The 56,735-nt window shown below is 63.1% G+C and carries 52 protein-coding genes (2 of these 52 cut by a window edge); 29 read left to right on the top strand and 23 right to left on the bottom strand.

The window, feature by feature from the left end:
• Together C2R25_RS20070 and C2R25_RS20065 are read right to left on the bottom strand one after the other, a co-directional pair.
• Positions 1–61: the start of a Zn-ribbon domain-containing OB-fold protein gene (locus tag C2R25_RS20070; protein ID WP_103730880.1), read on the bottom strand. 299 nt of this gene lie to the left of the window's left edge; only the first 61 of its 360 coding nucleotides appear in the window; the start codon lies at positions 59–61; its stop codon lies beyond the left edge, outside the window.
• Positions 58–1,266 (bottom strand): CaiB/BaiF CoA-transferase family protein, encoded by a 1,209-nt coding sequence (locus tag C2R25_RS20065; protein ID WP_103730879.1) that lies wholly within the window; start codon positions 1,264–1,266, stop codon positions 58–60. Before C2R25_RS20065 ends, C2R25_RS20070 begins: the two co-directional genes overlap by 4 nt.
• A 116-nt stretch (positions 1,267–1,382) precedes the next feature.
• Between C2R25_RS20065 and C2R25_RS20060 the strand changes: the two genes are divergently transcribed.
• On the top strand, positions 1,383–2,117 hold the full coding sequence (locus C2R25_RS20060) for a ThuA domain-containing protein (protein WP_103730878.1): 735 nt from the start codon (positions 1,383–1,385) through the stop codon (positions 2,115–2,117).
• Here the strand turns inward: C2R25_RS20060 and C2R25_RS20055 are convergent.
• The gene (locus C2R25_RS20055; protein WP_233204188.1) at positions 2,105–2,734 is read right to left on the bottom strand and encodes a TetR/AcrR family transcriptional regulator; all 630 of its coding nucleotides are present in this window, start codon (positions 2,732–2,734) and stop codon (positions 2,105–2,107) included. The two genes, C2R25_RS20060 and C2R25_RS20055, sit on opposite strands and share 13 nt — an antisense overlap.
• An 88-nt stretch (positions 2,735–2,822) precedes the next feature.
• On the opposite strand from C2R25_RS20055, the gene C2R25_RS20050 reads away from it, so the two are divergent.
• A complete protein-coding gene (locus C2R25_RS20050; protein ID WP_103730877.1) occupies positions 2,823–3,692 on the top strand; it encodes a sugar phosphate isomerase/epimerase in 870 nt (289 codons plus the stop codon).
• A 41-nt stretch (positions 3,693–3,733) separates the two neighbouring features.
• Here the strand turns inward: C2R25_RS20050 and C2R25_RS20045 are convergent, their stop codons facing one another.
• Positions 3,734–4,435, bottom strand: coding sequence for a TetR/AcrR family transcriptional regulator (locus C2R25_RS20045; protein WP_158250732.1), 702 nt, complete (start codon positions 4,433–4,435; stop codon positions 3,734–3,736).
• Positions 4,436–4,556: 121 nt separating this feature from the next.
• On the opposite strand from C2R25_RS20045, the gene C2R25_RS20040 reads away from it, so the two are divergent.
• Genes C2R25_RS20040 through C2R25_RS20030 form a run of 3 tightly spaced genes read left to right on the top strand, consistent with a single transcriptional unit; the run spans position 4,557 to position 6,800 of the window.
• Positions 4,557–4,964, top strand: a complete 408-nt coding sequence (locus C2R25_RS20040; protein ID WP_103730875.1) for a hypothetical protein — start codon at positions 4,557–4,559, stop codon at positions 4,962–4,964.
• The gene (locus tag C2R25_RS20035; RefSeq protein WP_103730874.1) at positions 4,961–5,353 is read left to right on the top strand and encodes a MaoC/PaaZ C-terminal domain-containing protein; all 393 of its coding nucleotides are present in this window, start codon (positions 4,961–4,963) and stop codon (positions 5,351–5,353) included. Before C2R25_RS20040 ends, C2R25_RS20035 begins: the two co-directional genes overlap by 4 nt.
• On the top strand, positions 5,319–6,800 hold the full coding sequence (locus C2R25_RS20030; protein WP_103730873.1) for a class I adenylate-forming enzyme family protein: 1,482 nt from the start codon (positions 5,319–5,321) through the stop codon (positions 6,798–6,800). The genes C2R25_RS20035 and C2R25_RS20030 overlap by 35 nt, the downstream gene beginning before the upstream one ends.
• A gap of 47 nt (positions 6,801–6,847) precedes the next feature.
• On the opposite strand, the gene C2R25_RS20025 is transcribed toward C2R25_RS20030, so the two are convergent.
• From C2R25_RS20025 to C2R25_RS20010, 4 genes are read right to left on the bottom strand one after another with little or no spacing between them, the layout of a single operon-like run.
• Positions 6,848–7,402, bottom strand: a complete 555-nt coding sequence (locus tag C2R25_RS20025; RefSeq protein WP_103730872.1) for a nuclear transport factor 2 family protein — start codon at positions 7,400–7,402, stop codon at positions 6,848–6,850.
• Positions 7,403–7,415: 13 nt separating this feature from the next.
• Positions 7,416–9,020 (bottom strand): GMC family oxidoreductase, encoded by a 1,605-nt coding sequence (locus C2R25_RS20020; protein WP_103730871.1) that lies wholly within the window; start codon positions 9,018–9,020, stop codon positions 7,416–7,418.
• The gene (locus C2R25_RS20015; RefSeq protein ID WP_103730870.1) at positions 9,020–10,726 is read right to left on the bottom strand and encodes an FAD-dependent oxidoreductase; all 1,707 of its coding nucleotides are present in this window, start codon (positions 10,724–10,726) and stop codon (positions 9,020–9,022) included. The genes C2R25_RS20020 and C2R25_RS20015 overlap by 1 nt, the downstream gene beginning before the upstream one ends.
• Positions 10,723–12,111 (bottom strand): FAD-dependent oxidoreductase, encoded by a 1,389-nt coding sequence (locus C2R25_RS20010; protein ID WP_103730869.1) that lies wholly within the window; start codon positions 12,109–12,111, stop codon positions 10,723–10,725. The genes C2R25_RS20015 and C2R25_RS20010 overlap by 4 nt, the downstream gene beginning before the upstream one ends.
• Before the next feature lie 465 nt (positions 12,112–12,576).
• Between C2R25_RS20010 and C2R25_RS21120 the strand changes: the two genes are divergently transcribed.
• Genes C2R25_RS21120 through C2R25_RS20000 form a run of 3 tightly spaced genes read left to right on the top strand, consistent with a single transcriptional unit; the run spans position 12,577 to position 15,857 of the window.
• On the top strand, positions 12,577–13,653 hold the full coding sequence (locus C2R25_RS21120; protein WP_233204186.1) for a TonB-dependent receptor plug domain-containing protein: 1,077 nt from the start codon (positions 12,577–12,579) through the stop codon (positions 13,651–13,653).
• The gene (locus C2R25_RS21115; RefSeq protein WP_233204191.1) at positions 13,545–15,005 is read left to right on the top strand and encodes a TonB-dependent receptor; all 1,461 of its coding nucleotides are present in this window, start codon (positions 13,545–13,547) and stop codon (positions 15,003–15,005) included. Before C2R25_RS21120 ends, C2R25_RS21115 begins: the two co-directional genes overlap by 109 nt.
• A gap of 42 nt (positions 15,006–15,047) precedes the next feature.
• A complete protein-coding gene (locus C2R25_RS20000) occupies positions 15,048–15,857 on the top strand; it encodes an SDR family NAD(P)-dependent oxidoreductase (protein WP_103730894.1) in 810 nt (269 codons plus the stop codon).
• On the opposite strand, the gene C2R25_RS19995 is transcribed toward C2R25_RS20000, so the two are convergent.
• On the bottom strand, positions 15,858–16,523 hold the full coding sequence (locus C2R25_RS19995; protein WP_103730868.1) for a TetR/AcrR family transcriptional regulator: 666 nt from the start codon (positions 16,521–16,523) through the stop codon (positions 15,858–15,860).
• A 321-nt stretch (positions 16,524–16,844) separates the two neighbouring features.
• Between C2R25_RS19995 and C2R25_RS19990 the strand changes: the two genes are divergently transcribed.
• The 3 genes from C2R25_RS19990 to C2R25_RS19980 all read left to right on the top strand — a co-directional run bounded on the left by C2R25_RS19990 (position 16,845) and on the right by C2R25_RS19980 (position 19,555).
• Positions 16,845–17,264: a DUF2231 domain-containing protein gene (locus C2R25_RS19990; RefSeq protein WP_233204190.1), complete on the top strand. Its 420-nt coding sequence runs from the start codon at positions 16,845–16,847 to the stop codon at positions 17,262–17,264.
• Positions 17,261–18,595: a sorbosone dehydrogenase family protein gene (locus C2R25_RS19985; RefSeq protein ID WP_103730867.1), complete on the top strand. Its 1,335-nt coding sequence runs from the start codon at positions 17,261–17,263 to the stop codon at positions 18,593–18,595. Before C2R25_RS19990 ends, C2R25_RS19985 begins: the two co-directional genes overlap by 4 nt.
• 180 nt (positions 18,596–18,775) lie before the next feature.
• Positions 18,776–19,555: a transglutaminase family protein gene (locus C2R25_RS19980; RefSeq protein ID WP_103730866.1), complete on the top strand. Its 780-nt coding sequence runs from the start codon at positions 18,776–18,778 to the stop codon at positions 19,553–19,555.
• Positions 19,556–19,710: 155 nt separating this feature from the next.
• Here the strand turns inward: C2R25_RS19980 and C2R25_RS19975 are convergent, their stop codons facing one another.
• Positions 19,711–20,679, bottom strand: a complete 969-nt coding sequence (locus tag C2R25_RS19975) for a methyltransferase (protein WP_103730865.1) — start codon at positions 20,677–20,679, stop codon at positions 19,711–19,713.
• A 183-nt stretch (positions 20,680–20,862) separates the two neighbouring features.
• Here C2R25_RS19975 and C2R25_RS19970 point away from each other — a divergent pair, with 183 nt between their 5' ends.
• The 3 genes from C2R25_RS19970 to C2R25_RS19960 all read left to right on the top strand — a co-directional run bounded on the left by C2R25_RS19970 (position 20,863) and on the right by C2R25_RS19960 (position 26,174).
• Positions 20,863–22,458, top strand: coding sequence for an alpha-amylase family glycosyl hydrolase (locus tag C2R25_RS19970; RefSeq protein WP_103730892.1), 1,596 nt, complete (start codon positions 20,863–20,865; stop codon positions 22,456–22,458).
• Between the two features lie 13 nt (positions 22,459–22,471).
• Positions 22,472–23,503 (top strand): glycosyltransferase family 4 protein, encoded by a 1,032-nt coding sequence (locus tag C2R25_RS19965; protein ID WP_233204185.1) that lies wholly within the window; start codon positions 22,472–22,474, stop codon positions 23,501–23,503.
• A 295-nt stretch (positions 23,504–23,798) separates the two neighbouring features.
• A complete protein-coding gene (locus C2R25_RS19960) occupies positions 23,799–26,174 on the top strand; it encodes a TonB-dependent receptor (RefSeq protein ID WP_103730863.1) in 2,376 nt (791 codons plus the stop codon).
• Between the two features lie 288 nt (positions 26,175–26,462).
• Here C2R25_RS19960 and C2R25_RS19955 read toward each other — a convergent pair whose 3' ends face one another.
• Complete coding sequence (locus C2R25_RS19955; RefSeq protein ID WP_233204184.1) at positions 26,463–27,149, bottom strand: GntR family transcriptional regulator; 687 nt, start codon at positions 27,147–27,149, stop codon at positions 26,463–26,465.
• Between the two features lie 231 nt (positions 27,150–27,380).
• Here C2R25_RS19955 and C2R25_RS19950 point away from each other — a divergent pair, with 231 nt between their 5' ends.
• The 3 genes from C2R25_RS19950 (at position 27,381) to C2R25_RS19940 (ending at position 29,921) form a co-directional block, all read left to right on the top strand.
• On the top strand, positions 27,381–28,070 hold the full coding sequence (locus tag C2R25_RS19950) for a TetR/AcrR family transcriptional regulator (protein ID WP_103730861.1): 690 nt from the start codon (positions 27,381–27,383) through the stop codon (positions 28,068–28,070).
• 103 nt (positions 28,071–28,173) lie between these two features.
• Positions 28,174–29,094 (top strand): SDR family oxidoreductase, encoded by a 921-nt coding sequence (locus C2R25_RS19945; protein WP_103730860.1) that lies wholly within the window; start codon positions 28,174–28,176, stop codon positions 29,092–29,094.
• 68 nt (positions 29,095–29,162) lie between these two features.
• Entirely contained in the window at positions 29,163–29,921 is a 759-nt protein-coding gene (locus tag C2R25_RS19940; RefSeq protein WP_103730859.1) for an SDR family oxidoreductase, read from the top strand.
• A 48-nt stretch (positions 29,922–29,969) separates the two neighbouring features.
• Here C2R25_RS19940 and C2R25_RS19935 read toward each other — a convergent pair whose 3' ends face one another.
• The 3 genes from C2R25_RS19935 to C2R25_RS19925 form a co-directional block, all read right to left on the bottom strand.
• Positions 29,970–31,322: an SRPBCC family protein gene (locus tag C2R25_RS19935; protein WP_103730891.1), complete on the bottom strand. Its 1,353-nt coding sequence runs from the start codon at positions 31,320–31,322 to the stop codon at positions 29,970–29,972.
• Positions 31,323–31,477: 155 nt separating this feature from the next.
• Positions 31,478–33,622 carry a PQQ-dependent dehydrogenase, methanol/ethanol family gene (locus C2R25_RS19930; protein WP_233204182.1) on the bottom strand — a complete coding sequence of 715 codons (2,145 nt, stop codon included), beginning with the start codon at positions 33,620–33,622 and terminating at the stop codon, positions 31,478–31,480.
• Between the two features lie 53 nt (positions 33,623–33,675).
• The gene (locus C2R25_RS19925; protein ID WP_103730857.1) at positions 33,676–36,153 is read right to left on the bottom strand and encodes a TonB-dependent receptor; all 2,478 of its coding nucleotides are present in this window, start codon (positions 36,151–36,153) and stop codon (positions 33,676–33,678) included.
• A gap of 288 nt (positions 36,154–36,441) precedes the next feature.
• Between C2R25_RS19925 and C2R25_RS19920 the strand changes: the two genes are divergently transcribed.
• Together C2R25_RS19920 and C2R25_RS19915 are read left to right on the top strand one after the other, a co-directional pair.
• Positions 36,442–36,744, top strand: a complete 303-nt coding sequence (locus C2R25_RS19920) for a putative quinol monooxygenase (RefSeq protein ID WP_103730856.1) — start codon at positions 36,442–36,444, stop codon at positions 36,742–36,744.
• The gene (locus tag C2R25_RS19915) at positions 36,744–37,046 is read left to right on the top strand and encodes a putative quinol monooxygenase (RefSeq protein WP_233204179.1); all 303 of its coding nucleotides are present in this window, start codon (positions 36,744–36,746) and stop codon (positions 37,044–37,046) included. Before C2R25_RS19920 ends, C2R25_RS19915 begins: the two co-directional genes overlap by 1 nt.
• Positions 37,047–37,093: 47 nt before the next feature.
• Here C2R25_RS19915 and C2R25_RS19910 read toward each other — a convergent pair whose 3' ends face one another.
• Genes C2R25_RS19910 through C2R25_RS19890 form a run of 5 tightly spaced genes read right to left on the bottom strand, consistent with a single transcriptional unit; the run spans position 37,094 to position 41,750 of the window.
• The gene (locus C2R25_RS19910) at positions 37,094–38,071 is read right to left on the bottom strand and encodes an NADPH:quinone oxidoreductase family protein (RefSeq protein WP_103730855.1); all 978 of its coding nucleotides are present in this window, start codon (positions 38,069–38,071) and stop codon (positions 37,094–37,096) included.
• 10 nt (positions 38,072–38,081) lie between these two features.
• Positions 38,082–38,837 (bottom strand): SDR family NAD(P)-dependent oxidoreductase, encoded by a 756-nt coding sequence (locus C2R25_RS19905; protein ID WP_103730854.1) that lies wholly within the window; start codon positions 38,835–38,837, stop codon positions 38,082–38,084.
• Between the two features lies 1 nt (position 38,838).
• Entirely contained in the window at positions 38,839–40,158 is a 1,320-nt protein-coding gene (locus tag C2R25_RS19900) for an acyl-CoA dehydrogenase family protein (RefSeq protein ID WP_103730853.1), read from the bottom strand.
• Positions 40,159–40,204: 46 nt separating this feature from the next.
• On the bottom strand, positions 40,205–41,272 hold the full coding sequence (locus C2R25_RS19895) for a phosphotransferase family protein (RefSeq protein ID WP_103730852.1): 1,068 nt from the start codon (positions 41,270–41,272) through the stop codon (positions 40,205–40,207).
• Positions 41,262–41,750 carry a MarR family winged helix-turn-helix transcriptional regulator gene (locus tag C2R25_RS19890; RefSeq protein WP_103730851.1) on the bottom strand — a complete coding sequence of 163 codons (489 nt, stop codon included), beginning with the start codon at positions 41,748–41,750 and terminating at the stop codon, positions 41,262–41,264. Before C2R25_RS19890 ends, C2R25_RS19895 begins: the two co-directional genes overlap by 11 nt.
• Positions 41,751–41,927: 177 nt before the next feature.
• Between C2R25_RS19890 and C2R25_RS19885 the strand changes: the two genes are divergently transcribed.
• From C2R25_RS19885 to C2R25_RS19870, 4 genes are all read left to right on the top strand, one after another.
• A complete protein-coding gene (locus C2R25_RS19885) occupies positions 41,928–42,209 on the top strand; it encodes a hypothetical protein (RefSeq protein ID WP_103730850.1) in 282 nt (93 codons plus the stop codon).
• A 77-nt stretch (positions 42,210–42,286) separates the two neighbouring features.
• Positions 42,287–43,417: a glycosidase gene (locus C2R25_RS19880; RefSeq protein WP_103730849.1), complete on the top strand. Its 1,131-nt coding sequence runs from the start codon at positions 42,287–42,289 to the stop codon at positions 43,415–43,417.
• A 177-nt stretch (positions 43,418–43,594) separates the two neighbouring features.
• Positions 43,595–44,011, top strand: a complete 417-nt coding sequence (locus tag C2R25_RS19875) for a thioesterase family protein (RefSeq protein ID WP_103730848.1) — start codon at positions 43,595–43,597, stop codon at positions 44,009–44,011.
• A 136-nt stretch (positions 44,012–44,147) separates the two neighbouring features.
• The gene (locus C2R25_RS19870) at positions 44,148–44,633 is read left to right on the top strand and encodes a hypothetical protein (RefSeq protein ID WP_146049705.1); all 486 of its coding nucleotides are present in this window, start codon (positions 44,148–44,150) and stop codon (positions 44,631–44,633) included.
• Between the two features lie 21 nt (positions 44,634–44,654).
• Here C2R25_RS19870 and C2R25_RS19865 read toward each other — a convergent pair whose 3' ends face one another.
• Positions 44,655–45,497, bottom strand: a complete 843-nt coding sequence (locus C2R25_RS19865) for an exonuclease domain-containing protein (protein ID WP_103730846.1) — start codon at positions 45,495–45,497, stop codon at positions 44,655–44,657.
• A gap of 125 nt (positions 45,498–45,622) precedes the next feature.
• Here C2R25_RS19865 and C2R25_RS19860 point away from each other — a divergent pair, with 125 nt between their 5' ends.
• From C2R25_RS19860 to C2R25_RS19835, 6 genes are all read left to right on the top strand, one after another.
• Positions 45,623–47,884, top strand: a complete 2,262-nt coding sequence (locus C2R25_RS19860) for a S9 family peptidase (protein WP_103730845.1) — start codon at positions 45,623–45,625, stop codon at positions 47,882–47,884.
• Positions 47,885–48,139: 255 nt separating this feature from the next.
• Positions 48,140–49,267: a glycosyltransferase gene (locus tag C2R25_RS19855; RefSeq protein WP_158250731.1), complete on the top strand. Its 1,128-nt coding sequence runs from the start codon at positions 48,140–48,142 to the stop codon at positions 49,265–49,267.
• Entirely contained in the window at positions 49,264–50,400 is a 1,137-nt protein-coding gene (locus C2R25_RS19850) for a glycosyltransferase family 4 protein (protein WP_103730843.1), read from the top strand. Before C2R25_RS19855 ends, C2R25_RS19850 begins: the two co-directional genes overlap by 4 nt.
• A 45-nt stretch (positions 50,401–50,445) precedes the next feature.
• Positions 50,446–51,798, top strand: a complete 1,353-nt coding sequence (locus C2R25_RS19845; protein WP_103730842.1) for an O-antigen ligase — start codon at positions 50,446–50,448, stop codon at positions 51,796–51,798.
• Between the two features lie 60 nt (positions 51,799–51,858).
• Positions 51,859–52,875, top strand: a complete 1,017-nt coding sequence (locus C2R25_RS19840; RefSeq protein WP_103730841.1) for a hypothetical protein — start codon at positions 51,859–51,861, stop codon at positions 52,873–52,875.
• Between the two features lie 133 nt (positions 52,876–53,008).
• Positions 53,009–55,186: a polysaccharide biosynthesis tyrosine autokinase gene (locus C2R25_RS19835; protein WP_103730840.1), complete on the top strand. Its 2,178-nt coding sequence runs from the start codon at positions 53,009–53,011 to the stop codon at positions 55,184–55,186.
• Here C2R25_RS19835 and C2R25_RS19830 read toward each other — a convergent pair.
• From C2R25_RS19830 to C2R25_RS19820, 3 genes are all read right to left on the bottom strand, one after another.
• Complete coding sequence (locus C2R25_RS19830) at positions 55,183–55,509, bottom strand: hypothetical protein (RefSeq protein WP_146049704.1); 327 nt, start codon at positions 55,507–55,509, stop codon at positions 55,183–55,185. The two genes, C2R25_RS19835 and C2R25_RS19830, sit on opposite strands and share 4 nt — an antisense overlap.
• Positions 55,510–55,710: 201 nt before the next feature.
• Complete coding sequence (locus C2R25_RS19825; RefSeq protein ID WP_103730838.1) at positions 55,711–56,394, bottom strand: PIG-L deacetylase family protein; 684 nt, start codon at positions 56,392–56,394, stop codon at positions 55,711–55,713.
• 3 nt (positions 56,395–56,397) lie between these two features.
• A protein-coding gene (locus C2R25_RS19820) for a methionyl-tRNA formyltransferase (protein ID WP_233204175.1) crosses the window boundary here: on the bottom strand, positions 56,398–56,735 show its 3' end. The gene runs 619 nt beyond the window's last position; the window shows 338 of its 957 coding nt (coding positions 620–957); the start codon falls outside the window, past its right edge; it ends in the stop codon at positions 56,398–56,400.

The following is a 56,735-nucleotide window of genomic DNA, read 5'->3' as shown; positions in this document are numbered from 1 at the left end:
GCTGGAGCAGCAGTCTGCCTTCGGCAAGCGCCGCCCGCCATTGTGCTTCGGGGCTGCTCATGCGGCGGTCCGCACTGCGCCGATGGCCTGCAGATCGGCAATCTCCTCGGTCGAAAACCCCGCCTCGCGCAGCACATCCAGGCTTTCACCGCCGAGCGCCGGGCCGGGGTCGCCGATCGCGCCCGGTGTTTCGGAGAACGTGGTGGGAATGCCGGGGAAGCGCAAGATACCCGCAGGCGTCTTGCGCTCCTGCCAAAAGCCGGTCTCGACGAGATGCGGATCGTCCAGCAGGTCGGTGAGGCTCTTGATCGGGGTGGCGGGAATGTGGGCTTTGCGGAAAAGTTCGACCCATTCTCCGGTCGATCGCGTTTCAATGACTTCAGCCACTTTCGCCAGCACCGCGCCGATGTTCTGCGTGCGCGAGCGCATCGAGGCGAACATCGGATCCTGCGACCACTCCGGATCGCCCAGCGCCTCGAAGAAGGCGCGCCAGTGCTTGTCGTTGTAGATCATCACGCCGATGTAGCCGTCCGCAGTACGGTAAGGGCGCCGGGCCTCCGAGGTCGCGCGGGGGTACTCCGGCGGGCCTTCGGGCGGCACGAAAAGCGAGCCGCACAGATGTTCGACCATCGCAAAGGACACCAGCGTCTCGAACATCGGCACTTCGATCTCTTGCCCGACGCCGCTTCTCTCTCGCGCATAGAGCGCCGCGATCACGGAATAAGCACCGGTGAGGCCGGCCACCTTGTCCGCGATGACCGTGGCGGCATAAGTGGGCTGGCCACCGGACAGGCGCGCCTGCAAGTCGACGATGCCGGACGCGGCTTGCACGATGTCGTCGTAGGCGGGATAATCGCGATAGGGGCCGCTGCGGGCGAAGCCGTAGAGGTTGGCGTAGATGATTTTCGGGTTTGCCGATTGCAGAGCCGCATAGTCGAGTCCCAAGCGCCCGATCGCGCTGGAGCGCATGGAGTGGATGAACACGTCCGCGCCTTGCGCCATCCTGAGCAGCGCGAACCGCGCCTCTGGCTGCTTGAGGTCGAGAACGATCGAACGCTTGCCGCGATTGACATTGAGAAACATCGCCCCGCGCGAAGCATCGGGTCCCGGCGGAATGAAGCGGGTGGTGTCGCCCTGAGGGCTCTCGACCTTGATGACGTCCGCGCCCAGATCAGCGAAGATCTGAGTCGCATAAGGTCCCATCAGCACGCTGGTGAGATCGAGAACCCTTACGCCCGCGAGGGGGCCCTGGCCCTTGCCGCTCATTCGTATCCTCCGATGACGAGGCCGCTTCCCGGCCGAAAATTCAACGCTTGGTGCCCTCGCCGGCGGGTCTTACGCTCGGGCGCATACACGCACACACGTGAGGGGAGTTTGCCGTAATGAAGGTTCACCTGATCGCCGCGGGGAAATTCCACGACATCGACTACGCGCGACTCGAACTGCTCAAGCTGCTGGCGGAAACGCCGCGCATCCGCACCTCGGTCGCGTCCGACTACGCCGACTTGGCGAGCCTCGAAGCGGCGAACCTGCTGATCACCTACACCTGCGATCTCGTGCCTACGCGCGATGAGGAAGTCGCCGCTCTGGAGGGGTTCCTGACCCGCGGCGGCCGCTGGCTGGCGCTGCATGGCACCAACGCGATCCTCCGTTTCGGCGCGGACGGTGTGGTCGACACACCCGACGAGGTGCCTGCCTTCACGGGCCTGCTCGGCACCCGCTTTGCGGGCCATCCGCCGATTGCGCCCTTCAAGGTCTCCGTCACCCGCGACGACCACGAGATGACGAGCGGACTGCGTGACTTCCGGGTGGAGGACGAACTCTACCTCACCCATCGCACCGCTGACATCGAGGTGCTGATGCACACCAGCTTTACAGGCCGATGCGACGAGTTCCGCGATGCGGAATGGGACGAGGCGCAGGTGCCCGTGCTTTACGAGCGAGCGGTTGGCGAAGGCGCGATTCTCTACCTCACGCTCGGCCACTGTCGGGGGCATTATGATCTTCTGCCGGTCAGCCCGTTCTGGCCCCATCCGCAGCGTTGCGCGTGGAATTACCCGGTCTTTCACGAGTTGCTGCGGCGGGGCATAAGGTGGGGCCTGGCTCATGCGCATTGATCCCCCGGTAAGGCAGGCCTGAGCGCATGGAGCTGGTTCTCCAGTGACTGCAGTACCGGCTCGACCAGGCTGGCGTCCATTGCGCCGGTCAGCAGGTTGACCGCCATGCCTTCCATCGTTGCCTGCGAGACCGCCATGGCCAGCGCGAACGTGCCGGGTTCTGCCTGCCACTCGGGATAAAGCTGAACCGCGAGCTGGTTGTAGCGCTGCCGGAATTCCACTTGCAGCGGCATCAGCACGGTGGCCAGGTCGGAATTGGTACGCGCTGCCACTGCCAGTTCGTGGAAGGCGATGAAGGCGGGCTTCTGGATCTGCTTCCAGTACGTGCGCACCATAGCCCCCTGATCTTGCGCACTGCGTTCGGCGGCGCGCCGAAATGCGCGCAGACGGCGTTCATGCAGATGCATGATGGTCGCCTTGATGAGTGAGACGCCGTTGTCGAAGTGGTGCAGCATCGCTCCGCGCGAAAGGCCGGCCTCGCTCGCCACCTGAGGAGTGGTTGTGCGCGAGTAGCCGCTGCGCACCAGTACCCGTATGGTTGCGTCTATCAGCCGCGCGCGGGTCTGGGCGCTCTTGAGCGCCTGCATCGTCGGCTCATCCCCACCGGCTCGTTCCACTGGATCGTGCTCTCCCACGTGCCGGACCTTAGCTCCGGTCTCGCAAGCACCACAGGTAGCGCAATAACCGACACAAAAAAAGACATTCATGACCGCTTTTTATGTTTATACTGCGGCGAATCATCTGGGAGAGGTGGTCATAAGCAGAGAAACCCCCTTTGTGCTGTCGCTGCACCAGCTGACGGCGCTGGATGCGTCTCCCGTCCGTCTCGTGGAACTGGCGGGCGACGCGGGCTGCCGCCATGTCTGCATCTTCACCTTCGTTCCCGAAGCGGCCCAGGGCCGCTATCCCCTGGTGACCGCAGGGGATGCGCCGGAACTTCGGCGGCGCATGGCGGACGCAGGCGTGTCGCTGTGCAACCTTGAGGTGTTCCCTCTTGATGGAAAAGAGGATCATGATGCCTTTGCGCGGGCGCTCGACGTCGGCGCGGCTCTCGGCGCGACGAAGGCCACCGCGCATGTCCACGATGTGGCAGGACTGGCTGAGGCGGCAGATCGCTTCGGCGCCTTCTGCGACCTTGCGGCCGACCGCGGGATTGTGGCCGGGCTGGAGTTCATGGGGTTTTCCGCCATCCGTGACATCGCTGCGGCGGCACAGGTCGTGCGATCGGCGGGGCGGGGAAACCTTGCCTGCGACGTGTTACATCTGTTCCGCAACGGCGGCGGCGTGGCCGATGTTGCCGCCAATGCCGACCTGATCGGCTACGTCCAGCTCTGCGATGGCCCGATGCTGCGACCGCCGGAGGAATGGTGGGTGGAGGCGGTGCGGATGCGCCAGTTGCCGGGCGACGGCGAGTTGCCTCTGGTGGACCTGGTCAGCGCATTGCGGGAAGATACCGTGATCGAAATTGAGGTCCCGCGCTTCGACGACGCCAAGGCCGGCGTTTCCGATGCCGAGCGTGTCGCCCGTGCCGTCGAAGCCACCCGCGCGGTACTCCGGCAGGCCCCCGTCAGGTGATGAGAGGGCCGAAGCGGTATGACGGCCTTGCCGCCCCGGTTTCAGCTGGCGGGGTTCCCCGCCAGTGCCGCTTCCATGCGGTCGATCAGCGCCGACAGCCGCGCCGTCTCGGACGGTCCGCGCGGTTCGCCAGACTCCGCCAGAATGCCGGAAAGCAGTACGTCTACGTAGCGCCTGGCTTCGGCATCGATATCGAGCGGGCGCCCGATGAAGCTGGTGCGCATGGCCACGTGTTCCAGCCCCCCAAACATCATATCGCGGATCATCACCGGATCGACGTCAGGGCGGATCTTGCCCTCGTTCCTCGCCTGCTGCACGGCTTCCACGACGGTATGTGCGAAGACGTGGTTGAGCCGGTGCAGCGCCGTTCCGCGATAATCTTCCCAGCGCAGTTCCTGGTAGAACACCCGGTGAAAACGCGGTGTCTCTTCGATGGAACGCATGAACCGCGCCGCTATCAGCGTCAGCTGGGAACGAAGGTCGGTAATATGCCGCAGTTCTCCGGTAAGGCGCTCGACGAAGGGTGTGGCCCAGTCGACCAGCACTTGGTTTACCAGCTCCTGCTTGCTCTCATAGTACTTGTAGACCGTGGCTTCGGATACGCCCGCCAGCTTCGCGATCTTGGCCATCGACGTTGCCTTGGTGCCTTCCTCCTCGATCAACCGGCGGGCGGCGGCCAGGATTTCCTGCGGGCGAAAGTCCTTTCGACGCTTCCAGGCAAGGGGCTCGTCAGCGCTTTTCACAGGGTTCGCCATGGTAAGTGAAGCATCCTCATTTGTGGTTGACTCTGCAAAAGCAGAAGGTCAGCTTTACCCCCAAATCCGTGACTTGCAACAAGCAGGACTGGACTTACCAAGGAGAGCCATGAGCGACTTCGCGATACCGCAGGGGCGGTTCCACCTGAGCGCAGGACTCGACGATGCCATCCGTCGCTCCTGTGCCGCTCCGATCCGCGTGGGACGTGAGGCACACCCAGTTTTCGGCTTCGTCGCCGCGCTTGGCGGCATGGGGGCAAAAGTGGGGGATGTGTGCCGTGGGCTGGGCCTCGCCTTTGACAGGGGAGCTGTGCTGGGACGCTGTCGGATCGATTATGACGCACCGCTCACCGTCGACACGCAGTACGACGTGAGGGCCGAGGTCGTTTTGCTGGAACGCAAGGCCAGCCGCCGGTTCGGCGCGGCCGACCACCTCACGCTGGCGATGTCCGTCAGCGCTGCCGGCTGGCCTCATGCCCGCCTCAGGCTCACCACCATCATGCCGGCAGCCCTATGAGCGAGTGGAGGCTCGACTCCGTGCCCGCCGAGGCGATGGCGCTCTGGTGCCAAGCCCTGGGAGACGACAACGCCATTCACATCGACCCTGCGGCTGCGGAGGCCCTGGGTTTCGGGCCGCGTACCGTCAATCCAGGGCCGACCAACCTGGCTTACCTGCTGAACATGGTGATGGAGGCCCGGCCTGATCGACTGGTGCGATCGGTCGAGGCGGCGATGCTTGGCAACGTGCTGGCCGGCGATGCGGTCCTCGCTCATGGCACCTGGAATGGCGATATCTGCGATGCGCAGCTTGCGGTTCCGTCGGGCGGGGTCGTGCTGAAAGCAAGAATAGAAACGAACGGGAGAGACAGTTATGATGGAGAAGGCCTTCGCAGCCAGCGTCTATGATCTGTTCGCCATGCGCGCGAAGGCCGCTCCGGAGGCCTTGGCGATAGTCGATGGCGAGGTTCGCCTGTCCTATGCCGAGATGCGCGCAAGGGTGGATGCGGTCGCTGCTGATTTCGCCGGGCGCAGGCTCGCCCGTGGCGAGCGCATCGCGATCCTGTCCGAGAACCGTTTAGAATATACCGCCGTCCAGCTCGCCTGCGCGAAGTTGGGGCTCATCGCAGCCTGCCTCAACTGGCGGCTCTCCGATCCCGAAATGCGCCACTGCATCGAATTGGTGGATCCCTCGCTTCTGGTCGCCTCGCCCCGGCACATGGAACGTGCAGCCGGAGCGGCGAACGGCCGTCCGCTCTCGGCCATAGACGGGCTTGGCGCTTCGGGCGACAGCGCAAGCGTGGCCCAGCCGGAGGATGGCCTCCTCATCATCTACACAAGCGGAACAACCGGGCTCCCGAAGGCCGCCGTGATCAGCCACCGGGCCGAAGTGGCGCGTATGTGCGCCATGCGGCTCGACATGGGAGTGGCCATGAGCGATGCCTATATCTCCTGGGCGCCGATGTTCCACATGGGCGGGACGGAGCACCTGCTCGCAACGCTCATGTGCGGCGGGACGGGAGTGATCATCGACGGGTTTGACGCCGATGCGCTCGTCGATGCTCTGGAGGAGTTCTCCGTCGGCTGGCTGATGCTGGTTCCCGCGACCATCGAGCCGCTGCTCGAACGGCTGGACGCGCGGCAGGTCAAGGTGCGCGGGGTGAAAGCGGTGGGCTGCATGGCCGACCTTGTTCCTTCCGCCACCATCGCGGCAGTCACGCAGGCACTCGGAGCTCCTTACCTCAACTCCTTCGGCGCCACGGAAACCGGAATGCCACCGCTTTCGGCCGACCTCATCCCCGTCGGAGCCACGCCTTCGGCCTTTCCGAAGCGACTGAGCCTTCTATGCGAACTGCGTCTCCTGGGCGCTGACGGCAACGACGTGCCCGACGGCGAAACCGGGGAGGCCTGCGTACGGGGGCCGACGCTGTTCAGCGGTTACTGGAACGCCGATGCCACCAACGCCGAGTGCTTCGCGGGCGGATGGTTCCACATGGGCGACCTGTTCCGCCGCAGCCCACAGGGGTACGACTTCGTCGGCCGGTCCAAGTATCTCATCAAGTCGGGGGGCGAGAACATCTATCTCGCAGAAATAGAGCGGGTGCTCTTCGCGGATGCGCGCGTGAACGATGCGATCGTGGTTCGCAAGCTTGACCCTCAGTGGGGCGAGGTACCGGTGGCAGTGATCGCGCGAAACGATCCCTCATTGGACGAGGATGGCGTGATGCGCATGTGCCGGGAAGCGCTGGCGGGATACAAGCGGCCGAAGGCGGTGCGCTTCATCGCCATGGACGCCTTTCCGCGAAGCGCCAGCGGAAAGATCATTCGCGAGGAAGTGGAAGCGATGATCTGGTAAGCCCCGCCGGTCCCTCGTGGATAGGGCAGGCGGGGCTGGTGGCCCTCTTACCCCCTCCCGCGCGCCTTTTCATAGGCGATCCAAGTTGGCAGGCGCTCCGGGAAATCCGCGGGCTTTGGCTCGGCATAGGCATGGTTGCGCAGCGGAGTGGCGAGGATATTCGGGTATTCCTCGATGGGCACGTAATAGAGGAAGCCGATGGTCCGCTCGGCGAACTTCCAGCCCGCCTCAGTGTTGCGATATTTATCGTCGTAGCGGATAGCGGTAACCATCATCCTGCCCCCGCGCCACAGTTCCGCATGACCGATCACCCGGCCGGTTGCCTCCTGAGAGCCGTTGTCCACGAAGTCGATCTGCACGTCGTGCATGAAATGATGGCCTGGCCCCAGCACATCGAAGCGGCCGTCGTACTGTGTCATGATCGCGTCCACGCCGGTCGCGTTCATCACGCCGTCGGCGGACTTCAGCACCGCGTCGGGTGCGAAGAGGGCGCGAATGCCTTCGATGTCACGGTCATCGATGGTGAAGCAGTAGCGGGCGACGAGTTGGCGTATCTGCGATTCCGCTTCCAACCGGGCGATGCGTTCTTCCAGTGTCGGCATGTTTCTCTCCTTCTCAGCGGGCGTCTTCCAGGATCATGTCGGCACATTTTTCGCCGATCATGATCGAGGGGGCGTTGGTGTTGCCTGAGGGCAGACTCGGCATGATCGAGGCGTCTGCGATGCGCAGGCACGCGATGCCGTGGACGCGCAGGCGCGGGTCGACCACGGCGTCGATGCCAGTGCCCATGCGGCACGAGCCGACCGGGTGCAGGTTGGCGATAGCGGCGGCGCGTACGTAGGCCTCGATCTCATCGTCGGTTCGGGCATCGGCTCCGGGAGAGATTTCGCCGGCGTTATAGGGCGCAAGCGCGGGCTGGGCGGCCACGCCGCGCACCAGCTTCACCGCCGCGATCATGGCTTCCACGTCGAGGCGGTCCGCCAGGAAGTTCTGGCGGATCACCGGGTCGGCGAACGGGTCAGGTCCGCGCAGCCGCACAGATCCGGTGGCGCGCGGATTGAGGTGGACCGGGCTCATGGTGAAGCCGGGGAAGGGGTGGGCCTTCATGCCCGCTGCCGTCCGGCTCTGCACCGTCCAGATGTTGGTGTTGACCTGGAGGTTCGGCCGGTCCTGCCGCTCGTCTGTGCGGGTGAAGATACCCGCATAGATGCCGTTGCTGGCGAGCGGCCCCTTATTGAAAAGGACATAGTCGATACCGGCCTTCAGCTTACGCAGAGGACTGTTCGCCAGTTCGTTGATGGTGATCGGCAGGCTGCAGCGGAACATCAGCGAGATGTAGAAGTGGTCCATCAGATTGGCGCCGACGCCCGGCAGGTCGAGCACAGGCACGATGCCCTGTTCGCACAGGTGTGCGGCCGGTCCGATGCCGGATAGCTGGAGCAATTGCGGCGACCCGAAAGCGCCGCCGCACACCACCACCTCGCGCCGGGCCTTCGCGGTGAAAAGGCCCGCCTTCATCCGGTACTCGACTCCGGTGGCTCGGCCTGCTTCGATGATGACGCGAGTGGCGTGAGCGCCGGTCTCGATCTTCAGGTTGGCACGGCCTCGCGCCGGGGTGAGGTACGCCTGCGAGGTGTTCCAGCGGCGGTTGTTGCGGGTCGTCGTCTGGAAAAAGCCGGCGCCTTCCTGTTCCGCCCCGTTGAAGTCCGGGTTGTAGGGAATGCCCGCCTGCTGCGCCGCCTCGACGATGGCGACGGCGATTTTGGAACGATCAGGCTGGTCGGAAACCGTCAGCGGCCCGCCGACCCCGTGATAAGCGTCAGCGCCGCGCTGCTGGTCCTCGGCCTTGCGAAAGTAGGGGAGGACATCGGCGTAACTCCAGCCCTTGCAGCCGCGCTGGCGCCAGTCGTCGTAGTCGCGCGCATTCCCCCGGATGTAGAGCATGCCGTTTATCGAGCTGGTCCCGCCCAGCACTTTGCCGCGCGGCTGGTACATGCGACGGCCGCCCAACTGCGCCTCGGGTTCGCTCTCGAACATCCAGTTGACCCGAGGATCGGCGAACAGCATGGGGTAGCCCATCGGCGGCCTGATCCAGAACGCCTTGTCCTCCGGCCCGGCTTCCAGCAGCAGCACCGAATAGCGCCCGTTCTCGCTAAGCCGCGCCGCGACGACGCAGCCCGCCGAGCCCGCGCCGCTGACGATGAAGTCGAACTCCTGCATCAGGCCGCCTGCCCCGCAATATGCCTGCCCGCGATATAGGCGAAGGTCATGGCCGGTCCGATAGTCGCGCCTGCGCCCGGATAAGCCCCCGCAAAGACGTTGGCCTGATCGTTGCCCACGGCGTAGAGCCCATGGACCGGCGCGCCTTCGCCATCCAGGACGCGGGCGTGGCGATCGGTCTTTAGCCCGGCGAACGTGCCGATGATCCCTGCCTCCATGCGGATGGCGTAGAACGGGCCCTTGGCCAGCGGGCCGAGGCATGTGTTGGGCCTGTGCTCCGGATCGCCCTGGTAGACGTCATAGACGCGTCCGCCGCGTCCGAACTCGGGATCGAGGCCGCCTGCGGCATTGACGTTGAAGGTCCGGACCGTGTGTTCCAGCGTTACGGCGTCGATACCGCAGAGCACAGCGAGTTCCTGCAGGGAGGCCGCGCGTTTGAGATAACCGCTGCGCAAGTGATGGCCGTGAGGAATGGGGAAGGGCCGGACCATGCCGATGCCCCACTTCCTCACCGCCGCCGCGTCGCCGATGAGCCAGCACCACGCGCTCCTATCGCCTTCGCTGGCGCGGGTCATCTGGGGGACGAGGTCGTGGTAGGCGCTGGATTCGTCGCCGAAGCGCCGGCCGTCAGGGCGGACCGCGATGAACCCAGGCTTCTGCCGGTCGATCAGGTGCGGCCAGACGCCGGTGAAGTCCTTCGAGCCGGGCAGCACCGAAACCGGCATCCACGGCGCGGGATGAGCGACGTTGCCGTTAAACGCCCCGCCCACGCTCTCCGCCAGGCGAATGCCGTCGCCGGTGTTGCCGGGGTTGGTCGGGTTGCGCTGATCGCGGTTGTTGGCAGGAGCCGGGAATGTAGCGGCGCGCCGCTCCGGGTCGTTAGGATAGCCCCCGCAGGCGAGGACCACGCCACGGCGCGCAGTTATCCGCACCCGGCCTTTGGGCGTGTCGATTTCCGCCCCAGTGACGCGCCCGTCCTTGCGGGTCAGCGCCGCGACGGGGGAGGAAAGCCAGATGGGCACGTCGAGGTCGAACAGCGTGCGCGCAAGCCGCGCCACCAGCGCCCGGCCGCGCACCACCTGCTGACCCTCGCCATAGCGAAGCACGTCGGCGAAGTGCTTCGCCAGCTTCTTCGCCACGAACCCCAGCGCCTTGACCGAGCGGCCCGCCTTCATGAACTGGATCATCTCCACGCCCGAACCTACCGCAAAGCCAAGGAAAAGCGTCTGCGGTAGCTGCTGCTTGAGGTTCTTCAGGTGGGCCCCGAGTTCGCGCGCCTCGTAATCGACGGTGCCGATCGAACGAACGATCGAGCTATGCGCGCTCTCCGAATGATAGTCGGGATAGTCCATGCCGTAGAACCGAACGGGGCTGTTCTCTTCGAGGAAGCGCACCATACGCGGCGCCGTGTCGAGGTAGGCTTCGACACGATCGGGTTCGATGTAGTTGCCGGTTTCCTCGATCAGATAGGCGCGGGCGTTCTCGATGTCGTCGCTTTGCCCCGTCGCGCGCTGCATGGCGGCGGAATGGTGGTTTCCAGGCACCCAGAGCACGCCGCCCGATGTTGCAGTCGTGCCGCCGAACACGGCCTCCTTCTCGACCACCAGCACGTCCAGGCCGGCGCGGCGCGCGGTGACGGCGGCGGTGAGGCCGGCAGCACCGCTTCCTGCAATGAGAACGTCGACGGTTCTGTCTGAATTAGTCATGCGCTCACCTTTTCTTTTGCGGCGTTTGCGCCGGCGATGCGGCCGAAGACGACGGCGTTGCCGATGGAGGCGCCGCCTGCCGCATAGCATTGTCCAAACATCCCGCCCGTGGTCTCCCCGGCGGCGTAAAGGCCTGGAACCGGCCGATCGTCGGCGCCCAGCACCTGGGCCTCGGTGTCGATGCGGATCCCTGTTCCGGTCCAGCAGATCACCGCCGGGCGGATATGCGCGGCGTAGAACGGCCCTTGCGAGACAGGCCGCAGCATGGCCGAAGGTTTGAAGTAATCCCGGTCCTCACCCGCCTGTACTAGCGCATTGTACCGCTCGGCCGTTGTCGTGAGACGGGCCGCAGGTACGCCGATCTTGCCGGCAAGTTCCTCCAGCGTTGGTGCGCTGACCAGCGTCCCGGCTTTCACGTGGTCCAGCAAACGATCCGCCGTCCAGTTGGGAGCGGGCCGGTACTTGGTGGTTCTGGAGGCAAGGCGTGATGCCTCGTCGAAAATGGCAAAGCAGTCGTGCCCCGGCTGTTCGTCCAGCACCGCCGCGAGGACCGAGTACTCGATCGTCTCGTCGATGAACCGGCGTCCCGCGCGGTTCACCATCATCAGCCAGCCGGGGAGATAGCTTTCAAGATCCTTGACGAAGCCGGGAGTGATCAGGAGCAGACCGCGGTTGATCTGGCTCAGTTGCCCCTCCACCTGCGCGGCAAGGCCGAGCCCATCCCCTCGGCACGTAGGCGCACCGATATACCAGTGGAGGTCGCCATGGCGCGCAGCATCGGGATAGAGCCGCGCCAGCAGCTCGGGATTGGCGCCAAAGCCGCCGGTGGCAATCACGGTTGCCGCGCTGCGCACCGGCTCCCCATCAGCGACGATGCCGTGCACGCGACCGTCCTCGACCAGCAGCCTCTCGACGCGGGTGCCCAGTACGGTGTCGACGTTCTTGCCCGAGAGAAAGCCTTCCAGACCCGCGACGATGCCGGCTCCGCCATCGGTGGCACGATGGCCGCGCCGGACCTTGTCCACGCCCGAGGCGTAGAGGTTTTCGACGGTGAACCCCACGCCCATGCCGCGCAGCCACTCGAAGGCCTCCGCCGCCCTTTCGCAGAAGGTGCGGACGAGCGCGGGCTCCAGCTTGTACTGGTTGAGCGTCATGTAATAGTGGAACATCGCTTGAGCCGTGTCGCCCGCGATTCCAGCTTCTCGCTGAAGTGAGGTTCCGGCTGCGTAGAACACGCCGCCGGAAAGAGCGCTCGACCCGCCTGTGCGGTCTGCAGCCTCAACCATGAGGACGCTGGCTCCGCCTTCTGCCGCAAGGGCGGCGGCGCTGAGCCCCGCCGCTCCGGTGCCGATGACGATGACGTCGTAATCGACGACCCTACTCATCGCTGCCTCGCGTCGACTGCGAAAGACACGACCATCCTGTTAGCCAATCGGTCATCGCCTCCTCCATTTTCTGGTTATCGCCTGGCCGAATGTAACCGCATGAGCGGCTGCGGACGACCATCTGAAGCATGGCGAGCCCATCCTAATAAGTCTAGCTCAATTCTTGGGTTGGGGGCCGGTGGAAAGGTTGTACTGGCGGAAACCCGCAGAAGAGGGCGGCTGTCCGTCCATTCAGCGCAATAAAAAAGGCAATCATGATCGACTTTTTTATTGTCAGGGGCAGCCCGGCTCGCCATAACGCCTGAACATAAGAGTTGCAGCGCTGCGATCCGAATCGTGGCGCGATGATGAGAACGGGACGAAGACGGGCTTTGCGAACCTTCCGGGCAGCCCGGAAGATCGGCTCCGCTTTCGATTCCTAAAAATAAGTCATCCTTCGCAGCAGGGGATGACAGGGAGACGGCTATGAAGGACCTACAAAGCTTCCGTCGCGCGTGCCTTGCCGGGCTCATGGCATCGTCCTCCGCAATCGGGCTCGTCAGTCCGGCGCTGGCACAGGATACAGCGCCGCAGGTCACCGCAGGCGGACTTGAGGAAATCGTCGTGACAGCGCGTAAGCGCACGGAGTCGCTTCAGGATATTCCCGTCGCGGTCACGGCGTACTCACCGGCCCAGATCGCTCGGCAGGACATCTCGAACATCGAGCGCATCGCTGCCACGACTCCGAACCTGACGGTAGGCCGCGCCACCACGGGTTCAGGCGCGCAGATTTCACTGCGGGGCATCGGCACCCCGGCAAGCGCACTCGGCATCGAGTCCTCTACCGCCATCATTGTGGACGGCATCTATTACGCCAGCGGCCGCATTCTCAACGAGGGGTTCTTCGACCTTTCAGGCATCGAGGTGCTGAAAGGTCCGCAGGCCTTGTTCTTCGGCAAGAACGCTACGGCGGGCGTGATTTCGATCAGCACCGCCGATCCCGGGCCAAGTTTTGAGGGTTCGACCCGCGTGGGTTACGAGTTCAAGGCGGAGCGGCCATACATCGAACAGATGATCTCCGCTCCGTTGACGGACACGCTGGGTGTGCGCGTTGCGCTGCGCGCGTCCAAGATGATGGGCGGCTACTCGCGCAATTACGCGACCGCGCAGCCCTTTACGGTCACGGACCAGGCTGGCGGGCCGGTGCAGAACCTCGTTGCATTGCCCGGCGAACGTCGCGGGCCGAAGGAAAAGGAACTCGTCGGCCGCGTCACTCTGAAATGGGAGCCGACCGATGCCATAACCAACACCTTCAAGTTCTCCGCCAACGAGACCGCTGATCAGGCGCTTGGAACAACATCGTGTTCTCCTGCGCGACGGGGTTCAGCACGCTCCAGCCGGACGTACCCTGCAAGCGCGACTGGAAGTATTACCATAACCAGATGCCGACTGAGATCGCGGAGAACTTTCCGTTCGCACGTGATGATGGCGAGCTTTACACGAAATATCGTTCTTACCAGGCGACCAACAATCTGGAGTGGAGCCTCGGCGATATCACGCTGACATCGCTGACGAACTATCAGAACCAGAACAACCGCTGGCTGACTGACAGCGACTATCAGCAGCGCGTCACGCAGATCTACGTTGGTTCGCGGGAAAAGTGGTGGGCGTTTTCAGAAGAACTGCGCGCACAGACCAACTACGATGGTCCGGTCAACGTGATGGTCGGCGTGCTTTACCAGAAGACGAAGCTGCAGTCCGACCAGTATGTCTATTCCGGCAATGTACGGGTCAGTACGCAGCGGCCGGAATGGGAATACGTCGCCTTCGGAAAGGACTCCTACACCAAGGGCGAAACGATTTCGCCCTTCGCGCAGGTCACCTGGAAGGTCATTCCCGAAATCGAGCTCTCGTCAGGTATCCGCTACACGCACGAGACCAAGGACAGTTTCTTCGTTCATCCGGTCAATCGCCCCGGACAGATCAATCGTCTGAATGAGCCGATCTACGCGGACCAGACCTTCAACAACTGGAGTCCGGAAATCACGGCTTCGTACAAGCCGGCGCCGAACGTCAACATCTACGGCGGGTTCAAGACCGGCTACAAGTCGGGTGGCTTCTCCAACCAGAGTTCCTACACCATCGCATCTGTCCCGGGCGACCTGGACTTCGAACCGGAAAAGGCGAAGGGCTTCGAAGGCGGCGTCAAGACGACGCTGTTCAACAACCAGCTTCGTTTCGATGTGGCGCTGTACACGTACGAGTACACAAACCTGCAGGTGGACTTCTTCGAGGCGCAGACCTTCCGCTACATCACCACGAACGCCGGCTCCGCGCGGACCAAAGGCGTCGAGGTTTCGACCGAGTGGGCGCCTATCGGCATGCCGGGGCTGATCGTTCGCGGGGCGCTAAACTATAACAAGGCCCGCTACGTTGACTTCATCGCGCCTTGCGTCACGGGACAGACGCCGGCGCAGGGATGCAACCCGACGGCGTCCAGTCCCTACGGCGGCCTCTTCGTTCAGGACCTGAGCGGAAGGCCGACCGCCAACGCGCCGCGCTGGACCGCAGCGCTCGGCACCAGCTATGAGACGGACCTCACTCCGGACCTTTCGCTCGCGCTATCGGCCGACGCGCGCTACTCGAGCAGCTACAACGCCTCGCCGTTCGACAATCCCATCGCGACGCAGCCCAAATACGTGAACCTCGATGCATCGATCACGCTCAGTTCGAACATGGGTTGGGATCTGGCGCTCATCGGCAAGAACCTGACCAACCAGTTCGTCATCTCCGGCGCGCTGGATTCGCCGGGCACCGGATCGGGCACCGGCACGGCGGCGGGCCGCCTTGGCGACCAGCGCGGCTACGCCAACATTCCGCGCACGGTGCAGGTGCAGGTCACGTACCACTACTAAGAGCGGAGAGCGTGTGGCCGCCCGGTCGTGAAGGAAACCATGATGACGAGGCTTGAAGGCAGGGTCGCGGTGATCACCGGAGCGGCGAGCGGACTTGGCGCCGCCACCGCCCGGCGCTTCGCCCACGAAGGAGCCCGGCTGATTCTGGGCGACATCCGCGAGGAGGCTTTGGCGGACTTGAGCGACGAAGTGGGAGCTGGCTTCCTGCGGTGCGACGTCACCCAGGAGGCCGAGGTGGCCGCTCTTGTCGATCGCGCGGTCGAGGTCCACGGCGGGCTTGATTGCATGATCAACAACGCAGGGCAACTCGGCGCGTTGGGACGCATCGAGGATATCGCGGCCGATGCCTGGCGCGATACTCTCGCGGTGCTCCTCGACAGCGTGTTCCATGGGATGAAGCACGCGGCTCGGATCATGCGGCCGCAGGGCGGGGGTGTGATCCTGTCTACCGCGAGCGCGGCGGGACTCGCGCCGCTCGGCCCCCACGCCTATACCGCCGCCAAGCACGCCGTAGTCGGCCTTACCCGGTCGGTCGCTGCCGAACTCGCGGCGGACGGAATACGAGTGAACGCCGTGGCGCCGGGAAACGTCCCCACGCGCATGACGGAGCTTGCCTATGGCGATGCGGAAACCATGCGCACGGCGGCAGAGGCGCGCAATCCCCTGCGCCGCGTGGTGGACGCAGACGAGGTCGCCGCCGCCTTTGCCTATCTCGCCAGCGACGATGCCCTCAACGTCACGGCACAGGTCATCGCAGTGGATGCGGGACTGGTCGACTGCAGGCTGGACGCGCAGTACTACGCCCGCCCGCCCGGCTACTTCGACGCCGATGGCCACCGCCAGACACGATGATCAGGCGGCGGGGCGCATCATACGTATCTTGTCTTCAAGCATCTTGAGAAGGGCCGGAATCATCGCTTCGTCCAGAGCGCCGGTCATCAGGCTCATCGCCATGCCTTCGATGAGAGTCTGGGAGAGCGCCATCGCCTGCGCGAACTGCTCGGGTGCGGACCGCCACTCGGAAAAGAGCGCGAAGGCTTCTGCGTTGAAACGCTCGCGATATTCGACCTGGAGCGGGCGCATGATCTGAGCCAACTCCTCGTCGGTGCGCGCAGCGAGCGCCAGTTCCTGGAAGGCGACGAAGGCGGGCTTCTGCACCTGCTTCCAGTAAGCCGTGATCATCGTGGCGGGTTCGTGTTCCGTCGTTTCGGAAGATCGACGGAATGCACGCAGGCGCCGCTCATGCAGTTCGATGATGGTGGCGCGTATGAGCGTTGCGCTGTTCTCGAAATGGTGGAGCATGGCACCGCGCGAAAGACCCGCTTCCGTCGCCACGAGCGGGGTCGTCGTTCGCGCGTACCCGACCTTCACGAGACACTGGATGGTGGCCTCGATCAGTCGCCCGCGTGTCTGCGCGCTCTTCAGCGACTGGCGCGTCGGGGCACTTTCCGCAGTCTTGAGCTTGGTGGTTCGGATCGAGGCGCGCTCGGCGCGCCGGCGGGCGGGGCTTACGGCCAAACTGAAGGCTCCGGTTTACCATTGCGAAAAGGACGAGGGTAATCCTCCTGCATCCGGGATACCGCGCAAGGCAACAGAAAATATACGAAGGCGCCGCGGCGGATGGTTTTTCAGCGACATGCCGGACGCTCGGCAGAGCACCCGACGGCCTGCTTTGCACCGTTGCGTTCATTTTGGAACGAACCATCAGCCGCCCCGCGCGTTGGGGCAGGGATAACTGGGTCTCCGATGCTTTGATGAAGTGACGTGCCGGGTCGTGTCCGGCAGGCGCCGGTGTCCGCCAGTTGCAGACGAGCAAGCTCTCAGAGGGAAGCGATCTTGGTGAACAATGCAGCGCTGCGGCGCACCATCCATCCGGTTCACGCCGTTCTGCTGGCGGGCAGTCTGCCATTGTTCCTCGGCGCGTTGCTGAGCGATCTGGCTTACTCGTCCAGCTATCAGGTTCAATGGGCAAACTTCGCGTCCTGGCTCCTCGCCGGGGGATTGGTATTGGAAGGACCGGCGCTCCTGTGGAGCCTTGTCAGGCTGCTGCGTCACGAAGTCAGGCGGGACCGCAGGTGGCTGTTGTTTGTGGTCTTTCTCGCTGCCACCTTCATTCTGGGCTTCGTCGACTCGCTGGTCCACGCGAAGGATGCGTGGGCCATGATGCCCGAAGCGATTTTCCTGTCCGTCATTGTCTTCCTGCTAGGCTGCGCCGCCACCTGGCTTGGGTTTTCACGTTTCGGGGAGGAGGAAGTATGATGAGAAAGGCAACTCTCCTCACGACCGCCTCGCTCGCTCTGATGGTCGCTGGATGCGGCAGCGACACGCAGGTCCAGCAATACGGTGAAAATCCCGAACTGCCCGGGAAGCAGCGCGGCCTGTTCCCCACGATGACGATCGCGGCTCCCGCTGCCTGGGGGGACAATCGCCCCATCGTTCCAAAGGGCTTCACAGTCGAACCGATCGCCACCGATCTCAAGATCCCCCGGCAGGCCCTCGTCCTGCCGAATGGCGACATCCTTGTCGCCGAAGGGAAGGGCGGCGGCGACGCCCCGGTGACACGTCCCAAGGACCTCATCGCGGGCTTCATCAAGAAGAAGGGGACCAGTCCTGTCAAGGGCGGCGATCGCCTGACTCTCCTGCGCGATGCGGATGGTGACGGTCGTTACGAGTTCCGGGTCGTCTTCGCCGAACACCTGAATGCACCCTACGGATTGGCGCGGGCAGGTGATCGTCTGTTCGTGGCCAATCAGGACGCCCTTGTCCGGTTCGATTACCGGATGGGGCAGATCCGGGCCAGCGGGCCCCCGATAACGGTTACCCGTCTACCGGCCGAGATCAACCATCACTGGACCAAGGCACTGGCTGCAAGCCACGACGGCCGCTTCCTTTACGTTGGCATCGGCTCGAACAGCAACATCGGCGAGCGCGGCATGGCCGTGGAGGAAGAACGCGCCATGGTGTGGCAGGTCGACGCCGAAACGGGCGCGTCTCGCCGTTTTGCAACCGGGCTTCGCAATCCGACCGCGCTGGCGATGCAACCGGGGATCGGACAGCTCTGGGCCGTCGTCAACGAACGAGACGAACTGGGGCCGAACCTTGTGCCGGACTATCTTACTGCAGTGCGGGCAGGCGCGTTCTATGGCTGGCCCTACGCGTACTGGGGGAACAATCCAGACAAGCGCGTACGCCCCTTCAAGCCGGAAATGGTGAAGAAGGCGATCCGCCCGGACTATGCGCTGGGGTCGCACACCGCACCGCTCGGACTGGCATTCTCGAACGCAGCGATGGGCGCGCGCTTTGGGAGCGGCGTTTTTGTGGGGATGCACGGGAGCTGGAATCGAGAGAGGCCGGTCGGCTACAAGGTAGTCTTCGTACCCTTCCGTGATGGCCGGCCCGCCGGTGCGCCGGTCGATTTCGTCACCGGGTTCCAAAAGGACGGCGCGACATTCGGGCGCCCCGTCGGCGTGGCTGTCGATCCGCGCGGCGCGTTGATCGTGGCGGACGACCTGTCCAACACGGTGTGGCGCATCACGCCCACATCAAACCGCCCGCCGGGCCAGGCCGCTGCAGAGCAGGGCGGTGAATGAGCGTGTGACCTTCGTCGGGCATCAGGCGGTGCTGAATGGAAAACGACGCCGGGCTGTGGCTGCCATCAACTCATGGGCACTTAAGCCCTGAGCCGACCCGCCGGTTAAGCGGGAGACCGATCGCAGGACCGATCCGGGCACCGCGCGAACCCGACAGATGTTTCCGTCAGGAGTGACGAGATGCGCTTGCAAGTAGAAGCCCTGTTGAACTACCGGATGTTGGCACCTGCGGACATCCTGCTTGCAATCGAAGCGGCTCCGACAGCGGAGCAGCGGCTCATCGAGGACAGGCTGACCGTGAATGTCGCCGAACCGCTTCAGACGGTGCCGGGCGACGATGGTGTGGGGCGTCGGACCTGGGTCCATGCCGAAGGGGACTTTCGAGCGGAGTACCGCGGTCTGCTCGCCGTCGAAAGGCAGGCTGTTCCGATCGACGGCCTGAGCGTCACGCCCCGTCGCGCCTTGCCTGCTCACGTCATCCCCTACCTCTGGCCAAGCCGGTTCTGCCAGTCGGACCGCTTTACCTCCTTTGTGGCCCGGGAGTTTGGGCCGCTGGAAGGCGGGGCGCTGGTCAGCGCGATGGCAGCCTGGATCGCAGAGCATATCGATTATCGCAGCGGAGCCAGCAACCAGATGACGAGCGCGGTCGACACCTTCGTGGCACGTGAAGGCGTATGCCGCGACTTCGCGCATGTCATGGCGGCGTTCAGCCGCGCCGCCGGGATTCCCGCGCGCCTGGTCTCTGCCTATGCCTGGAAGCTGGACCCTCCGGACTTCCACGCCGTCGTCGACGTATGGCTGGACGGATGCTGGCATCTGGTGGATGCAAGCGGACTTGCGCCCACCGAAGGCCTGATCCGGATTGCGGTAGGGCGAGATGCGACGGATATTTCCTTCATGACGATCTTTGGGCAAGCCGAACTGCTATCGCAGACCGTAAGCGTGACCAGGCTGGATTAGGGACGGGTGAAGCTGGCGAAGCCGTCCGCTCTGATCATGCGTGTGGCTATTGCGTTAAGCCTCTGATCCCGAAGGGGCCTTCTCATCGGCGAGCCCCATCCGCATGCAGGAGCCCCATAGCAAGACAGGGGGCCACTCGTCGTGATAAGGCGGAACTAGGCTGACGGCCGCCGCATCACGGCGGCAACTGCAGCGATCCGTTCCACTTTCGCGTAGGCGGGGTTCTCGAGCTCTTCCCCGAAGACGTCCGGATCGATTTCCTCGTAGCGCAGCGAACAGCCTGCATCCGCAGCGACCGTGTGCAACTCGCGCGCCAGATGATCCTCTCCGTCGACGAAGGCGCTTCCCGTGTAAAGAATGAAGCGGCCACCCGGCGCCAGGCGAGCGGCCGCCATCCGCGCCATCGAAAGGGAAATGCCGCTGCCGTGGTGTCCACCACCATCGCGGTAGTCGCGCGCACTTTCATCGACCATGAAGGGGGGATTGGCGAGGGCAAGGTCAATGGGGTCCACGATGGATTCCAGCGTCGAGCCGAGCACCGCCGTTGCCGCGAATCCGGCCGACGCCAAGTTGATCTCGGCAAATCGCAGCGCCTGCGGATTGATGTCGGTGATCGTCAGCGACGGTTTGGAACAGAGATGGGCGGCCACAATGACTCCGACGCCAGAACCTGTTCCCATGTCGACGACGTGAGCGCCGGCCGGCGGCGGCATAGTCTGAAGCTCGGATGTGATCAGCCGGGCAAACCGGTAGCTGTCCGGCCCGAAGAATACGGCATCCCGGCTCTCGGTGGGATAGGCGGAGTGGAGATAGAGGTCAGGGCCGAGTGAGGAGACCCGCACGGTCGAACGGCAAAGCGCTCCCTCATCCTCGACTATGCCGGCGTCTGTCATAAGCGACAGTAAGGCCGCTGGGATGGCGTCGCGATCAAAGGGCAGGCTCCACCCGAAGATGTCGCGCGTCGTCCGGGCGATGGCACGATCCGGCCGTGCGAGTACCCGTGCATGCGTGGCCGGGGTGGGCGTAACGAAGGAGTAGCCGGCGCCGCGAAGGCCGGTGAGCAACTGGAGTAGCGCGGCGTCGCGGCTCGCGGGTCCTTGTTGATCGCGGGTCGTCACGTACATTCGCCACATCTCCGAAGCCTGACCAGCCCCGATGTAACCGGCGGGTCGCATGGTTGTTGCAGAACGATCCAGCACTCCGGTGTTTGCAACCGGCTAAAGCAGATCAAGAGCTTGCAGCGCCGGTTCGCGGGCGAGCAGCGTGCCTCGGAACTGCCGTCACCCTCGGGCTTTACGCTGCACATGATGCGCGAGAGGCAAATACCCTGGTGGGAACGTGGCGTGATCTACCAGATCTATCCCCGTTCCTTTCAGGACTCCAACGGTGACGGAATCGGCGATCTGGCCGGCATCGAAGCGCGCCTCGACTATGTGGCCGCGCTTGGTGTCGATGCCATCTGGCTCTCCCCCATCTATCCCTCGCCGATGGCCGATTTCGGCTACGATGTGGCGGACTACTGCGACATAGACCCCATCTTCGGCGATCTTGAGGCATTCGACCGACTGATTGCGGCCGTGCACGCACGAGGGCTCAAGCTGCTGCTCGATTTCGTGCCGAACCATACCTCCGACCGGCATCCGTGGTTCATCGAAAGCCGCTCCTCCCGAGACAATCCCAAGCGTGACTGGTACATCTGGCGCGATCCTGCGCCGGGTGGCGGCGTTCCCAACAACTGGATCAGCGACTTCGGCGGTTCATCCTGGGAATGGGACGAGGCCACCGGCCAGTACTACCTCCATGCCTTTCTGAAGGAACAGCCGGACCTCAACTGGAGGAATCCGGAGGTCCGCGCCGCCATGAGCGACGTGCTTCACTTCTGGCTCAGTCGCGGCGTTGACGGGTTCCGGATCGACGTACTGTGGCACATCGTGAAGCATCAGGCGTTCCCTGACAATCCGCTCAACCCGGACTGGACCCCCGATGTCACGGAACGTGACCGCCTGCTCCAGCACTTCTCGACCGATCAGCCCGAAGCGCATGAGATTTCTGCGGAAATGCGGGCGCTGGCCGAAGATTATGGCGAACGGCTGCTCGTAGGAGAGATCTTCCTGCCTGCCGAACGTCACGCGCGGTGGTACGGCACGCCCGAACGCCCGCAGGTGCATTTGCCTTTCAACTTCCATTTGATTGAAAGCCCGTGGGACGCCGCGCACCTGCGTGCCGTTATAGAGGACTACGAAGCCTCTCTCCCGGGCTTCGGATGGCCGAATTGGGTCATCGGCAGCCACGATGCTCCGCGTATCGCCGCGCGGATTGGCGAGGCGCAGGCGCGCGTGGCGGCCATGCTCCTGCTGACGCTGCGCGGTACGCCAACCTTGTACGAAGGCGATGAGCTGGGGATAGGGCACGTGACGATTCCTCCAGAGCGCATGCGCGATCCGCAGCATTTTCGTCAGCCCAGCCTCAACATCGGGCGCGATCGGTCCCGCACGCCTATGCCGTGGGATGCGAGCCCCCACGCCGGCTTCAGCACGAGTGAGCCGTGGCTGCCGCTCAACGACGACTGGCCGACGCGAAACGTCGCAGCGCAGGAGAGGGACCCCGGCTCTATGCTCAACTTCTATCGCCATCTTCTCGCCCTTCGACGGGCGCATCCAGCGCTATCCGTCGGGTCTTTCACGATGGAGAAGGCAGAGGGCGACGTGCTGTCCTACGTTCGTCAACACGAAGGGGAGCGTTTGCGCGTCCTCCTCAACCTCGGTCCGGAACCTGTCCAGCCTCTGATCCGACAGGCCGAAAGCGTGCGAGACGTTCTTGCGTCGACCCTGCAGGCCAGACCTTACGACGGGACACTTCTGCCCGATGAAGGGTTAATTCTCAGCCTCGCTCCGGAGGCCTGAGGTGCGGATAGCCATGCTTGCGCCGATCGCCTGGCGCACGCCGCCTCGGCACTATGGACCTTGGGAACTGGTGACGAGCTTGCTGACGGAAGAACTGGTGGCGCGCGGCATCGACGTGACCCTTTTCGCCACGCTGGACAGCAGGACCGCCGGACGCCTTGATGGCGTGGTCCCGGCGCCCTACAGCGAGGACAAGTCGATCGATGCGAAGGTCTGGGAATACCGCCATCTCGCGCATGTTTTCGAACGTGCCGGTGAGTTCGACATCATCCACAACCAGGCAGACTTCCCGGCTCACGCCTTTTCCAGGCTGGTCGACACACCGCTTGTGACGACCATCCACGGCTTCTCGTCCGATCGCATCCTGCCCATGTACAAGCCTTTCGAGGACAGAGTGCATTTCGTGGCTATCAGTGCGGCCGACCGCCACCCATCGCTGCGTTACGCAGCGACAATCCATCATGGCATCGATCTGGAGACCTTTCCGCACAACCCCGATGGCTCCGACGACCTGCTCTTCTTCGGTCGCATCCATCCGGACAAGGGAGCCAAGGAGGCGCTCGATGTGGCTCGTGCTTCGGGGCGCTTCCTTGACCTTCATGGCATCGTGCAGGACGAAGGCTACTTCGCGCGCGAGGTAGAGCCTCGCCTGGACCCGCAGCACGCCCGGTTCTGGGGACCGGCCGGAGGTGAGGGCAGGCTCAGGGCCCTCGGCAAGGCCCGGGCGCTTCTGCACCTCGTCAATTTTGACGAGCCGTTCGGCCTCTCGGTGGTGGAAGCAATGGCCTGCGGAACCCCGGTCATCGCTACGAGACGCGGTTCGATGCGGGAGATCATCGAAGATGGCGTCAACGGCTTCCTCGTGGAGACGCCTGAGGAGGCCGTCGCTGCAGTGAAGCGGGTGGACGAGATCGACCGGCTGAAGGTCAGGCGCAGCGTGGAGGAACGCTTCAGCGTCAGGCGGATGGCTGACGATTACATCGCCCTCTATCACGATATCCTGGACGGGGACCGCCGGCGTCCTGCTGGAGCCGTACCGGCGTGATTGTGCCAGCTTGCAGGTGGCGGCCGGCTCAATGCGGACCCGAATCCGCCGGCAGAACGACATCCGCCGGCTAAGCGCTCCCACCTGCGCAATCCCCGATCGGGGACGAAATCGCGGATGAGGGAAAGGTATCGGAATTGGGCCTTCTCATCGTCTTAGCGATCTAGAGAGTGGCTACTATCGGCAAAGCTGAAACTACGTCAGTTTCCCGCGGGAAGATGGCGGGCGTACTGCCCCGCCTATCAACGAAAGCTCCGGCGGGGAGAACCTGACCGGGCACGAGGGAGAGTGCCGGATGAGAGTGCAGGCTTTGTTCGTTTCAGGCGTCAGCCTTCTGGCGTTCGCGTCACCTTCGGTGGCGCAGGACCAAGGCGCCTATCTTGATGAAATCGTGGTCGAAGCCCGCCGCCGTGACGAAAGCGCCCAGGAGGTTCCGCTTGTGGTCAATGCGGTGACGTCGGATGCGATCGAGAAGCTCAATATCCGAGAATTCAAGGAAATCACCTCTCTCGTTCCCGGCCTGAACATGGCTTCCAACGCTAACGGGATCGGCACCACGTCATCGGTGCGTGGCGTCAACTTCGACGTGAACGCCAGCGGCAACAACGGCACCATCGAATATTATCTCAACGATGCCCCCATGAGCTCCGGGCCGCTGTTCCAGGCCCTGTACGACATCGGCCAGATCGAAGTCCTGCGCGGCCCCCAGGGCACGCTGCGCGGCCGTGCATCGCCTTCCGGCTCCATCACGATCACTTACAGGCGGCCCGACATGCAGGAAGTCGGCGGCTATGTGAACACGACGGTGAACGACATCGGCACGTGGAATGGCAATCTCGCGTTGAATATTCCGGTTGTCGCTGATGTCCTCGCGGTTCGTGTCGCCGGGCTGCTCCAGGATGACGAAGGTAACCGAGTCCGCAGCATCAACAACGACCGCAAGCCGTTCAACCGCGCGCAGTCAGGCCGTGTCACCGTTGCTTTCACGCCGACGGACTTCCTCAGCTTCGATGGGATGTACCAGAACGTCAACACGGAAAGTGCCCAGTTCGCCCAGGTCGCATCGTTCAGCAACTACTCGCTTGGCGCTCCAAGCAGTCCGCGGCCGATCAGCGCACGCGAACGCCTTGGCGTCGCACGCCTCCCGCGCGCGATTGAGCAGAATTACGACATGTTCACGTGGCGGGCCGCGCTACAGTTCGCCGGACAGAAGCTCACGTATGTCGGCAGTCGTCTTGAGCAGGACATCAACTCGGCAGACCCTAACCTGGGCGATCCGAACGCATTCTTCGATGAGCCCTATGATGGCACTGTGACTCACACCTATACAAAGGGCACCAGTCACGAGGTCCGCCTGCAGAACGAAGCGCGGGTCTTTGACATGTTTGATTACGTTGCAGGCTATTTCCGACAGACGCTGAACTCACCGTCGGATCTCCTTCAGGATACTGCCCTCGGTCTGCCGAACGGGCAGCTTATTCAGGTTATCACGACACCCATCGCACGCCGTGGGTCCAGCAAGGAAGAGTCGTTCTTCGGCAACATCACTGTCCATTTGGGGCAGGGAACCGAGTTCTCCGGTGGCGCACGGCACATCAAGTTCAGCAACGAGGCATCGCTGGCCGTCGCTGGTAACATCGTGCCGGCAGCCAACGACGACCGGGAGTTCTCGAAGACGATCTTCGCGGCCTCTGCCAAGCATCGTTTCAACGATTCCATCATGGCTTACGTAAATTTCGGTACTTCGTTCCGCCCGGGCATCAGCGTGACCGGAGACTTCAGCGTTGCGCGATCGCCTTTGGAGAACAGCTTCCTCATCCTTCCGCCCGAGACATCAAAATCCTACGAAGCGGGGGTGAAGCTGGACTTGCTGGATCGGAAGCTGCGGCTCAACCTTGCAGTCTACCAGCAGGACTTCAAGAACTATCCTTATCGCTCTGCTTCCGGCGTCTATTTTGTTCAGTATGATGCCGCCCGCGACGCGTCAGGAGCTGTAACGGTCACGCCAAGCACCCGGTTGTTCAATTTCGTCTCACCGGTACCGGTTCGAGTGCGTGGCTTTGAGGCCGAACTGACGTACAGGCCCGACAACCACTTCAGTCTCAGCGCCAATGTCGCTTATGCGGATGGCAAGATCCGCAATGGCCTGGTGGCGTGTAACGACCTCAACAAGGATGGCATTCCCGACATCGTGACTGCCGCTCCCACTGTGGCAGAGCTTCAGGCGGCATACGGGGCCGACAATCTCGCCGCCTGCAACGTTTCCGAGCGATCCGCCAACGCACCGCGCTGGAGCGGGAATATCCAGAGCGAGTACTCGCTGCCGGTTACGGATAGCATGGACGGATATCTGCGGGGTCTGCTCTCGTGGAACGGTAACAGCCAGAATGATCCGGTCAACGCCTTCGACGATTACGGAGCCTATGCTCTCCTGAACCTCTACGCCGGCCTTCGGGCCGCCGATGGAGCCTGGGAAGTATCGGCCTTCGTGAAGAACCTGACGAACAATCGTACGGTGCTTTCGGTAGGCAACGGCCCACTCGCCACGCCGTATCGTAATGCTGCCGCAGGGGGCGCGCCCGCCACCTTCACCGGTACTTACACCAATGTAAGCATGGTGGCACCTCGGGAGTTCGGCATCACAGGCCGCATCGCGTTCGGCTCGCGCTGATCCGACGTGAAAGCGGGCAGTGGCACACAGCGGGTGTGCCACTGCCTTCCCTCGTCGACAAAGCAACTCCCTGAGTTGTCGGATAATATATCTTATGTAAAATGGGAGGTCGAAGGACGCTTACTGATGGATCGGCGTGAGCTACTGTCATTTCCGACACTTTCCCGGTCTGCCTGGGAAAGTGTCACAGGTGATTCTCACGCGGCATCTGCTGTCGGAAAGCCTCGCGGTACGCGCGTACATCTTCGAGTTCGCAGCTTTCGAAACGGCTTCGTCAGCCGGGGCCCATCACCGGTTAGTGCCAGGCGCCGAGGCAGCAGGAAGCCGTGCATGCAAGGCGCGGCGGATATGAGCGATCATCAGGGCTTCCGCCCAATCCGGGTCGCCCTGCTTCAGTGCGGCGGTGATTTCGATATGCTCGCTGTAGCTGCGCAGGAGCTGCTCGCGATCGTATGCGAGCGCGGTTTGTTGGACGACCGGCTGCATCACCAACTTGCCAAGCAAGGACGCCAGCCGGTCGGATGCCGCAGTCTGCAGAATGAGAGAGTGAAACTCCGCGTTGGCCGCAAGGTACGTCTGAACGTCGAAATCCGGTGCTTCAATGACGGCCCGCATTGCCTCATTAATCAAAGCGAGCTTCGCCAGCACGCCCTCGTCGCAGCGTGACGCTGCGCGCCGGACGGCGTAGGCTTCAAGCATTCCCCGTAAGGTAAACACCTCTTCTATGTCATCGATGGACCACTGCGCGACAAAGGAACGCTGGCTGTCCGTACGCCGGACGAAGAGCTCGGCCTCGAGCCGGCGAATAGCCTCCCGGACCGGGGTTCGCGACACCCCGCAGATGGTGGCAAGCTCTTCTTCCTTGAGCTGTGTGCCGGGCGCGAGGGCACCCGATAAAATCCGGCCACGCAATTCCAGGTAGGCCTGATCGCTTGCTTTGGACACGACACTTTCCCTGAAGAGACGATCTTGCACATCGCTTCGTGCCTCCGCACCAAGCAGACGTTGCGAACACTTCCATGTGCCATGAATCCTGCCTGTCTTGAAGCGGATTGTATACTAAGGGGGTGTATATTCGTTCCCTAGAGCCTTTGGGACGCTCTACGGACTTCGGGGCCTCAATCAGCGCTCTTGCCCCAGGCAGCCGCGGCGGCGTAAGCGCCTGAAGATACGCGAATAGCGGTGGTAGAATTTCAGGCGGATCATATGGCTCTCTCGCGCACCCGAACTTCCCGTGCGACCAAAGCGGCTCCTGCCAGGAGCAAGGCTCCTGCAAAGGCCGGAGGCGCCAGCCTCCAGGCCACCAAGGCGGCCCAGACCCGTGCCCGATTGATAGATGCGACGGTCCGTTGTCTCGTCAAGCATGGATATGCCAACACCACGACGCCGCGCGTCGCTGCCGAAGCAGGGCTGTCACGCGGCGCAATGATGCATCACTTCGAAAATGGTGCAGCCATGATCAAGGCGACAATCATCGAACTTCACGAGAAGCGCCTTCGGGCCTTCCGTCGCGCGGCCGAGAGGCCGGAGGATCACGACGTCGACACGCTTGTCGAAACCTACTGGGCGCAGGTGCAGAAACCGGCCTTCATCGCCTTCCACGAACTGGCGGTGGCCGCGCGGACTGACAAGGATCTGGGAGCAATCCTGTTTCCGCTACAGGAAGAGTTCCGCGAACGATTCAATGCTCTCGCAGAGACGCTTTTCCCCGAGTGGCGAGAGGCGCCCGCAGAGTTTGAACTTGCGATGAGCCTGTCGCAAACCATTTTGGAAGGCATGGCGATTGCCGTTCAGACCGGTGCGATGGACAAGGCCAAAGTGCCGCCCATGCTCACTTATCTGGAGGACCAGATTCGTAAGCTGATGCCGCGCGCCGAGATGAGGTCGCCTGAATAAAAACAGTCCTGTTTGTCTTTTTATGCTGCGGGGGTTAGGGTGCTGTGTGGCAGGAAGACCTTCACTGCCGCAGACCCCGTGGTGATTCGCAAGGACGACAGATTTGAACGCGCCCCGATCTTTCACCCCCAAGACATTCCGCCCTGAAGATGACGGACCGGATCGCCCGGCCCGCGGCCTCGACGAAGAAGCTCTGCGCCGGCAATCCACGATTTATCGTGAGGGTATGCTGGATGGAAAGACCCTGCTCGTCTCCGGTGCGGGAAGCGGCATGGGCAAGGCGGCCGCGTTGCTTGCCGCCAGGCTGGGCGCAAACGTGGCGATCTGCGGCCGTGACCCAGACAAGCTGCAGTCAACCGTCGACCTGGTGCGCGATGAAGTTGGAACGGACGTGCTGGCGGTGCCGACGAACATACGTGATCCTGAAGCCATCGAGACCCTGATCGGCACGGTTCACGATCATTTCGGCGGCCTCGATACACTGGTGAACAACGCGGGCGGCCAGTTCCCACAGGACGCCATCGACTTCAGCCGCAAGGGGTGGCTGGCGGTCATCGACACCAATCTCAACGGAACCTGGTGGATGATGCAGGAAGCCGCCAAGCGCTGGCGGGCTGACGGCAAGCCCGGAAACATCGTCAATATCGTGGCGAACGTGGAACGCGGCATGCCGCAGGCCGCGCATACCTGCGCCGCACGGGCCGGTGTCATCTATCTTTCGAAGACCCTCGCCACCGAGTGGGCGCAGTGGAACATACGGGTGAACTGCATAGGGCCAGGTGTGATCGAGACAGAGGGGTTCCGCATGTATCCCGAGGAAGCGCTCGCCCGCTTCCACAAGGCGAACCCCATGAAGATGCGGGGCAACGCCTGGGACGTGGCCGAAGCGATTGCCTATCTCGCCTCCCCTGCGGCCCGCTTCATCAACGGCGACCTCATCATCATGGATGGCGGACAGGCGCAATGGGGCGTGATCTGGCCTGCGGGTATCCCCGATTACTTTAGGGAAGACGGAGCGGCATAGTAGGCCACCAGGGACGGTCGTTTACCGTCCGGCGAAAGGACATTCGACAGGCTGACTGGGAGAGAGCCATGGGACGGGTTGAAGGCAAGATTGCACTGGTCACCGGCGGCGGCTCCGGCCTCGGGGCAGCCGACTGCGAGGCCCTTTCTCGCGAAGGTGCAACCGTGGTGGTTACCGACGTGAAGCTCGAACCGGCGTTGGCCGTGGCCGACCGCATCGGCAATGGCGCTCTCGCAATGGCCCTCGACGTGGCGGACGAGGCCCAGTGGGTCGCGGTCATGGAGGAGATCGAGGCGCGGTTCGGCCACCTCGACATCCTCGTCAACAATGCAGGCGTCGTCCTCAGCGCAGATGTGGAGAACACGACGCTGGAGCAGTTCCGCTGGGTTAACGCCATCATGACCGAAGGGGTGTTCCTCGGCTGCAAGCACGCCATCCCGCTGATGAACAAGGGTAATGGCGGATCCATCATCAATATGAGTTCGACGGGCGCCTTACTTGGGTATCCCATCTTCTTCGCCTATTCGGCGGCCAAAGGCGCGGTGCGGTCCATGACCAAGTCGGTCGCGGTGATGTGTCAGGAAAAAGGATACAAGATTCGCTGCAATTCCGTGCACCCCGGGTCGATAGAAACGGCCATGGTGCAAATGGCGGAGGGACGTGTGAATCAGCCGAAGGACATACCCGACGGCGTGCTGCCACCGGGCGTGCCGGGTCATCCGAAGGACGTGGCGGCGCTTGTGCTGTTCCTTGCATCGGACGAGTCGCGCTTCATTACCGGGGCGGAGCTTGTGGTGGATAACGGCGTTACTATCCGGCCATTCTAAGCGCAGGCCTTGCCGGGAAGCGACGGCTTCCCGGCAAGGTGCCCGCTGTCAGGGAGCCGTCATGCGTCGATCGAGTTCGGCGTGGAAGTGCCGCAAGCGACCTTCCTGTTCGCTCCACAAGGGTCCGCGAAAGCCCCTTGATCGTGCGCCCGCCTGGACGATGGGGAGAAGATCGGAGTCCTGATCAAGGACTTCCCCCAGTCCCGGCGGTGCTCCCAAAGGCGTGTGCACGACCTCAGGCCTTGTACCGCCCGACATGTCCGTACCTTCGGCCAGCCCCATCCACGCGGGAGCGCGGTAGCCGGGGGCATCTACATGGCGATAAAGGATACAGGTGTCGTAAGTGAACTGGTTGGGGTCATCGGCGTGCGGCAGGAATCGATGAAGGAAGATCGCCTCCGGATGGCATCCGATCTGCACATTCGGGAACAAGCTGTAGACGACGGAGTCACTGAGCTGGCTGTCGCTGAACCGGTCATATCCGAGCCCCAGTTCGTCTGAGCGGCGGCGCTTCGCCTGCTGCACGGTATGCCGGGCCTCGGCCGCAGTCCCGCGGTATTCATTCGGATCGACGCCGGCATCGCTGAGCATGGACTGGATGCCCGGGTTTACCGTCTCCTGATCGGGATAGCGGGAGGCCGGCTGCGCGAAAGGCACGAACTGGCGCGACAGACCGCCAGGCCAAAGGTCTATCTGCGTACGATCATCCATCAGGCCCTGTGTCTGCGGATGAACGGCATGGAGGTGATAGGTTTCCGCGAAGGCATCGACGCCGCCCTTCCAGTTGGCCCCCCAGTCAGACCGGCGATGCTGAACGACGTACATCTTGTCGATATCGTAAAGCTCCAGCTGCGGGAGAATCGGGGCAAGCCATTGGCTCAGCGGCGCCACATCGGTGTCCATGCAAATGAACACAAGGCCTACCGCCACCTCGCATCGCACCGAAGTGAGGTCATGGCCATGACACAGCACCTCGGGACGGAACGTCTCCTCGTCCGTCACCGCCAGGTTGCGCCCTTCCAGATCGAACTTCCAGGAATGAAACGGGCAGGTAAACCGGTCCATCGATCCGAAATCAGCGGTGACCAGCCGGCTCCCGCGGTGAGGGCAAACATTGTAATGCGCCCGAATGACGCCGTCTTCTCCTCGCACGACGATGAAGCTTTCCGGGCCGATCGTGAACGTGAAGAAGTCGCCAGCCTCAGGGATATCCGAAGCCGGACCCGCTAGCAGCCAGCTACGCGCGAATACCTTGTCCCACTCCTCCCGCATGAAATCCGGGTCGTGGTAGCGGCGCGGATCCGGACGTTCGGTCCCGTTATCAATCTTGGGCACGGCCCGGGCGTTGAAGGGGTGCGGGGCACCGACGTGAATGTTCCAGTCGTCGAAGTCGAGCTTCATCATGGTTCCCTCTCCTCGGGATCAACCCGGCGGCCGCTTCTTGCACGACTCGCTTTTGCGGGTGAGCTTTGATTAGAAAACAGTCATGACTGTTTCTCAAGACGGGAGGGCCGTTTTCCCGACTCCGCAGCGTGAACTGCGGGGCGATCAAAGGCTCACTCGCCGGTCTTGTGCGCGGACCCTGTATCCTCCTCCCCGCGTCCGCTGCGCAGCGCATTGGCACGCGTGCGGATATAGTGGCGCAGGGCCTCAAGCTGGTCGGGCGTGAACTCACCAAACTTGGGCATTCCCGCCGGTACCAGCGCGCCGTTGCGCACGACCTCGGCAAATGCGGTCGGGTCCGCAGGAATGGGAGAGACCCGAAGATCGGGCGCCGTTCCGCCTGCAATCACCGCCGTGCCGTGGCACACCGCGCAACGCCCGCCGAAAATGCCCTCGCCCCTTGCAGCCTTGGGAGCGTCTGGCTTGAAACCCGGATCGTCGAAGGCGACAGCCTTGTAGGGCACGCGCGGCGGCAATTGCTGCTTGCCGCCGATGGCGAATGTGAGGACCCGCCGCGCTTGAGTCCGATAGTCGATATTGTACTGCGCAAACATGGGGCCGAACAGGCCCACGCTTGTACCGATACCCGCGATCACCGTCACGTACTGCCGGCCATTCGCCCGATAGGTGATCGGAGGCGCCACGACCCCTGCCCGCGCGTCGAAATTCCACAATCGCTTGCCCGTGCCGGCATCGTATGCAGAAAAGCCGCCATCCGGCCGGCCCTGGAACACGAGGTTGCCGCCAGTGGCCATGATCCCGCCGTTGCCATGGGTTGGCATCGGCAGCCTCCAACGGGCCTTCTGCGCCACCGGATCCCAGGCGATGAGCCAGCCTGTCACATCCTTGCCCCCCGCATCAATCGCGTAGCCGACCCCCGGCGACAACGCCATCCCTTCGGCGAACTTGAAGTTCTCCCGGGTGATGCCGGTATCGTCGAAATGGACCTGAAGGTCGATCGCAGGGATGTACGTCAGCTTTGTCCTGGGGCTGTATGCCATCGGCATCCAGCTATGCGCTCCAAGCGGTGTCGGCCGGAACGTAGCCCTTCCGGTTTCATAGCGTATCCCGGGATTTTCGACCGGTCGTCCCGTCGCCAAATCGATCTTCTTCGCCCAGGTGACGTCTACGAAGGGCTCTGCCGATATGAGCCTGCCGTCCTTCCGGTCAATGACGTAGTAGAAGCCGTTCTTGGGAGCCGTCATGACCACCTGGCGCCGGACGCCCCCAATCGTCAGGTCGGCAAGCTGCATATCCATGGCGGCATTAAAGTCCCAACTTTCGCCGGGATTGATCTGGTAATGCCACTTGTACTTGCCCGTCTGCGCATCCAGAGCCACGATAGAGCAGACGAAGAGGTTGTCACCCTTGCCGAGCGAGCGGATCTTGTGGTTCCATGGCGCTCCGTTCCCGGTGCCCAGCAGAATCTGGTTATTGGCCTTGTCGTAGGTGATGGCGTTCCACACAGAACCGCCGCCCCCATACTTCCACCATTCACCACTCCAGGTCCCGGCGGCCATTTCCTGATCTTCGTCCTCAAAGCCGTCTGCCGGGTTGCCGGGAACCGTGAAGAATTTCCACAGCTGCCTTCCGCTGTCTGCATCGAAAGCGGTCACGAAGCCACGCACAGCGCTCTCGTCAGAGCCTGCGTTTCCGATGATCACTTTTCCGTCGAATACGCGCGGTGGGCCGGAGATGAACATCGGCGCCCCCTCCTCCAGCGTCTGGACCGTCCAAACGGGTTTGCCGCTCCTCTCGTCAAGGGCAATGAGGCGGCCGTCCTGAGTGGCCGTGATGACCTTCCCGTTCCAGTAGGCGATGCCGCGGCTGCCCCATCCCTGCCGAAGCCGCACGCCGGAAGCCTCCGGCGCTTTGGGATCGTATTCCCACTTTACCTTCCCGGATACCGCGTCAATGGCTCGCACGACGGAGTAGCCGGCCGCCAGGTATACGGTGCCGCCGACTTCAATGGGGCCGGTAGCCGGGTTGCCCGGGGGCAGGTCCACCGCCCAGACAAGGCCCAGATCCGCGACGTTGCCGGTGTTGATGTCCTCCAGAGGGCTATAGTGCTGCTCGCCATAGGTGCGACCGAAGGCCGGCCAGTCTTCCCCGTCGCTGGCGTCGTCGAGTTGTCGCTCCCAGGTTGCGGTGGTGGCCCCTTTCTCCTCTGTGATGCGGCTTTCGGATCCGCATGCTGCAAGCGACCATGCGACTCCGATCACAAGGGCGTGGCTTCGCACATTACGAACACTCCTCACCGACACTCCTTTCATTCGCGGGGACGGACCGGATCTTCTTGCCCTGCCGGTATTCAAAGATGGTCACCGAAAGAGACGCCAAGTTCGACGCCGAAATAGCGAGGCGGCCCGTACTGCGAATTGAGCCAGAGCCCGGCGACGTTCTGGATGCCGACCCGATAACGCTCGTCAGTCAGGTTCCTGCCGATCACGCGCACGTAATAGCGCTCATCAGCCTGCGCGAGCGTGAGCGATGCGTTCACCAGCGTCCGAGCGTTGAGGAAGGTATTGCCGAGCGGGTCATCGATGGCCTGCGTGTTGAGGTTGCGTCCGGTATAAGCCACGTTGCCGTTGAGCGTGATCTTGTGATCACTGCCAAGCGGAAGCGAGTAGGCGCCGTCGATGGTCCACTGCCATTTGGGCGCCCGGTCCAGCGGCGCGGACGCAAGATCGTACCCTGCGTTCTCCGCGGTGTAGCTGTTGTATTTGCCGTCCTGATAACCAAGCACGCCCCGCAGGGTCAGTCCTTCGATCGGAGTGGCGGAGAGCTCTGCCTCGATGCCCTTGACGGTGGCGCTGGCGGCGTTGACGAACAGCGTCACTTGGTTCGGCTGCCCATTCACCTGGATCGGAACGTTAAGCTGCTTCTGGAGATCCTTGTACTTTACGTAGAAACCGGTGAGATTGAAGCGGACCCGGTTGTCGAGGAACTGGGACTTGATGCCCGCCTCAAAACTGTCGGCGGTTTCCGGGCTCGTCGCGCGGGCAGCTTGCCGAAACGCGTCGAGGTCGCTTCCGAAAGCGGCAAACCCGCCGATCTGATCGTTGAAGCCGCCGCCCTTGTAACCCCTTGAATAGCCGCCGAAGATGAAGAGATCATCCGTTGCCTGATAGCTGATGCTGGCCCGATAGGTCGGCTCACGCCACTTGTCCTTCACGGTGACCACGCCCGCTGGGAAGTTGTAGACGCTTGCGTCCAGCGCTTCATCGATGACGATGCTGGGGTCGAAACCGCCATTCAGCGCCGGAATGTACGTTTGCTGCCGGCCCAGCCAGGTCTTGTCGTCCCAGGTGTAGCGCCCGCCCGCCGTTATCGTCAGCTTTTCGCCCAGCTTCAGCGTGCCTTCCAGGAACAGTGCACGCGACTTGGCCCGCTGCGCGTTGCACAGGAGATAGGGAGCGTCGTTGTTGTTGCCGAACGGAAGGGGACCCGCCGTCAGGTCAAGGAAGCCCAGCAGTTGCGCCACGCAGAAGTCGATCTTGTCGCGCTGATAGAAGCCACCCGCGACGAAGTTGAACGGCCCCTCCAGATCGGATGCGAAGCGTAGTTCCTGTTGCCAGGTCTTCCGGTTATCGTCGCGCGTGGCATCGAAGAAAGAAAGGTATTGACCATCCGGTGCAATCGCTGTGGCGCCGGCGTAGGAATTGGGAAGGCGGGACCATTGAGACCGATACCCGGACACCGATGTGATGGTGCCCACATCGGTGTTGTATTCGAGGTTCGCGTAGAAGCCGTCAACTGAAATCCGCTGCCCTTTGTCCATGTACATCAGGCCGTCGTGGCGCCCGGTGTACCCCGCCCGCTTGAGCGGATCCGTACCTTGTGCATCGGGATCGGTCAGCCCCAGAAGATCGGTCAGGAACGGATTGGTGCCCGTATAGAGATAGTTCTCGTTGACCGAGGGCACCGAGTCCGAGCGGTCGCGGATCCATTCATACTGGAAAAGCGCGCTGAAGTCCGGCGACGGCTCCACCAGTAACTTGGCGCGTGCCTGCCAGACGTCCTTCCCGCCAAGAGTCTCGCCGCCAAGGCACCCCTGCGCGCCCTGGAACTTGTTGGGCACGAAGCCGGCTACGGGTCCGTAGCAGGCACCGTTCTCGTAGTAACCGTCGGATTTCTCGTAGCCACCGACGATCCGCAGGGCCGCGATGTCCCCGATGGGCACGTTCATCGCAGCCTGTACCTTACGCTGACCGAAATCCCCGAATTCGGCACGGGCATCTACGCCCACATATTCCAGTTGCGGCCGCTTGGTACGTACCGTCACTACACCGCCGGTGGTGTTCTTGCCAAACAGCGTTCCCTGCGGGCCGCGAAGGACTTCGACCTGCGCGATGTCAAAGGGATCCAGCAACTGTGTCTGCACGGAGGGCACGACGAAGTCATCGACCAGCACCGCCACCGGCGGTTCGAAGTACACGATGATCGAGGTCTGGCCGACCCCGCGCATAGCGAAACTCGCCGCGTTGAAGTTCGCGATGGTCGCGGCAGAAAAATTGGGCACGAACGCCGCCAAGTCGCCAAGGTCGCGCGGTGCTGCCTGCGCGATCAGCGTACTGTCTACTGCTGAAACGGAGACGGGGGTGGATTGAAGGTCAGTGGCGCGCCGGGTCGCGGTCACGACGATCTCTGCCAATCCGGGGCTGGTTTGCGTGCTGGACTGTGACGCCGCGTCCGCCGTGGCTGTAGCCTGTGCGAACGCGGAAGTGCCTGCAAGTCCGGCGACAAGGGCAAACGCGCAAGACGAGCAGTAAAGCTGCCTGGTGATCATGCCTCTCTCCTAGTGCCCCGCCATTTTTTGCGGGTTCCACCAAGAAGTATCACGCTGACGGCGTTTGGCAATCATTCATGTATGTTTTTTTGTGCCATTCCCCTGTAGATGTATCCGCGGGCGATGCAGATGCACTTCGGCTGCTCGAAAGAACAAGCAAATACCAAACATTCGTGATTGTTTTCCTAGCCGCATCGCCTATGCTCCCGCCGGTACGCGTCAGAAAAAGGCGCGGCATCGGAGAGACGCTGCGGGCCTTGTGCTCGCCCCTGAGAGGAGAGGCCACACATGGCTTTCAGTTTCCTGTCTCGCTTCCGCGTTCGCGATGACCGGGAGAATGACTTCATTGCCCTTGCACGGCAAATGGAGGAGCTTTCGGCACGGGAGCCGGGAACTTTGCACTACAAGTTCTTCCGCTTGGCCGATCCGGGCATGTACGCCGTTCACGAAAGCTTCGTGGATGAGGCTGCCGACCAGGCGCACATGGCCTACGACCACAACAAGCCCCTGATAGAACAGATCGTCGCCTGCATGGAAGGCACGTACGAGCGCGAGATGCTGTTCGATCTTGCCCCGCACGGGAGGGCATGATGGCCATTGCCGCCAAAAGCTTCATCGCGCGGTTGCGGACCCGTCCTGAAAAACGTGCCGACATGATCGCTCTGCAATCCGAACTCAGGGAGCTGGTCTTCGAGAACGAGCCGGATGCGCTGATCTACGAGCTGTTCCAGTCGGAGACCGATCCGGACCTGTTCCAGATCGTCGCCACCTTCCGCGATGAAGCGGCCTATGAAAAACACATGCATATCGACTTTCACGATCGGCTTGTTCCACCGATCCTCTCCTGCCTGGCCGAGGACATGAAGCTGGATTTCTATCGCGCCTTGCAATGAAGCCGTCCCGCCATCGGGCGCTTCGGGCCAGCGGCGGGGTAGCTCGTTCAGTCCATGGTCAGGACAACGCGGCCTGCCGCTTTCCCGGAAAACGCCGCGTACATAGCCGCAACATGGTCCGAAATCGGACGCCGCTCTGCTATGGCGGGTGAGAATGCGCCTTGTGCCGCAAGCTCCATGACGGCACGGCGCATGGCCTCTGCTTCGGCAGGGCGCTTGAGTGCATGATCCCGCATCTGCACTCCGATCAAGCTCGACGACTTGAGCAGGGGCAGATTAGTACGGAGAGCCGCGATGCCGGCGGTGAAACCGATGACGAGATGCCGGCCGTCGTAGCCGAGGTTGCGGAAAGCAGGTTCCGTGGCGTCGCCTCCGACCGGGTCGAAGACTACGTCAATCGGCCTGCCGCCGTTTGCGGCAGCGACCTGCTCCCGCCAGTCCTGCGCCCCCGTTACGACGGTGGCGTGAGCGCCTCCCGCTTTGGCGAGTGCCCGCTTTTCCGGCGTTGAAGCGGAAGCGATGACATGCATTCCCAGATGCCGGCCTACCTGTATCGCCGCGTAACCCGTCCCACCGGCCGCGCCCAGCACAAGCAGGGTCTCTCCCGCCTTCGCTCGTCCACGATCGGTCAGGGCGTACCATGCAGTCTGATAATTCACGGCGAAAACGGCAGCTTCCTCGAAGCTCATGGTGTCAGGCACCCTGGTCATACCGGCCGCCTTGAACCGGTTCGCTTCCGCAAAGACCCCGCCGATACCGCCACAGAAGACCCGGTCACCCTCCTTCAGGTGAGTGACGCCCGCGCCGACCGCTTCCACCACGCCCGCCGCCTCGCTGCCCGGGATGAAGGGCAAAGGTGGCTTGAACTGGTACCGGCCCATGGCGGTGAGGACATCGACGTAGGACACCCCTGCGGCCTTGATGGCGACGCGGACCTCTCCTTCCTGCGGCGGACCCGGGTCGAACGCTTCCAGGGCATAGGCCTCGGGCGGCCCGAAGCTACGCCCAATGACAGCTGACGGCATGAAACCCTCCCTAATGTTGGCCGCCATCGCAGCGTACCAGCGAACCCGTCACGTTCACCGAAGCCGGGCTGGCAAGAAACAGAGCTGCCGTGATGATTTCTTCGGGGTTGGCAGCGTGGCCGCGGGGAATCGGGATAGGCCCCTGCCCCTTGTCCGGCCAGGCCTCGACGATATCGGTCCGGAAGGCGCCCGGCGAAAGCGTGTTGACGCGCACATGCGGTGCATACTCCCAAGCCAGCGATCGGCTCATCGCGTTCAAGGCGGCCTTGGATGAGCCATACGGCACGACCTGCGGCAGAGGCATCATCGAACCGGAGGAAGTGACATTGATGATGCAGCCGCCGGCGCCACCCGCCTCGGCCCGATCGAACATCCGCTTGCCCACGAGCGAAGATAGCCGGAACGGCCCCTTGAAGTTGAGACCCAGCACGGAATCGAAAAGCTTTTCCGAAACCTCGTGGCTGGGCATCCGCGGGCTCATACCGGCATTGTTCACGAGAATATCGATCATGCCGAACCGCGAACACGCCTCTTCGACAAGACGTTCGCAGTCCTCCCAGCGGCCGACATGGGCGCTGATCGCCAGAGCTTTGCATCCCAGCGCGCGCATCTCCTCGCACACCGCTTCGCAGGCATCCAGCTTTCGGCTTGCGACGATAACGTCAGCGCCGCGTTCCGCGAAAGCCCGCACCATCTGGTAGCCGAGTCCGCGGGAACCGCCCGTCACGAGAGCGACCTTGCCCGTAAAGTCGAACAGTGGGTCCACTTCAGGCCTCCCTTGCATTCGGATATCGCCTCAAGGCCTCGGCCGTACGCGTGGGGATATACTCGGTCGGGAATAGCCCGTCGGCAGGCGTCGTGGTCTTCATATAGGCCCGCGCGAGCTGCGACTTGTGGACGTCCGTCGGGCCATCGGCAAAGGCCAGTGACCAGTGCCCGGCGTACCAGTGTGCCAGCGGCATATCGAGCGAGATGCCGAGCGATCCATGAAGCTCGAGCGAGCGGCCAACCACGTCGTGGTACAGCTTGACGAGGCCGATCTTGCACATGCCGATCCATTTGCGCGCCGAGCCGTGCGGCATCCTGCCCGCTTCAACCTCGTCGATGATCCACGCCGTTTTGAGGACCAGCAGGCGGAACTGCTCGATCTCAAGGATTGAATCGGCAATCTTGGACTGGACCATCTGGTGATCACCCAGGAGTTTCCCGCGCGTCCTGCGCGACACGGCGCGTTCCAGCATCATCTCGAGGGCACGCTGGCACTTCCCGACAGTGCGCATGGCGTGGTGGATGCGCCCGCCGCCGAGGCGCGCCTGCGCAACCTTGAAGCCGCCTCCAAACTCCCCCAGCATATGATCGGCAGGGATGCGCACCTTGTCGTAGTGGATATGGGCGTGGTGCCCTTCTTCCGGGTCTGTGTCTCCGACAATCGCCACGTTGCGCAGGATCCTGATGCCGGGCGTGTCGGCCGGCACGATGAACATGCTCATCCGCTCTGTAAGAGGCGCGGCCGGATCGGTGACCGCCATCACCAGCAGAAAAGTCGCGAGCTTCGCGTTGGACGAGAACCACTTCTCGCCTTCAATCTCCCATTCCTCCTCGCCGCTGTCGTTCGTCACCCTTGTCGCGCGGCAGGTGAACTCACCTGGATCAGCACCGCCCTGCGGCTCGGTCATCGAGAAGCAGGAGACGATATCGCCGTCCATGAGCGGCTGAAGGTACTTCTCCTTCTGCTCAGCCGTTCCAAACATAGCCAGGATCTCGGCGTTACCGGTATCCGGCGCTGCCGTGCCGAACACCGTAGGAGCCCAGGAGGAGCGGCCAATGATCTCGTTCATCAGGGCCAGCTTGACCTGGCCGTAGCCCGGCCCGCCGAGGTTGGGACCCAGATGGCAGGCCCAAAGCCCCCTGGCCTTCACTTGCTCCTGAAGCGGTTTCAGGTGCCGTCTTGCGTCGCTCCGATGCGTTTCGAAGTTCACCGAATTGCCGGGCCAGAGCAGGTCCATCGTCTCGCATTCCTCGCGGACGAATGTCTCCATCCAATCGAGCTTGGCTTGGAATTCAGGTTCTATGGAAAAGTCTATCATGACATCCTCTCGGCCGCTGCAGGCGGCGGCTACGCTCTTGTTATGACTAGGCCTGCCGCGCGATCTGTGCCGCCGTCTCACGAAAGCAATTCTCCACGATCCGCGCGAAGAAGCGCCCCGTCTCCTTCGGCAGAATGCCAGCTTCCGCCTGGGCAACCTTGTATTCAAGGAGGCAGCCGGACTTGAACTTGGCAAGGATGGAGAACCATTCGAAGTCCCGGATATCCCTGCCGGTCCCCGCACAATAGTAGCGGGCGAGTTCCTGCTTGGTGGGCAGGTTCGCCGGGTTGTTCAACGCGGTCGGGAATTCCTTGTACGGGTCCTCCTCGTCGCGAAGACCTCCCGTGAACCAGCCGAGATCGATCATCGGGTCGCCGATGGTCGACAACTCCCAATCGATCATCGCCGCGAGCCGGGCTGGTGGGCCGTGATGGAACATCATGTTGGGCGTTCCCACGTCGCCATGAATGATGCCGCGCACTTCGTCCGGGAGACGGGCGTGGCGGAGCCATTCCTCTGTTTCGGCGTAGCCTTCGAGTATGCGGCCCTCATACCCGTAGCGCTCCTTGTAGGACGCGAGTTGGCCAGCCCAGCGATTGACCTGCCGCTCCAGGAACTTGCCCGGTTTGCCGAAATCCCCCAGCCCGATCGCTTCATGATCGACATTCGCCAGAGCTATGAGTCCGTCGACGATGGCGAAGGGAATGCCATATTCGTAGGGCATCGCATTGAACGGCGGTTCATTGTGGATCTTCTCGTCCCGCAGATTTGGGGCCCATCCCGCCACCCTCTCCATGACGTAGAAGGGCGCGCCGACGACGGCCGTGTCCGCGCAGGAACCGTAGCAGTGGGGGTGGGGAACCTGCGTTGCCCCCAGGGCCGTGAGGACGCGCGCTTCGCGCAGAACGCCCTTCTCCGCCCCCGGCGGAGGAACGGCCGGAGGACGGCGCATCACCATTGGCTTCTCCCCCCGGTCGAGGGTCAGCACCACGTTGGATGTGCCCCCGGAGAGAAGCGACGTCCTGAGCGGCCCACGGCCGAGTTCGGGGACGTTCGCGTCCAACCAGTCGGTCAGCGGACCGATGGGCGCAAGTTGATCGAGGTCAGCTTCCATGGTCGTCTCCTCGGGGGTTGCCCGCAGTCCTGAGATGCGCCTCGATCTGTTTGCGCAGCCCGTTCAGTATCGCCGTTGCGTCGCTGACTTGCCCTTCATCCAGAGATGGCATCAACTCAGCCGCTATCGCATCGGCGCGGATGTCTATCCGCCTCTTGAGCTCGAGACCCTCGGCCGTCGGTCCCAGCAGCACCGCACGCTTGTGGTCGGGGTTCGCCACAGCTTCGATCAGCCCCGCCTGCCGCAGGGAATTGGCGGCGCGTTGCACAAGCTGGCGATCATAGCCCATGGAGCGGGCTATCTGGGCGACGGTGAGTGCGCGGTTGTTGGCCCGAGCCGCCTCAACCACCGAGTTGAGGACCATCTGCTCACTGTCATTCAACCCGCAGCCCTTGCGTGCATCGGCAAAGACGCTGCGCAACCGGCTGCTCAGGCGAAGTGTCTCGTCGACAAGAGGAACAAGCGGATGTCTGCTCATGACATGATCGTGTCAATTTGACATGATTGCGTCAATGCGAGCCGAATAACATCGCTCCGGTGGTATCCCATACCTTGCCTGACTTCGACCGTTCGGAAAGGGGACTCCTCTCGCCCTTCTTAAACAGCCGGGAACATCGCGTGCGTTGACGCGGTTCTGTGCGGGAGGAGATGCCCCATGCATGACAAGACCACCGCAAGCCGAGCCGAAGCCGCGAAGACGGACGCAGCCTCTGCTCCTGTGCTGAACGGCGTCGACGCCCAGCGGGTGAACGAGCAGGAACTGCGTGAAGCCGTGGCCGGCAAGGAAGCGAAACCCTTTGCTCCGGACGGGGATGAAGTCTGGGCCACCGGCGCGGACGACAGCCAGCTTCCAGCCGGAGGCAAGGTGCCCGATCGCGATGCCTTACGTCGGAACGCCGGCCGAGAAGCCGCGAGCGGCGAACCGTCTTCGGAATGATCCATGCTGCCGGGCATACAAGATGAGGGGCGATCGATGATCGGAGCAGCCACACAAATTCCTGAGGATGTGATCCGATGAAATATCTGGTCGATCGCCTCGTCATCACTCCGCAGGACGTCGACCTTTCCCGCTCGCCGCTGGCGGGGCAGCTCGACGCGGAAACGTATGTTCTTGGCGCCTTCAACCCGGGACTGACCCGTCTGGCGAACGGCAACCTTCTTGCCATGGTTCGCATCGCAGAAGCCCTCCGTCACCCGGTGCGGAGCGGCCACGTGCATGCCATCCGCTGGGAATCCGACAGCGCAAGGGGCCGCTACGTGCTCGACGCCTGGCCGTTGGAATACGTTGACACCGCCGATCCGCGCAAGTTCATGCTGCGCGGAGGAGGGTGGCGCATCATGGCGCTGACATCGCTTTCATGGCTGCTTCCAGTGGAGCTTTCGCCTGACGGTCTGGAGATCGTTGCATTCCACTACGACCGTGCGATTGCGCCTGCGTACGACTTCCAGTGCTACGGAGTCGAGGATGCTCGCATCAGCCGGGTCGGCGACCGATATCTCATGACCACGTGTTCGGTCAGCCCGGAGCGGCACTCGACCACGCTCTACAGCTCCGAAGACGGCTTGGACTGGACATTCGAAGCGATCGTCCTGGATCACCAAAACAAGGACATGCTGATCTTCGAAGGCCTGATGGAGGGACAGTACTGGGCACAGACGCGGCCGCTGGGCGATCTGTACTTTGCCTACCCACCCGGGAGCGAGTGGCGGGCGGGTCCTTCCATCAACCTGGCGCATTCTCCCGATGCCCTGTTCTGGAAGCCTTGGCACAAGCCCGGCATTCGTCCGCACGCGGCGACCGTCGCAACGGCCCGCATGGGGGGCGGCACGCCGCCCATTCTCACGGACGAAGGATGGCTGACGCTGTGGCATGGCGTGGAGCCTAAGGAGGTGGTGGGCGTCTACCGCACCTACTGGTCCCTGCTCGACAAGAACGATCCCAGTTGTGTTCTTCGGACGGAGCACGAGCCGCTGCTGGAACCGGACGCCGAGCTGACCCGGCCGCTGGAGGACCTGATGTACCTGCGGGACGTCGTCTTCACCACCGGCATCGCGGACGCGGGGGATCACTATGTGGTCGCTTCCGGGGAAGCCGATCTGGCCTGCCGGATCACTCACATACCAAAGAGCCGATTCGCCGGCTGAACCTGCGGTTTCGATCCGGCAGGTCCGTGACGGGGAAGCGGCCGCTTCCTTCTGCGCGGAATTCGTTGGCACAGGCGTCTCGCTCCTGTGTCGCCAAGAGAAAATCCTATCCATCCGGCGCCCGAGGGGACTCTTTGCGCTACCTTTCGAGCCGCCGGGATGGTACAAGGAGCCATTGTGAGCACCGCCATCCCCCATTTCTACCCTGTTGGAATCGATGCTGAAGACATCGACTTCATGGGGCATGTCAACAACGCAAGCTACCTCAAGTGGGTACAGGCTGCCGTCCTCGATCACTGGCGCGCCCTTGCCCCGTCTGACGCTGTCGCCCGGCACCTCTGGGTGGCGCTCAAGCATGAGATAACCTATCGCCGCCCCGCCTTCATCGACGACGATGTGATCGCTACCGTGCTCCTCGAAAAGGTGCAGGGGGCCCGCGCATTCTACGAAACGGTCATCCGCCGCGGCGAAGAAGTGCTGGCGGAGGTGAAATCAAGCTGGTGCTGTATCGATGCAGACACCCGCCGCCCGGCAAGACTCGCCCGCGATACGATCCAGCGTTTCTTCCAGACGGGCCAGACTGAACCGGCCTGAAGTCGCCACCGGCTGCCGTGGCTGACGAAGCGCGCCGCTCGCAAGCTGGCTCCATTCGTTATCCCAAGAGCCTGCCTTTTCGGAACGGGTTTTGAACCAAAGCGTTGATCTTCCGTAGCTAGACGGGAGAAAGGCGATGCACCTATGGCCGAAAATGCTGCTGGGGACATCCTGCGCCGCTGTCCTGGGACTTGTCGCCTCCAGCCTTGTTCCCACCCGGATGACCGGCCTGGATGAGAGTCCGCTTGATGCTTATGGCATCACCCTCGCACTCACGGGGACGGAAGCGGATGGCGCACCCGAGCCCGTGATCGACGCCGACGTCGCTTCGGGTGCGCCTTACTGGCTTTTCGGCGCGAATGCGAAGGCTGAGGAGGCCGACTATGCCTCTTTCGATGAGCAACTGGCCTTCAGTGACGAGGAAGACCCGTTGCGCCCAGCCACCCACATGATCGGCAACCGTCCCGTGGAGATGGTTGCAGAGGCTGCGGAAGATGCGGCCGCCGATGTGCAGCAGGCCGAGTTTGCCGAGCCAGCGGTGAGCGGTCCCGCCGTGCTTGTCACAGCGCCCGTTCAGAAGCCTCCGGTCATCATCCTGACACCGCCGCCGACGATCCGCTGACCGAACCGCACTTGTGCAACGTCAGGCGGGAACCGCTTCCGCACAGACCTTCCTGCGCAGCTCTTCCTCGCTGATTATGCTCAGCGGACGCCCCATTTCCTGCAGTTCCTTCGCCCGCCGATAGAGCCGGCTTGTTCCGACCCAGCGGCCATATGGCTGTGCCGTCGCGATCACCAGGATCGTGGTCGTGCTACCGGCCGAGCGTACGACCCGCCCGCCCCTGGACGCAATGAAGGCGGCCAGTCTGCCATCGGCTTCTTCTCCAAGGATGACCACCCGCTCACCCTTCAGCGGCCCTTCGTCTGCCGGCGCCGGTGGCTTGGCGCGCGGGGGCGTGGAGTTCGCCAACCATCCCTGCAGGCCGATCCCTGTATGCTCGATGGCCTTGATGATCACCCACCCTGCGGCGCGCGCGTCGCTGAGTGCGTCGTGGTGCCGGTGCTCGATGCCCAGAAAGCGGGAGAGGACGTTCAGCTTGTGGTTGGCCAGCTGCGGCCAGGCCTGCTTGGCGACCCTGACGCTGTCCAGCCATCGCGCGGCGATCGGCGCGTGGTCTCCAAGACGGCAGGCCGCGGCCAGCGCGCCCTTGTCGAACCACGAGTGAGCCACTGTAACGCGGTTACCGAGGTATCCGTCTATCACACCATGGATATCGCCGAAGGTGGGCTTCCCAGCTACATGATCCGGCCTGATCCCATGTATCCCGACGTTGAACGGCGCGAACTCGTCGCGCGGATCCACCAGCGTCTCATAAGCGAAGACCTCCTGCCCGTCTTTGAACCCCACGATGCCGATCTGGCAGATGCTGCTGACCCGGGCGCAGGCGGTTTCCACGTCGACGACCACGAAATCGAGGTTGTCCAAGGATGACCGGGAGTCGTGTGGCTCGGACTTCGGGAAGCATGGGGAGATCGTCATTTCGTGGACATAGCAGACAGATAGGGGCCTCACCACTTTCCCTGTCCTCAGCACGGCTCTAGGGAAAGGACATGAACCGAATCCGTCTGTTGAGCGCCTGCATCCTGGCAGCGCTTCCTGCCGCCATGTGCTTCCCAGCCCTTGCTGCCACCGCCGAACGGAGTGCTCCCGCCGTGTCCTCTACGGATCTGACCTTTGAGCGCGTCTTTGCCAGCCCTTCGCTGGACGGGCCGATGCCGCGCGCCGTGCGCGTTTCACCGGACGGGCGTTACATCACGCTGCTGCGCAACCGGGAGACCGACAAGGACCGCTACGATCTCTGGGCTTTCGACAGAACCGCGCGCGAATGGCGCATGCTCGTCGATTCGCTGAAGCTCGGTTCAGGGCGCGAGTTGAGCGAAGCGGAAAAGATGCAGCGTGAGCGCCAGCGGGTCGGCAGCCTGAAAGGTATCATCGCCTACGACTGGACCGAGAACAGCAAGGCCGTGATGGTGCCGCTGGATGGCGACCTGTATCTGGCAGATGTCGACGGCAGTGTCCGCCGCCTGACGAACTCCGCCGAAGACGAACTCAATGCCGCTCTCAGCCCAAAAGGAACTTCGGTGTCGTTCGTCCGGGACGGCCGCCTCTGGGTCGGACCGCTTACGGGCGAGAGCCATAGGCCCATCACGCCCGAGGAAACGTCCTCGACCGTGCACTGGGGCGAGGCCGAGTTCGTGGCCCAGGAGGAAATGGGCCGCATGACGGGGTACTGGTGGTCACCTGACGACGCCTGGATCGCGGTGGAGCGCTACGACGAGGCCGACGTGGGCGTCGTCACCCGCACCGCTATTGGCGCGGAAGGCACCCGCACATACCAGCAGCGCTACCCTGCGGCGGGCACACCCAACGCAGTGGTTTCCCTTCACGTCATGAAGCCCGACGGCAGCCATCGGGTGGATGTGGATCTCGGCGCGGACCGCGACATCTATGTCGCCCGCGTCGACTGGGCGCGCGACGGCAAGACCCTCTACGTGCAGCGCCAGAACCGCGAGCAGACCCGGCTGGACATGCTGGCGGTCGATCCGCAGACTGGCCGCAGCCGGGTTCTTTTCACGGAGACCGCCTCGAAGGGCAGCTGGACCAATCTAACGGACAACTACCGGTTCCTGTCCGACGGAAGCCTGCTCTGGTGGTCCGAGCGGGATGGCTATGGCCATCTGTATCACTTCCGCGAGGGCAAGTGGAAACAGATCACGTCCGGGAAGTGGGTCGTCACCAAGCTTGTTTCCGTCGATGAAAAGAACGGACGGGTTCTGTTCGTCGGCAATCGAGACGATGTGCTGGCGCCTCAGCTCTACGCGGTCAACCTGGCCAAGCCCGGAACACCGCAGAGATTGACCGAGATGGGCTGGTCAAACGCTGCCTCCGCCAGCCTTGACGGCGCCACTCTGCTCATTACCCGCTCCTCCCCGACCCAGCCCTCGCAAACCTACATCGCGGACAAGGAAGGCGAGCGCCTTGCCTGGGTCGAAGAAAACAGGCTGGACGCAGACCACCCCTACGCCCCCTATGTCGCAAGCCACCGCCCCACGACGTTCGGCACGATCAAGGCTGCCGATGGCTCCGACCTGCACTGGATGATGGTGACGCCGCCGCTTAAGCCGGGCACGCGCTATCCGGTGTTCTTCGAGCACTACGGCGGGCCGCACGTCCAGACGGTCAGCCGGGCGTGGGATGGTGCCCTGCCGCAGGCAATCGTCGACAGAGGCTACGTCTACTTCGCCATAGACAACCGCGGCAGCGCCAATCGCGGCGTGGCGTTCGAATCGCAGATCCGCGAAGCGATGGGATCGGTTGAAGTCGAGGACCAGAAAAGCGGCGCCAACTATCTCAAGACGCTCGACTTCGTAGATCCCGACAAGATCGCGACTTACGGTTGGTCCTACGGCGGATACATGACGCTCAAGATGCTGCAGGCGGACCCCGGCCTTTATGCTGCAGGCATTTCCGGTGCTCCGGTGACGAAGTGGGAACTTTACGACACCCATTACACCGAACGCTACATGGGCGACCCGCGCCGCGTCCCGGGCGCCTATCGAAAGGCCAACACACTCGAGAACGCCGGCAAGGTCACGGACCCCTTGCTGCTCATCCACGGCATGTCCGACGACAACGTCGTCCTCGACAACAGCACGACTTTGGTCGCTAAGATGCAGGCCGAGGCCACCCCGTTCGAGATGATGCTCTATCCAGGTCAGACGCACGCGGTTCGCGGCCCACGCATAAGCGTGCATCTGTGGACCTCGATCTTCAACTTCCTCGAACGGAACGGCGTCACGCCGCCGAAATGAACTTTGGTAAGGGATGGGCCGGAGCGTTTGCCACACGTCCGGCCCATCTGCCAAAGCGCATCACTGATTTCTCCAAGAAATCAGGCCCTGCCCCGTCCGGCCAACCTTCTCGAAAATGCAGGGCCGCCACCCCTTTTGACCCTCGGGTCCATCCCTATGGTGGAGTCGTGAAGCTGAACTGACCGCTCTAGCCTGAGACGAACTCAGGAAGGTTGGCAGCAAGCGATGGCAGGACGGGCACCTCTCCAGGCTCTTATGGTCATAAACTCGCTTGCCGGCGGGGGGGCGGAGCGTGTGTTTTCCACTCTCGTCCGCCAGTTGCACAGCCAGTCGCAAGAACTTTCCATCACGGTGGTCCTGCTCGACGAGGAGCCCCACGAGGCTTACACCCTCCCCGATGGTGTCAGCGTGGTGCGCCTCGATACCAAGGGCGGCATCGTCCGCAGTATCGCGGGGCTGTACAAGCTGGTACGCCGCCTGAGACCCGATATCGCCCTTTCGTTCCTGTCGCGGGCCAACATCGCGACGATCGTTGCGATGCAGGCGGTCGGCCGGCCGGCGATCGTCAGTGAGCGCGTCCACACGAGCGCGCATCTGGCGACGAGCCGGCTGGCATTCATCAGCCGTTTCCTGATCCGCAACTGCTATCCCCGGGCGCAGCAGGTTATCGCCGTATCCCAAGGGGTGGCTGATGGGCTGGAGGAAGAGTTCGCCGTCAGCCGTGCAAGAACCTGCGTGATCTACAACCCGGTGGACGTCGCAGGAATACGCGAGCTTGCAGCGCAGGAACCGGAGATCGCGGTGTCCTCCGATGACTTCGTCACGATGGGCCGCCTCGTTCCCAACAAGAACACGGCGATGGCCATTCGCGCGCTCTCCCGCTCCGGCATCGCGGGCAGGCTGCTGGTCCTTGGCGAAGGTCCGCTTCGCGCGGAGTTGGAGGCGTTGGCTCAGGAACTGGGTCTAGGTCCGCGTGTCCACTTCGCGGGGTTCGTGGCCAACCCGCACGCCATACTCGCCCGGGCCGGAGGGTATCTGCTGACCTCCAACGCCGAGGGTTTTCCGAACGCAATGGTCGAAGCGATGGCGACCGGTCTGCCGGTGATCGCCACCGACTGCCCCTCCGGACCTGCCGAGATACTGGGTGTCGAACTTGACTATGGCGACGTGGCGTGGGGCCGGGGCGGCGTGCTCGTGGCCATGAGCGACGACGCGGCGATGGCCAGATGCATGGACCGGTTCCTTGATCCGGGCGTGCGTGAGAAGGTTTCCCGGGAGGCTTCGGACAGGGTGGAGGCCTTCTCAATGGAACATGCCGTCGAGATGTTCCGCCGGCGCATTGTTTCAACGGCACTGGGCGGTCGCGAGGAGGCCTGCGCATGAAGGTCTTCGTCACCGGTCTTCGCGGCATCCCCGGCGTCATGGGCGGCGTCGAGACCCATTGCGAGGAACTGCTGCCGCGCCTGGCCCGGATCAATCCCGACATACACATCGAAGTTTGCTGCCGCGCAGCCTACGTCGACCCTGCTCTCCGCAGCTTCCGCGGCGTCGGTCTGGCTCCTCTCTATGCCCCGGACACCACCTCCTCCGAGGCTCTGGTCTCCACCTTAATCGGTGTCCTTCACGCGTGGCGCCGAGGGGCAGAAGCGCTGCATATCCATGCCGTGGGGCCGGCACTCCTCGCGCCTCTCGCCAAGGTCTTGGGGATGCGCGTACTGCTTACGCACCATGGCGCGGATTACGACCGGGCGAAATGGGGTGCGCTAGCCCGCCGCATGCTGGTCCTTGGAGAGAAGATGGGAATGCGTTTCGCGGATCGCATCATCTGCGTCTCTCCCTCGCTCGCGCAAAGAATGCAGCAGCGCTACCCTTTCGCCGCGCAAAAGACGGTCTTCATCCCCAACGGCGTCAGCCCGCCCGATCCGCCCGACCGTCCGGCAGCCGAGGTGCTGCGGGAGCTTCAGCTGCAGCCCGGAAGGTTCGTTCTTTGCGTCGCCCGACTGGTGCCGGAGAAAGGGCTCGATTACCTGATCGAGGCCTTCCGCAGGAGCGGCGACGAACGAACGCTTGTCATCGCCGGAGCCGGAAAGAAGGGAGACGCTTTCGCGGACCGTCTGCTCAAGGAAGCTGCCCCGGACGTGCGGATGCTTGGCATGCAGACACGCTCGACCCTGGGGGTGCTCTATCGCAACGCCTCATTGTTCGTGCTCCCCTCGTTCCACGAGGGCCTTCCCATAGCGGCGCTGGAGGCGCTTTCCTGCAACTGCCCGGTGCTGCTGAGCGACATTCAGCCCAACCTCGACCTGGACCTGCCGGAGCAGTGCTATTTCCCGGTAGGCGATGTCGAGGAACTGGCGGCACGACTAGGGGATCATGGCGCCACGCGTGAGCATGCGGAGGCCGACATCCCTGCCATTCTGATGGGTTGGGACGAAGTGGCGACGCTGACCGCCTCCTGCTACCGTGAAATGGTCCCGCTTCAGGCCTGCGCCACGCGTCTTCGCAATGCCGGCTGACCTCCCGCTCCTCCTGCCCTGCAACCAAGACGACAGACCCAGCGCATGCTTGCTCTGACCGACGGCAGCCCGCCTCTTCCACTTTTCCTCGTCCTGCCGGTATTGCTGGGCTACGCTGTCCTTGTCGTCTTTCTCTGCGTTCGCGTCAGTGCTTCCACATCGTTCCTGGTGTCCGCTTTCGCCCTTCGCCTGGCCATGTCCTCGCAACCGGAATTTTCTTTCGCCGCCTCACCGGCAGGTCTCAGCTGGAACGCGCTGGTTTCGGTCGCCCTCGTCGCCATCGGAAGTCAGGTTTTGTTGCGTAGCCGTGCGGTACCGCTGGTGCTTGTTCCGCTCGTGCCGCTCGCCTTTCTTGTCGCCATCAGCGCAGCCCTTAACGGAGAAGCGGCGGGAGGCGTGGAGACGCTCGTTAAGTACGCGTATTTCGCGATGATCGCCCTCGCCGCCTATGACGCCTTTCGAGTTGATGGCTACGCGGCCGTGCTGTCGCGCCTGCTTTCAACCTTTTCCCTGCCGCTCACGATGCAGTGCGCCAGTCTGGTCCTGGGCATCAGCAAGGCGAACGAAAGCGATGGATCGGCTTCGTACATCGGCGGCTACAATCATGAGGCCAGTTTTTCGATAATCCTCCTGACGGCGCTCCTCACAGCCATGCTGCACCCGGGATTGAAGGGACGGTACAAGATCCTCGTGGGCGCCATCACCATCTCCGGCATAGCGGCAGCGAATTACAGGACCGCAATCCTGGCGGCAGCCCCTCTGCTGATCGGTCTCCTGATCAGTGCCGCCGCGGCCGCCGTGCCGCCCCGGCAACGCGGTGTTGCCGGGATCCTGATCGTTCTGGCGATGCTGGCGGCGGTCCCTGTTATCCCCGTCATCGCCGGCGAACGGTTCGAGGCCATCGCCACCCTGGCGGCCAATCCGGAGATCGTGAACAAATCTCCGGACGACTTTCAGGAGGCGGACCGGGAAATGATGTCGGGCCGGCTGTTTCTCTGGAGTCAGTACATCGACGCGTGGCAGCAGGGTGGAAGCCGACAGCACCTGATCGGTTTCGGAGCAAACGCGTGGGAAGGCCGCTATCGATACTATGCGCATAATACGCTCGTATCGACGCTGTACGAGTTAGGCGCGCTTGGCGTGATGGCGATGCTGCTTCTGTGGTCTTGGATGCTGGCCCTCGCGCTGTCTGCCGCAAGAGGCCATCGGCTGACGCTCGTGACCGCTCACCTCGGCTTCTTCGTTCTGAACATGGCAACGATGCCGATTTGGATGATCGAAGGCCTTCTCTTCTACGGCCTTCTGTGCGGCTTCACCATTCACGCCTGGCTGGACCGGAGCCGTGTCGCGCCCGGCCCGTCGCGGAATGAAGGCCGGCCCGTCAGCGTATTTCACTAAAACGGGCAAGGCCGGACCGCATCACCTTCGTAAGTCACGACAAAGCACAGGATATGGCGCATGAACAGGTTCTACGCTTCGACGGCCTCGCTCCTTCTTTGCGGAACGATTGCGGCGGGTATCGCACTGACGCGGTCGCAATCGCCATCGGCAGCCTTCGCGCAAGGCACCTCGTCCTCGTTCCGGATGCCGGCAATAGCCCAGCCTCAGGCGAACACCTCCGACTGCAGGACGCGCCAGACGATCCGCGCCACCGCAGGCGCGGCGCCGGTGAAGGGCCTGTGCGTTGCCGCTGGCACAATGCTGGTCAATGCCCGCAACGTCACGGGTTTTGTCCTCTCCGATGTCGTCGCGCGGGGCTACGGCCCTCTCCTTCGCGGCGACACCGTTCCAGACCTGCAGGTTGTGCGCGTCAGCGCCACGGCGGCGCGCGCCGACCCCGTCCTGGGGCTCGGCCTCGTCAATGTCAGCAATGGCATCGGAAAAGCCGTCTTCCGGGATCTGGTCTGGATCGGTGACCCGGCCTCGCCTGCCGTGAACGACGCGGATGCCTGGGCGGCGATCGCCCTCAAGGGCAAGGATGCCAACGACACCGGAACCTTCGAAATCCGCAACTTCGACTTTCGCAACCTCACCATGGCGAAGGGAAGCAATTACCAGAACGTCGACGGCATATCGACCGAAGGCGGCTATTCAGGGCTCATTGCCGACGGCAGCGTATCGAACGCAAGCGATGCCTGCCTTGACATCAAGGGTGCCGTCAGGGTGGACAACGTACGGCTGGAGGGATGCCGTGAGGGTATGAAGATCTGGAGCGACCAGAAGCACGGTCTCATCGAATTGGGGACCAACAGCTTCGTCGGCATCATCGGCAAGGGTAGCCGCAATCAGCGACGACGGATCGAGATCGACGTGCTGATCGTGACCGGTAACCCGAAGGTGCCCCTGTTCCGCGCAGAGGATGGTCCCGTCACTCTGCATATCCGGCGTCTGGTCGCAAGCAGTAGCCAGATTCTCAACAGCACCAGCAGCTTCGCTGGATCGGATGTGACGGTCGACCAACGGGTAAACAACTGATCGCCGTTAATCTTTAGGCCCGCTGACGACCGATCTCGCCTGCCTTCAATTCCGAATTACCCCGTGTTTCTGATGGATCGATAGGCTGTTCCGGCGGCACAGTAACCCCGCCTCTTCCAGGGAGCGTGCGCTTTTGAACCTCGGTGTCCAACACTTCGAAGCCCAGCAGCCTTACGAAGCCAAGCCCTCTCCTACGGGACAGGCGCATGGCGGCGGCGAGAAGTTCATTGATCTCGCTTGGCTGACAGCGCTGATCTGGCGTCACAAGTGGCTTATGCTCGGGCTTGTGGGGGGTATCGTCGCGCTGACGATGATCGCTTACCTGTTTGCCGAAAAGGTTTACGAAGCCAACGTCATTCTGGCGCTGGACCGCAGTGAACAGCAGATCGTCCGCACGGCACAGACCAACCGCGACAACGTCATAGACTCGCCGGCAGTGGACACCGAAGTCCAGGTACTCCTGTCGCCGGAAATCGCGCGCAACGCCGTCATCCGGAGCCGGCTGAACACGGACGCCGCGTTCCTGAAGGCAAAAGTGCCCGACACGACGGCCCCGCTTAGCGTCGAGGCCGCAACCAACCTTGTGCGCTCCGGCCTGAAGGTGGAACGCAAGGGGCTCTCCTACGCCATCAATCTAAGATACAAGTCGAACGATCCCGAAGTTTCGGCCATGGTGGCGAACGCTGTCGCTGACGCCTACGTCGGGGGGCAAGTCCAGGCGGCGCAGACAGCGCGAGGGTCTGACATCCAGATGCTGCGCTCGCGCCTGGACCAGTTGCGGGGCGACGTGCTGAGGGCCGAAGCGGCGGTTGCGCAGTACCGCGCCCGCGCCGACCTTGTCAGCATCAGCGACGACGACACCATCGCCCAGCAGGAGCTTTCCACGCTCAACACCGAACTGGCGGCTGCAAAGGCCGACTTGGCGGCCGCGCAGGGCCGGGCGAGCGCGAACGCCGGTGAGAACGGTTCGGTCGTGAACTCCAGTCCTGTCATCTCCGATCTGCGTCGCCAGGTCGCAACGCTGGAGCAGAAACTGGCGGAACAGACCTCCTCCCTCGGCCCTGCACATCCGGACCGTGTCCGAACCGAGGCCAACCTCGCGGCAGCCCGCACCGCTCTCCGGCGCGAAGTTTCGCGTGCCAGTTCCGGCGTCGGGCAGGATGTACGCGTGGCAAGCCAGCGCGTTGGAGCGATACAGGGCGCCATCGGCGGCGCGCGGGGAAGGCTGCTTGCAGGGAACAACGCTTCGGTACGGCTCGCCGAACTTGAGCGTGTGGCGGAAAGTTCGCGCCAGCTCTACCAAACGTTCCTGGATCGTTATCGCGTCCAGCTGGCGACGCGAGGGACAGAGAAAAGCAAGGCGGACATCATCTCACGCGCGCAGACGCCCCGCCTGCCCTCCTCGCCAGACATCCTGGTCTATATGATCGGCGGGCTTGCCATCGGCATCGTCGCCGCCGTGGGTCTCGCTCTGGCGCTGGAATGGCGGGAGGACGGCATCCGGACACGCACCGAGGCGGAGGAGTTCACGGGTCTGAAGGTCATCAGCAGCCTTCCCGACATCGCCACAATGGACGAGCCCGACTTCCGCAAGGGAGAGCCACTGTCGGTGCCCGACTTCCTGGCCACGCACCGGGAATCGCCTTTTGCTGAAACGGTTCGGTCGATCTGGACGGCGCTGCGGATAGGACAGAAGGGGCAGCTTGCTAAGACGGTGGGGCTGACCTCATCCATCCCCGACGAAGGCAAGACCAGCACCGCTATGGCCCTGGTGCGATCGGCGGCCCTGGCGGGGCGGCGTACCCTCCTCATCGATTGCGACCTGCGGCGCATGGGAACGACGCATGCCTTCGGCCTCGGAGAAGGGCCCGGTCTGGTCGAGGTCCTTTCCGGCCTGTCCACCCTCAAGGAGGCCGTGGTCGTCGATCAATCCTCCGGCGCTCATGTCCTGCCGCTTAACACGACGAGCGGCAACAACTTCGATATCGTCCAGTCGGACATGACGGCCGCGCTGCTGGATCACTGCAAGGCTTTCTACGATCTCATCGTACTCGACATCGCCCCGGCCATCCCAGTCGCGGAAGCTCGGGCGGTCGCGGCCATGGCGGATGTCGTCCTCCTGGTGGTGCGGTGGCGCACGACGCCAAAGCCTTTGCTGAAGACGGCCCTTCGCGAACTGCACCGCGCGGATGCCAACATCTTCGGGCTGGTGCTTACCCAGGTCGACGCCCGATCCGCATCCGTCCTCGGAGAAGACATGGCGTACTATCAGTACTACTACGCGCGCGATAAGGCACCGCTGCCCGTCTAAATTTCCGGGGCCTTCCCCCAGTTTTCCACGTTTCGGACGCGAAAGATGGTCTCGGTCAAGGGCGAGGTCGTCATCTCCAGCATGAGTGGCGCGGAGTCGACAAGCTTCGCAACGAGGTCAGATCGCAGGCACAGGTCGATTTCGACGCGATCGTCATAGATCCGCCCGGACCCGATGATCGAGGCTTCCTCGAAGTGGGTGCCCGGAGGATTGAGGAACACCTTTGCCTCGGTCCCTTCTCGGAGCATGGGGCTGGGGCCATCATCATCGGCAACCACGCCACGGAATTCCGACGCGGTGACGCACTTTACGCGTATTCTCAAGCAGCCCGACGCCATTTACGATCCCCCATTTCCCTGGGGCATACAGCGCAAGCCAGGTCGATCGCAATCGTCTTGCCGTGCGGTGAACGGACTGGACCTCAAGCGCTCTTAGGGTGGCGTTACCTGCCGGTGCCATGAAGATCTAGTCGACGCCTCCGGAAAGCACTCGCTTGAACGCGGCGGGTCTCGCCGCACGTCGGCCTATCGCTCGATCATCCGGATGGCCATGAAGGCTTCGGCTGCGCGCAGGAAGACCGCCGAGCCGCGCAAGCGCGCCAGAGCTTCGATCGTGAGAAGCGAGCGCTCGTCGGGAAAGGCCTTGACCTGTGTTTCGAACAGAGAAAATGCCTCCAACTTGCGCTCGAGCGTCGACTGTATGTCGATAAAGACATTGGGAACAAAGGCGGGGGTCGTGGGCGCAGCGTACCAGTTTGTTTCCGACAACGTCTCGTAGGCAAGGATCCGCGCGGGTGCCTTTGGACTGCGAGGACGCGCCGCGACCATCGAGGCGAGGAAGGTCAACTGGTGATCCTGGTGAACGTCCCCGAGGAACGGGATCAGCAGAGTATCCGGGTTGACGTCGTTCACGAGGTTGATCAGCGCTCCGTTGAGCTCGGCGGCTGCCACGGTGTCCAGCGCTGCAGCCGGTAAATCGAGGCGGTGCGTGGCATGAACGCCGATCAACGCATGCGCGCGGCGTGCTTCGTCCTGCACGCGAGCGACCCCTTCGGCGGGAAAGGCAGGCTCGCGCCCGAGGGTGACAATGGCCACATGGACCTCGTGACCCGCTCCTGTGAGCCGGGCCATCGTGCCGCCGCAGCCAAGTATCTCGTCATCGGGATGTGGCGCTATGACAAGCACGCGCCCGAAATGTTCAAGACCCATGCCTCAACCGCGCCCAAGGATGCTGTGGATGGCGGGTGAGCGCCCATCCTCGAAAGTCCAGTCCGTGATCTCCAGAAGACCGTCGCCTGTTTGCACGACAAGACTGTCTCCGATTTTCGCTACGATCTGGCCCGGCATGGCGTGATGACGTTCCGTACCGCTCACGAGCCGCGTCCCACTCACCGTCAGGTGACGCGACCCGAGGGTGGTGAAGGCGCCGGGGTACGGACTTCCGACTGCGCGAACCAAGCGGTGGATTGAAGTGGCACTTTCCTGCCAGTCGATCCGCCCGTCGGCAGGTGTGCGCTTCGTCGCCCAGGTGGCGAACCGATCGTCCTGCG

This window comes from Novosphingobium sp. HII-3 (assembly GCF_002916655.1).
Classification (GTDB): Bacteria; Pseudomonadota; Alphaproteobacteria; order Sphingomonadales; family Sphingomonadaceae; genus Novosphingobium; species Novosphingobium panipatense.
The sequence above is the reverse complement of the archived record's forward strand: the minus strand, read 5'-3'. Positions and strand labels throughout refer to the sequence as shown.

What these genes read in the sequence shown, in the direction of transcription:
- C2R25_RS20065 (WP_103730879.1), bottom strand. Translation starts at nt 1,266, where the DNA reads ATGAGCGGCAAGGGCCAGGGCCCCCTCGCGGGCGTAAGGGTTCTCGAT.
- C2R25_RS20060 (WP_103730878.1), top strand. Translation starts at nt 1,383, where the DNA reads ATGAAGGTTCACCTGATCGCCGCGGGGAAATTCCACGACATCGACTAC.
- C2R25_RS20050 (WP_103730877.1), top strand. Translation starts at nt 2,823, where the DNA reads ATGACCGCTTTTTATGTTTATACTGCGGCGAATCATCTGGGAGAGGTG.
- C2R25_RS20040 (WP_103730875.1), top strand. Translation starts at nt 4,557, where the DNA reads ATGAGCGACTTCGCGATACCGCAGGGGCGGTTCCACCTGAGCGCAGGA.
- C2R25_RS20035 (WP_103730874.1), top strand. Translation starts at nt 4,961, where the DNA reads ATGAGCGAGTGGAGGCTCGACTCCGTGCCCGCCGAGGCGATGGCGCTC.
- C2R25_RS20030 (WP_103730873.1), top strand. Translation starts at nt 5,319, where the DNA reads ATGATGGAGAAGGCCTTCGCAGCCAGCGTCTATGATCTGTTCGCCATG.
- C2R25_RS20025 (WP_103730872.1), bottom strand. Translation starts at nt 7,402, where the DNA reads ATGCCGACACTGGAAGAACGCATCGCCCGGTTGGAAGCGGAATCGCAG.
- C2R25_RS20020 (WP_103730871.1), bottom strand. Translation starts at nt 9,020, where the DNA reads ATGCAGGAGTTCGACTTCATCGTCAGCGGCGCGGGCTCGGCGGGCTGC.
- C2R25_RS20015 (WP_103730870.1), bottom strand. Translation starts at nt 10,726, where the DNA reads ATGACTAATTCAGACAGAACCGTCGACGTTCTCATTGCAGGAAGCGGT.
- C2R25_RS20010 (WP_103730869.1), bottom strand. Translation starts at nt 12,111, where the DNA reads ATGAGTAGGGTCGTCGATTACGACGTCATCGTCATCGGCACCGGAGCG.
- C2R25_RS21120 (WP_233204186.1), top strand. Translation starts at nt 12,577, where the DNA reads ATGAAGGACCTACAAAGCTTCCGTCGCGCGTGCCTTGCCGGGCTCATG.
- C2R25_RS20000 (WP_103730894.1), top strand. Translation starts at nt 15,048, where the DNA reads ATGACGAGGCTTGAAGGCAGGGTCGCGGTGATCACCGGAGCGGCGAGC.
- C2R25_RS19985 (WP_103730867.1), top strand. Translation starts at nt 17,261, where the DNA reads ATGATGAGAAAGGCAACTCTCCTCACGACCGCCTCGCTCGCTCTGATG.
- C2R25_RS19980 (WP_103730866.1), top strand. Translation starts at nt 18,776, where the DNA reads ATGCGCTTGCAAGTAGAAGCCCTGTTGAACTACCGGATGTTGGCACCT.
- C2R25_RS19975 (WP_103730865.1), bottom strand. Translation starts at nt 20,679, where the DNA reads ATGTACGTGACGACCCGCGATCAACAAGGACCCGCGAGCCGCGACGCC.
- C2R25_RS19970 (WP_103730892.1), top strand. Translation starts at nt 20,863, where the DNA reads ATGCGCGAGAGGCAAATACCCTGGTGGGAACGTGGCGTGATCTACCAG.
- C2R25_RS19965 (WP_233204185.1), top strand. Translation starts at nt 22,472, where the DNA reads ATGCTTGCGCCGATCGCCTGGCGCACGCCGCCTCGGCACTATGGACCT.
- C2R25_RS19960 (WP_103730863.1), top strand. Translation starts at nt 23,799, where the DNA reads ATGAGAGTGCAGGCTTTGTTCGTTTCAGGCGTCAGCCTTCTGGCGTTC.
- C2R25_RS19950 (WP_103730861.1), top strand. Translation starts at nt 27,381, where the DNA reads ATGGCTCTCTCGCGCACCCGAACTTCCCGTGCGACCAAAGCGGCTCCT.
- C2R25_RS19940 (WP_103730859.1), top strand. Translation starts at nt 29,163, where the DNA reads ATGGGACGGGTTGAAGGCAAGATTGCACTGGTCACCGGCGGCGGCTCC.
- C2R25_RS19935 (WP_103730891.1), bottom strand. Translation starts at nt 31,322, where the DNA reads ATGAAGCTCGACTTCGACGACTGGAACATTCACGTCGGTGCCCCGCAC.
- C2R25_RS19925 (WP_103730857.1), bottom strand. Translation starts at nt 36,153, where the DNA reads ATGATCACCAGGCAGCTTTACTGCTCGTCTTGCGCGTTTGCCCTTGTC.
- C2R25_RS19920 (WP_103730856.1), top strand. Translation starts at nt 36,442, where the DNA reads ATGGCTTTCAGTTTCCTGTCTCGCTTCCGCGTTCGCGATGACCGGGAG.
- C2R25_RS19915 (WP_233204179.1), top strand. Translation starts at nt 36,744, where the DNA reads ATGGCCATTGCCGCCAAAAGCTTCATCGCGCGGTTGCGGACCCGTCCT.
- C2R25_RS19910 (WP_103730855.1), bottom strand. Translation starts at nt 38,071, where the DNA reads ATGCCGTCAGCTGTCATTGGGCGTAGCTTCGGGCCGCCCGAGGCCTAT.
- C2R25_RS19900 (WP_103730853.1), bottom strand. Translation starts at nt 40,158, where the DNA reads ATGATAGACTTTTCCATAGAACCTGAATTCCAAGCCAAGCTCGATTGG.
- C2R25_RS19895 (WP_103730852.1), bottom strand. Translation starts at nt 41,272, where the DNA reads ATGGAAGCTGACCTCGATCAACTTGCGCCCATCGGTCCGCTGACCGAC.
- C2R25_RS19890 (WP_103730851.1), bottom strand. Translation starts at nt 41,750, where the DNA reads ATGAGCAGACATCCGCTTGTTCCTCTTGTCGACGAGACACTTCGCCTG.
- C2R25_RS19885 (WP_103730850.1), top strand. Translation starts at nt 41,928, where the DNA reads ATGCATGACAAGACCACCGCAAGCCGAGCCGAAGCCGCGAAGACGGAC.
- C2R25_RS19880 (WP_103730849.1), top strand. Translation starts at nt 42,287, where the DNA reads ATGAAATATCTGGTCGATCGCCTCGTCATCACTCCGCAGGACGTCGAC.
- C2R25_RS19870 (WP_146049705.1), top strand. Translation starts at nt 44,148, where the DNA reads ATGCACCTATGGCCGAAAATGCTGCTGGGGACATCCTGCGCCGCTGTC.
- C2R25_RS19860 (WP_103730845.1), top strand. Translation starts at nt 45,623, where the DNA reads ATGAACCGAATCCGTCTGTTGAGCGCCTGCATCCTGGCAGCGCTTCCT.
- C2R25_RS19855 (WP_158250731.1), top strand. Translation starts at nt 48,140, where the DNA reads ATGGTCATAAACTCGCTTGCCGGCGGGGGGGCGGAGCGTGTGTTTTCC.
- C2R25_RS19850 (WP_103730843.1), top strand. Translation starts at nt 49,264, where the DNA reads ATGAAGGTCTTCGTCACCGGTCTTCGCGGCATCCCCGGCGTCATGGGC.
- C2R25_RS19845 (WP_103730842.1), top strand. Translation starts at nt 50,446, where the DNA reads ATGCTTGCTCTGACCGACGGCAGCCCGCCTCTTCCACTTTTCCTCGTC.
- C2R25_RS19840 (WP_103730841.1), top strand. Translation starts at nt 51,859, where the DNA reads ATGAACAGGTTCTACGCTTCGACGGCCTCGCTCCTTCTTTGCGGAACG.
- C2R25_RS19825 (WP_103730838.1), bottom strand. Translation starts at nt 56,394, where the DNA reads ATGGGTCTTGAACATTTCGGGCGCGTGCTTGTCATAGCGCCACATCCC.